Here is a 57671-nt window from a genome sequence, read left to right as displayed (position 1 = left end):
CAAGTCATTCAATGCATTTTCCCTGAAAACAATGAATCTCCATGGCTGCGTCATTCCATGAGTTGGCGCCCAAACTGCATTGTTCAGCAAAAGTTCTATTTGCTCTTTGTGAATTTTTCGAGTACTGTATTGTTCCGGGTAAATGGTTCTTCGATCGCGAATAATCGCTGTTACTTCACTTAGATTGTAACGCATTCTTTCAATTTTAGTGTAAAAATAACTCGAATTCGCGAATAACAATGAACCTTTCTAAGCTGAGTTTGAAATAAGAACTCTTATTTAGCGATCGGTTCCGTTCCCTTCTTTAAGTGCTTTCTGGATCATAAAGAAGGTTTTGTCAATGGTTTCATATGAACCATTCGGCATTGGCCCCAAAGCAGGAGCGCTTACCACATAACCGAAGGGGTCGATCAACAGGTAATAGGGATAATTGACCACATTGTAGTTTTTGAAAATGGAATTACTCTCTTTACCCGAAATAACCGTCCAGGGAAGTTCGTTTTTTAATTTAGCCAGATCAATCCCGCTTTTATCCTTGTAGACCATTACAAAGTTGATATTCTCTTTGTAACGTTCATAAATAGGTTTCAAAAGATTCATTTGCTTCATATTATCCAGGCTCGTGGGATCTACGAAAAATAAATAGAGGTATTTCTTTTGAAAATTCTGGAGGGTAAGGTCCTTGTTTTCATCTTTAATCAGGAAATCCGGAGCTTTGGATCCCTGGCTTAATTCTGTTAGCCGAAAACGGATATTCTGGGCAATGATCTTGTTTTCAGGATACAATGCGTTTTTCGAAATACTGTCGAGAATCGTCAGGATATTGGTTTGCGGATAATCCTTTTCATAGTAACACTCCGAAAGCGTTTTCAGCATGACCAACTCCCGAAGTTTGTATTGTTTGGTTAATGTGTATTCCTGGGAAAGTGCTTTGGCAATCACGGTCGGACTTGACTTCAATATTCCCAGATATACCTTATTATTCAATTCTGAATTGATACGTGGGAGTAATTTTTCATAGAAATGCAGAATATACTGCATGTAGGCTTCGTTTTGATAGTAAACCGGGGTCGAACGGATGTAGAAATCAAATTTTTCATATTGATTCCGGCTTCCTACAAAGCGCAGATCATCCAGTTTTGCAATGGTATATCTCCTGTGATAATTAAAGTATTTATCAGTTGTGTCAGCCTTGTAGTATTTTTCGACATCCAGTTTAAAGGTATCGAGTCTGGCAACAAAGTATTTCGAATCTGCATTATGTTTGGTATAGTACCTGGCAACAAATTCATCGTTCCATCTGTTAAATTCCAGGATTTTATAGTTGATATCCTCTTTTCCCAAATTGAAGAAAACGAGTTCTACGTTGTTCCCGGATGGATTATACGGATCGTATTTATTTATTTCGGGGAATAGCACATCGTATTTTCCCCCAGGGTTTGCAAACAAATTTGCTTTGTTATTCCCGGATTTCAAAATCAGTTTACGGGTTTCATCCAAATTAAAGACAAGACTGAATGTACTGTCGGGTTTCACGGTTGATGAAGCTATTCGCTCTTCCCGAAGCGTAATAAAATCAGAAATCTGGTAAACTTCTATTTCTTTTCCCGCGTATGCAGGTGCAAAACCCGTTATTTCAGTTAGGGATTGACCATAGACCTGGGAAAATACAATGGAAACGAATAAGAGGATGCAATACTTGTTCATGTCTAATTAACGAGCTGTTCGAAATTTGTTACATACTTATCAATTTTCCCGCCATTTTTATAGATTTCCCGGATAATGGTTGCATTGATCGCGAAAAGAGAAGTGTCAGGGATTAAAAAAACAGTTTCGATCTCAGTCATTGAACGGTTCATTAATGCGATCGGGACTTCGTAGTTGAAGTCTTTCACATCTCTCAGTCCGCGCAGAATATAGTTACATCCTTCGTCCTGACACATTTCCACAGTCAGTTTTTGGTAGGTGATCACACGAATTTTAGGTTCATCCTTAAAACAGCTTTTGATGTGCTGTAATCTTTTTTCAAGCGGGAATAAATAGTTTTTCGTGGAATTTATTCCAACAGCAATGACTATTTCATCAAATAAGCCAAGACCTTTTCTGATGATATCTTCATGACCTTTGGTAAAGGGATCAAAGGATCCCGGGAAGCATGCACTTTTTTTCATGTCATTCGAATTGAAAGAAACTAAAGTAAACATTACCGAAGTTTCTGGTTTCCAAATATCCGCTTTCCTGTGTCAGATCTGTTTGCTTTCCGTGTTCAATCAAGCAAATTCCGCCCGGATTTAATAGTTTGCGTTCACGAATAATGCGGACTATCGTATCGTGAAACGTCAAGGCGTAGGGTGGATCGGCAAAGATCAGATCAAAGGTCTCGCTGCAATTGTCAAGGTAACCTCGTACTTCGTTTTTAGTGATCAGCCATTCATCTCCGATTCCCAACTCTTTTTTGAGCTTATACATGTATTTGATGCAAACCGGATCTTTATCAAGTGAAGTTACATTTCCGGCTTCCCGTGACAGGAATTCCAATGAAATATTTCCGGTTCCTGCACACAGATCCAATATATTGAGATTGAACAGGCTGTATCTGTTTTCAAGTACGTTGAAGATTCCCTCTTTTGCAAAATCCGTTGTGGGTCTTGAAGGAAAACTTTTAGGAGGACTAAACCTTCTTGCTTTGTAGATACCTCTAACTATACGCACAGTGTCTGATATTGAAGATGAGTGGATGCTTGTATTTCGACTTTCGTTTGTTCAAACAAATTGATTTTCTTTAAATGTGATGCCAGGCGTTTTTGGATACTTTCGATCTGTTCTCCGGTACCATGAATAAATAATTCATTCTTCGAATCTATTTTAAGTTGAGTGAAGACTGTTGCCAAATGGTATACAATGTCTTCCTCCGTCTGGTATTCCTGGATACTCGTGTGAGCAATGTTTCCGTCCTTTCGAACTACTAATGAAAATTGTTCTTCATGCATCACCAAATGGCTGCGCAATGGAATCAGTGAACCGGTAGTCAAATGCCGGAGAAGGTGAGCAATTTCATGTTGAATAACAATTCTTGGCGCTTTGAGGATAAGTACTGATTTTACCCACATCGGGAGTTGGTATATGATTACCGAAGTCCATTCAGGCAGTCGATTGTAATCCGTATCGCTTTTTGAAATCGTTTTGTGGGCAGTATACTGCAGTAAAACTTCCGGTGTTGAGGCTGCAAATAAGGAATTTGGCACCAGGCAAAACTCTTGTGAAAAATAGGAGCAGGAGAAATTTTCGAAACGGTCCAGGTTCCCTATCTTTTCAATTACCTGGGTCAAAACTTCTTTGTAGCCTGTATCGGTTCTTTTCGTACAATTTGCTTTTTCCAATAACTGAATTTCACTTCCGGTAAGCTGGAAAGCTGCAATGCTTTGCTGAGTAATTTCTAGTATTAACTGCACAAAATTGTTTTATACAAATATAGTAAAACTAGCCTGCGTTAAGCTGATTAATCTTAGTGGGCTTATTTTTAGCACGCAGATTCAATAGATTTACGCAGATAGTTATGCACTGGATATTATTTGCAATGAGAGCAATACTTTCCCGAATATTCAGGGTATTAAAATTAACCGATAGTACAAGCTTTGTCAGTAAATCTGCGTGCGCTTATTTTTGAGTGTATGCATTCGTAATTAGAATATGTAATTTTGGAGTATGGATTCAGTTTCTGTTCAAGAGGAGTGTTATCGATTGATCTTGTCTTTTTTTGGACATACGCCAAATGAAGAGCAGGAACTTTTAATTCGTCATCTTTCCAATTTCACTTTTGAGGGAGAGAATCCGGCTTGTTTTATATTGAAAGGGTATGCGGGAACCGGTAAAACAAGTATTCTGGGGGCTTATATTCAGGCATTGAATGTTTTAAAACGAAAAACGGTTTTGATGGCTCCAACCGGAAGAGCTGCGAAAGTACTTTCACTTCGGTCTAAAATGCTTGCCACCACGATTCATAAACGGATCTATTTTACCGGAACCGGCCCGGACGGAACAGTGAAGCTACAGCTTGCTCCGAATAAGTCGAAGAATACTATTTTTATCATTGACGAAGCCTCCATGATAGGAGATTATTCCCTGCAAGCGGATGGAAGTGTTTCGCGAAACTTATTGGAGGATGTATTTCAATATGCTTTGAGCGGGGAGAATTGTAAACTGATCTTATTGGGTGATGAAGGACAGCTTCCGCCGGTGGGTTCGGATGAAAGCCCGGCATTGAGTACAGCTTACATGGATCAGCATTTTCCTTTAGTGAATTTCACGGTTTATGGTTTGACTTCAGTTGTCCGTCAGCGGACCGATTCGGGGATTTTGGAAAATGCTACACGGATTCGCCAGGCACAGGTGAATGAAGAAGTACCGCAGTTGGATTTACAGACTTATCCGGATGTGAAAGCAGTTCCCGGAGACGAGCTGATCGAGAAGATTGAATCTGCTTACAGCAATTATGGGGCAGACGAGGTGATGATCGTTACCCGATCAAATAAACGGGCCAACTTATATAATCAGCATATCCGGAACCGGATTCTGATGATGGAGGAAGAACTGTGCGGCGGGGATTTGCTCATGGTAGTGAAGAACAATTATTTTTGGCTGGATCCTCTCAGTTCTGCCGGATTTATAGCAAACGGGGAATTACTGAAAGTTCATCGTATAAGGAGAGTGGAAGAGTTGTATGGAGTTCGCTTTGCGCACCTGGAAGTTTCCCTGATCGATTACCCGGAATTAGATCGTTTTGATGCGATTGCCTTTATGGAAACCCTGACAATTGAACAACCCAACCTGGACCGCAATTTCCTGAAAAACCTGTTCTTCGAAATTGAAAAGGATTTTTTGCATGAACACAATAAACAAAAGCGCTACCAGGAGATTATGAAATCACCCTATTTCAATGCATTGCAGATTAAGTTTGCTTATGCGGTAACTTGTCATAAATCGCAGGGTGGGCAATGGTCTGTTGTTTTTGTTGATCACGGGTATTTGGAATCCGAACAAGTGGATTTCTCTTTTTTGCGCTGGCTGTATACGGCAGTTACGCGTGCAAGTGAGCAGTTGTATACTGTTAACCTGATGGAGGAATTAATTGAAACAAAGTGATTGCGCGTTGAAAACCTTGACCGAAGCGTCCATGGGAGTCGAAGTCAACTTCTATTTCATATTCAATAACTCCTGCCATCTGAATGAAGTAGGTCCGCAGCTTACTTTTGCGTTATCCAATTGCTTGTTTAACCTGTCAATCACAATTTTAGCTTCCTCTCTGCTCAGGTAAGTTCCGGCAAGTACGTTTAGTTCTGTTTTTAATTTTTGAATTACTGCCGCAGTTCTCAGAGCCGATAAGTAATCGTTTCCGCTTAAATGGTATTTATTCAGTTCTGTTTGAATGGATTGATTCGGTGCTTTTAAATTGGTCTTTACAGGATCTGTGAAGGTGTTGATTTCCAGTAAAATTCCACGGTTAAGAAAAATATTGACCTGGGTTGATCGCAAACGGAGGTTGGAAGAGTCCATTTTAGCTCTTAAGCGCTCTTCATCGGTTCCGCCCTGGTATGCATTCCATTCGGTTCGGTCTGTTGCTCTCACCACATTCGTTCCGTTCCATTTTCCAACTCCCTGTCCGCGGCTGATGACTTCAAAAGGCATTTTTTTATCCAAAAGAGCCTCAAAGAATTGTCTTACCGAAACACTGTCTGAAGGGTGGAACAGCTCATTATTCAAATTCCATTTATTTGATTCGAATTGATCCACTAAGTTCAATTGAACACGTGCATCGAATCCCGGTTTTGAATCTGCAAGGTTTACATGCAGCATTACTTCGTCTGCATTGTCAGAAAGTGGTCCGTCAGGAATAGCGATCAGTCGCACTTCGAACGGTGTTTTCAGGGTGTCTGCCATGAATGTGAACTCCTGGGTGTATAAATCGAAAGTGGAAGAATCTGAAAAGGTATACAGTCCGTCCTTTTCGGTGTAATCCACCCAATGATAGCCCATTGCAGACTTGTAGTTGTCGAGTCTTCTTTGGTAGATTGCCATAAGGTCAATTGCGGCTTTCTTTTCAATCTCCAGGTCAGCGATTATTTTTTTGTAACGTTCGTATTCGCCGTAAAGGTAGATGATGCCTGTCTGTTCTTTTTTGCGTGATTTCTTATCCGAATCTGTTTTTGGTTGTGCTTTGAACTCGCCCCCGGTTGATTTTTTCAGGGCTTTTTTCTTCGCTCTTTTTACAGAAGCAGGGACTTTTGAACTAGTCGAAATCGTTCCCTGGGTCATATCGGAGTACTTGTGCTCGTCCTCGTTAATTTTCTTTTCAGTTTCGTCCTTTTTTCTTTTGGCCGTTTCGATTTCATAATCGTAGCCCTTTTTTCCATAGATCTTGTCCCAGAGTTTGGCAATTTTATCTTTTTCCAATTCGTTGATTACAGTTTGGAAAGTTTTTCCGTCGCTGTAAGTAGAATCTGGGGAAAGGAAACGCGTGTCATTTGATCCGAACAAGTGATAAGACTTTCCGTTTCTTTCAATAACCACAGTTGTTTGCTTTTTCGAATTGTAGCCCCAAACATCAAAATGCAGTTGGGTTAAGCGATTTTCTCCAACTGTTTCAAAATCTATGGTAGGCATTCGCACGGGTTCAAGTGCTGTTTTATTTCGTTTTGACGGGTCAATGATCTTCGCTTCGTATGGGAAAAGCCCGATTGCTTTCGGGAGCCCTTTGTTCCATCTTCCGTTTTCATCTTTTTCCCGTTCGTTCAATAAACCGGATGTTTCCGATCCGTCTCCGGCAGCAATCAGAATATTTCTGAAGACATCAGCCGTTCCTCCCAATTGCAGGAAGATATCATAGGCCCTTCTTTCCACATAGGTATTCACTGCGTAGTTCATTGCCTCGATTGTCACTAACTGATCTTCCACAGACAAGAAATGGAAGGTTGCCAGCATGGCAGCCTTATCGTCGAAGCTGAGACTCGGATTGAGAACAGCGTAGATCTTCTTTTGAATCTCTGTATTCCCGTTTTCAGTTTTCATTGCAGAAGACGGTAGTTTTGATTTTAGAATAGCTTCAAACTGGTTGTAATGTGTCTTGTAACGTTCCAGGTCATTTTCCGACTGGCGGGATGCCAGAAGCATTTTGTTCAATTCCCAGAGGGCCATTTTATTGGCAGCTTCAGCAATGATACCTTTCGGTGATTTTTCTATTTCTCCCTTCCTGATGAAAAGTGAAGTTGGATTATTGATGATATAACTCTCAATGGAATCATAATTTAACTCTTTGTTCATCAGACGGACAAGTGGTCCGGAGTATTCAAAATAGCGGCCAATGCTGTTATCCAGAATAGGGCTTTTCTTGACAATATGAAAAAGGTAAGCACGATCTTCAGCCGTTAAATCATTTGTTCCCTGGCTAAAAGAGGTAAGGCATACCAATGATATCAGAAGGGTATAGACGTATTTCATTCGTTTTGTTATGGAATTCAAATATCTTAATAATTGTTTCGACTAAAATACGTAACAGAAATATTTGTTAACAAAAAACCCAGACTATAAATGCCTGGGTTATTTTTTCTAATGATTAATGATTAATGATTAGAGGAATTCGTTCCCGAATTTCCCGATCACTGTTTATTTCGATATAGTAAACTCCGTTCGAATAAGCATTCAAATCAAAGTCCAGAGTAAATATTCCCGAATAGGATTCATTGAACACCATTTTTCCCTGTGCGTCATAAATAATGATCTGATCCATCGGAGTTCCGCTTGATGTCACTTTGAACTGTCCGTTGTTTGGATTCGGGAATAAAGAAAAGTATGATTTCTCTTCTTCATCAATGCCGGCACAGTCATTTACGTCGAGTGTAGTTTGAGAAGAATTGGAACAATTGTTTACATCCACATAGGTATATGTTACGATAGACGATCCGATACCTGCGTCGGCAGGATCAAAAATATTACCGGTAATTCCGTCACCTGTATAGGTACCTCCCGCTGGTGAACCGTTTGACATTGTAAACGGAGCGCTGAAAGAACACACTGGATCCAGTGGATTGACAGTAACCACCGGGTTCGCATTTATAACTACCGGGATTACCGCTGACGAAGCAATACATCCGTAAACATTTTCAACGGATACCCAGTAATTTCCGGAAACAGTCACGTCCAGTACTTGCCCGACATATCCTGTAGACCAAGTGTTTGTACCTGATCCGGAAGCAAATAAGAATAACTCTTCACCTTCACAAATAGTTGTCGGACCACTTGGTGTAATGATCGGTGTTGCCGGTGATGGATTTACGTTTACAACAACAGGCGCCGAAGGTTGTGAAGGACATCCCGTTTGGTTACCCACAACCGAATATGAACCCGAAGTTGTAACAAGAATAGCTTGTGTCGTAGCTCCGGTTGACCAGGTACTGTTCGGATCTGATGAAGTTAATGTAACACTTGAGCCATCACAAATTGTAGTTGATCCGGACGCAGAGATAGTTGGTATCGAAGATACCGGAATAACCGTTATGGTTATCGGACTACTTGTACTTGAACATCCGTTTCCATTGGTGTGAGTAACGGTATAAGTTCCGCCGGTTGTCACGTTAATGTTTTGCGTGGTTCCCCCGGTTGACCAAGTATTTCCACTTGTATAAGAAGATGTAAGCGTAACAAATGATCCCTGGCAAATAGTTGTAGCACCGCCTGCTGTTATTGATGGAGGAGAAGGATTCGAGAATACATTTACCACTATCGGTGCAGAAGTTGCTGATGCACATCCATTTCCGTCGATATGAATGACACTGTATACGCCACCGGTAGTAACAGTAATGCTTGGCGTCATTGCAGCCGTTGACCATGAGTTCCCAGTCGAATAAGAAGATGTTAAGACAACAGAACCACCCGTACAGAAAGAAGTCGGTCCGCTTGCACTGATAACCGGCGCAGCAGGAATTGCATTTACTGTAATTGTGACCGGAGCTGACGCAGCAGAAACACATCCGTTTCCGTCTGTATGTGTTACGGTGTATGTTCCATTACTGCTTAGTGTTATTGAATTTGCAGTAGATCCGCTTGACCATAAATTATTTGAAGGATAAGAGGAGCTAAGTGTCACATTACCACCGGAACAGAAAGTAGTTGGTCCGTTTGCATTGATAACCGGTGCTGCAGGAACCGGGTTAACTGTTACTACTGTTGGTGAAGAGGAAGGTGATACACATCCGTTTCCGTCAGTTACAGTTACCGAATAGGAACCTGCCGAAGAAACCGATATTGATTGTGTTGATTCACCTGATGACCATAAATTTCCACCCGTCGAAGAAGATGTTAACGTTACCGAAGAACCCGCACAAATTGATTCGCTTGTTCCCGTAACAATCGTTGGTGCAGGAGGCAATGAATTTACCGTAACTGTTTTTGGAGCCGAAGTTCCTGAGCTACATCCGCTTGAAATCACCTGTACCAGGAAAGTTCCGGATGCGTTTACAGTGATGGACTGTGTAGTAGCTCCATTGGACCAAAAGTTATTACTTGGTGAAGATGAGGTTAATGTAACAGACCCACCTGCACAGAATGTTGTTGGCCCGCCAGCTGTAATGGTAGGAACAGCCGGGATAGCGTTCGAAATAACGTTTACAGGTGTTGAGGCCGGTGATGTACAGCCCAATATTGTTTGAGTTACCGTATATGAACCACTGGCACTTACCACAATTGACTGAGTGGTTTCGGTTGTAGACCAGGTGTTTCCTGAAGAGACAGAAGAAGTCAGTACGACTGATCCGCCAGCACAGAAAGTAGTTGGTCCGCCAGCAGTAACTGTTGGTGCCGAAGGAATTGGATTAACCGTAATTGTTTGACTTGCATCCGGACCTGTACATCCCGATTGCGTTACATTCACTGTATAAACACCACTGCTTGAAACAGTGATCGATTGTGTTGTTGCACCTGTTGACCAAAGGTTTCCTGTCGCAGATGAAGAGGTTAATACAACTGAACCGCCTGTACAGAAAGTAGTTGGTCCGCCCGCAGTAATTGTTGGGGCTGCCGGGATCGGGTTAACTGTAACATTTATCACGTTTGATGCAGCAGAAGTACATGGTCCGCTAACAACGCTTACCGAATAAGAACCTGAAGCACTTACTGTAATTGATGGAGTTGTTTCACCTGTCGACCAAAGGTTTCCTGATGTAGCCGAAGAAGTTAATACAACAGAACCACCTGCACAGAAAGTAGTTGGTCCGCCTGCAGTAATTGTTGGTGCAGCAGGTGTAGGGTTTACACTGGTATTTATTGCAGCCGAAATCCCTGAAGAACATCCGGCCAATATTTGTTCTACAGTAAATGAACCGGCAGTTGTTACTGTAATGGATTGCGTTGTTTCACCCGTTGACCAAAGATTGCCGCTGGAAGCAGAGGATGTCAGTACGACTGAACTTCCGGAACAGAAAGTTGTTGACCCACCAGCAGTAATTGTCGGAACTGAAGGAATTGGGTTTACAGTTACGGTTACAGGTGAAGCTGCTGATGTCGTACATCCGAATCCATTGGTAACATTTAAAGAGTAAGACCCGGAAGTTGTCACTGTAATAGACAGCGTGGTCTCACTGGTCGACCAAGTATTTCCGGTAGAAGAAGAAGAAGTCAAAGTTACAGATCCGCCTGCACAGAAAGTCGTTGGTCCGCCTGCAGTAATTGTCGGAACTGAAGGATTCGGATTAACAGTAACAGCTATTGCTGTTGAGTTGCCCGAAGAACAGCCTGAAATGATTTGTTCAACTGTATATGACCCGGCAGTTGTTACTGTAATAGATTGAGTTGTTTCACCTGTCGACCAAAGGTTTCCAGAAGAAGCAGAAGAAGTCAGTATTACTGAACCGCCATCACAGAAAGTTGTTGATCCGGCAGCAGTAACTGTCGGAACTGAAGGAACCGGGGTAACTGTTACTGTTGTAGGCGAAGCAGCAGATGTAGTACATCCGAATCCATTAGTAACATTAAGAGAATACGATCCCGAAGTTGCAACTGTAATAGATTGTGTTGTTTCCCCTGTTGACCAAAGATTTCCTGTCGTCGAAGAAGAAGTTAATACAACAGAACCACCTACACAGAAGCCTGTTGGTCCGCTTGCAGTAATTGTCGGAACAGAAGGATTCGGATTAACAGTAACTGTTTGTGCAACAGAATTACCTGAAGAACATCCTGTCAGAATTTGTTCTACTGTATACGAACCGCTTGTCGTTACCGTGATGGACTGCGTTGTTTCACCTGTCGACCAAAGGTTTCCTGTAGAAGCAGAAGAAGTCAGTATTACCGAACCGCCATTACAGAATGTTGTTGGTCCGCCTGCTGTAATTGTTGGAATCGAAGGAACCGGATTTACCGTTACTGTTGTTGGGGTAGCTGAAGCAGTACAACCAAATCCATTCGTAACGCCAACTGAATAGGATCCGGAAGTTGTAACGGTGATTGATTGTGTTGTTTCACCTGTAGACCACAGGTTTCCACTGGAAGCTGAGGACGTCAGTATTACCGAACCGCCCGCACAGAATGTTGTTGGTCCGCCTGCAGTAATCACAGGTGTTGCTGGAACAGGGTTTACTGTTACTGAAATCACGCTACTTGGTGAGCTCTGACAACCAGATCCGTTTTCATGCTGCACAGAGTAGTTACCGGATACACTTACATTAATCGATTGTGTTGTTTCACCGTTTGACCAGATATAAGCAGAAGCGGGTGAAGTAGTTAATGTTACAGAACCACCGTCACAGAATGTTGTGGGGCCGCCAGCTGAAATGGTTGGAGTGCCAGGAAGCGGATTTACGGTTACATTGGTAGGTGCACTTGATGCACTTAAACATCCTGCAGCATTTGTTACCTGAACAGTATAAGAACCTGATGCAGTAACGGTGATCGATTGAGTTGTTTCACCGGTTGACCACAGGTAAGTAGTTCCAGCACTCGAAGTTAAGATTACGGAACCACCCAGACAGAAATTGACTGTGCTACCGTTAGTAATTGTTGGTGCAGCAGGAGGAGTATTTACTGTTACACTTGTTCCTGCACTTGCTGTACTTTGACAACCTGAAGCATTTGTAATCTGAACAGTGTATGTTCCGGAAGCAGTTACGTTAATGGAAGGAGTTGTAGCTCCGTTCGACCATAAGTAGGAAGTTCCGGCACTTGAAGTCAATGTTACGGAACCACCTGCACAGAAAGTTGTTGGCCCTCCAGGGGTAATCGTTGGAGTGGCAGGTAAAGTATTTACTGTTACTGCTATTGGAGAGCTAAACGGACTTGTACATCCGTTTGCATCCGTAATTTGAACGGTATAAGAACCGGAAGTTGTTGCGTTAATAGAAGCAGTTGCAGCTCCGTTTGACCATAGGTAGGAAGTTCCTGCACTGGAAGTCAGTGTTACAGAACCACCTGCACAGAAAGTCGTTGGTCCGCCCGGAGTAATTGTCGGTGCGGCAGGTAAAGCATTTACAGTTACTACTGTCGGAACACTTGCGGTGCTTTGACAACCAGAAACATTTGTTACCTGAACAGTATATGAACCGGCAGTCGTTACGTTAATAGAAGCAGTTGTAGCTCCATTCGACCATAAGTAGGACGTTCCTGCACTTGAAGTCAGTGTTACAGAACCACCAGTACAGAAAGTTGTCGGACCGCTTGGAGTAATTGTCGGAGGAGCAGGTAAAGCATTTACAGTTACTGCAATTGCAGCACTGGCTGTACTCTGGCATCCTGATGCGTTTGTAATCTGAACAGTATAAGAACCGGAAGTTGTTGCGTTAATGGAAGGCGTCGTAGCTCCGTTTGACCACAGGTAAGTAGTTCCTGCGCTTGAAGTCAATGTTACAGAACCACCCGCACAGAAAGTAGTAGGACCACCCGGAGTAATTGTCGGAGCCGGAGGTCCGCTTGTAACCGTTACAGTTGTTCCTGCACTTGCTGTACTTTGACAACCTGAAGCATTCGTAATCTGAACAGTATATGTTCCTGAAGTTGTCACGTTAATAGAAGCCGTTGTAGCTCCGTTCGACCATAAATAAGAAGTTCCTGCACTTGAAGTTAAAGTAACGGAGTTCCCATTACAAAAAGTAGTAGGACCACCCGGAGTAATTGTCGGAGCGGCAGGTAAAGGATTTACCGTTACTGCTGTCGGAGCACTGGCTGAACTTTGACAACCCGATGCATTTGTTACCTGAACAGTATATGAACCTGCAGCCGTTACGTTAATAGAAGCAGTTGTAGCTCCGTTCGACCATAAGTAAGAAGTTCCTGCACTTGAAGTTAATGTTACAGAACCACCTGCACAGAAAGTAGTTGGTCCGCTTGGAGTAATTGTCGGAGGAGCAGGTAAAGCATTTACTGTTACTACAGTCGGAGCACTTGCCGTGCTTTGACAACCTGAATTCGTTACCTGAACCGTATATGAACCTGAAGTTGTTACGTTAATGGAAGCAGTTGTTGCCCCATTCGACCATAAGTAAGAAGATCCTGCACTTGAAGTCAGTGTTACAGAGCCTCCTGCACAGAAAGTCGTTGGTCCGCCCGGAGTAATCGTCGGAGCGGCAGGTAAAGGATTTACCGTTACAGTAGTTCCCGCACTCGCTGTACTTTGACAACCCGAAGCATTCGTGATTTGAACTGTATAAGTTCCGGAAGTAGTCACGTTAATAGAAGCCGTTGTAGCTCCGTTCGACCACAAGTATGAAGATCCCGCACTGGAAGTAAGAGTTACAGAACCACCTGCACAGAAAGTCGTTGGTCCGCCCGGAGTAATTGTCGGAGCGGCAGGTAAAGCGTTTACCGTTACTGCTGTCGGAGCACTGGCTGAACTTTGACAACCTGAAGCATTTGTTACCTGAACTGTATAAGTTCCGGCAGTTGTTACGTTAATAGAAGCCGTTGTAGCTCCATTCGACCATAGATATGAAGTTCCGGCACTTGAAGTCAGGGTCACAGAACCACCTGCACAGAAAGTTGTTGGTCCGCCAGGAGTAATTGTCGGAGTTGCAGGCATTGCATTTACCGTTACTGTTGTTCCTGCACTTGCAGCACTTTGACAACCGGCAGCATTCGTTACCTGAACCGTATAAGTTCCGGCAGTTGTTACGTTAATAGAAGCCGTTGTAGCCCCGTTCGACCATAAATAAGAAGTTCCTGCACTTGAAGTCAGGGTTACAGAACCACCCGCACAGAATGTTGTCGGTCCGCCCGGAGTGATCGTCGGAGTTGCAGGAGTTGATCCTGCAGTTACCGTTACTGTTGCTGAATTGCCGGAAACGCAGGAACCGTTATCCAGGTGAACAAAATAAGATCCGGGAGTATTTACTACAATCGATTGTGTTGTAGCTCCGGTTGACCAGATATTGTTGGTTGCTGAAGAAGATGTTAAAGTGACTGATCCGCTCGGACATAGTGTTACCGGTCCGGCAGGTGAGATGGTAGGAGTACTTAATGTTCCCCCAACTGTTACAGTAATAACATTGGATGTTAGGGTAGGACAGCCTCCTACGATATTCTGTACCGAGTAATTTCCACCGGTAGTTACAGTAATAGAAGGAGTAGTTGCTCCGTTCGACCAAAGAATATTTGTTGTGACATTAGAAGTAAGAATTACAGAACCACCGGTACAGAAGGTTGTTGGTCCGCCGGCAGTAATTACCGGAGTCTGACTCGCAGTTACCGTTATTCCCGCTGACGGTGAAGAAGTACATCCGCCACTTGCATATGTTACCGTATAAACACCGGCAGTTGTAGCAATGTATGTTTGGTTTGTAGCACCTGCGATCAATACATTGTCTTTGTACCACTGATTTCCAGTTGCCTGAGATGAGGTAAGGGTTACGTTACCACCTGAGCAGAATGTTGTTGGTCCGCCGGGAGTAATGGTTGGGGCAGTTGGTCCGGGAGTAACCGTTACTGTGATCGTATCCGATTTAGCCTGACACCAGTCACTCCATGAAGAAGAAGTAAGGACATAATAAGGTCCTGTTGTAGTTGCAGAGATTGACGGTGTTGTTTCACTGTTCGGATCCCAGTCATACCAATAAGTAGCAGGAGTAGAAGTCAATGTAACACTGTTTCCGCTGCAAAAAGTAGTTGGTCCGCCTGCAGTAATTATCGGAGTAGTATTTAAATGTAACGTAAAACTGTTAGATGCTTTGTTCGGCACAATCACATCAACCCGGCCATCATTATTGAAATCTGCAACGGCCAAACCTGAGGCATCAACTTCCGAGGCGAAGCCAAAACTAGGAGTGCTTAATACATAGCCTGCATCCACGCCGAAATTCGTTGCAACAGCTACTGTTAATGTACCTACAGCTGCTCCACCATTGTTAAAAACACCTAATACATCCAGTTTTCCATCGTTGTTAACATCTACTATTTTTATCCCGCTGATTGTACCCGCAACGCCTGGTATAAGTGTTGCATTCATAATACCGGGTGTATTTACTGTAGAACTACCACTTGTTGTTGCAGGATTAGCAGTTTTGCCAATATCTCCACTTCTTCCGACAAGGACATCTTTATCTCCATCTCCGTCCAGGTCAGCAGATTCTAAAGCTGTAATAAACGAATAGGTTGCACTTCCGGTTCCAACATTTCCATTGGCTGCGAGCGAACCGGTTCCATTTCCTTTGAATCTTAACAGTTGTGTATTTGCATTATGACCGACAAGTACATCGTTCAAACCATCATTATCGTAATCAGTGATCAATACTGCATATGGCGAAGCACTGGTTGCTGTAGGCACTGCGGTATTAAAAGAAGTACCGGCATTGGAAGTTAAAGTCGAAATATTGGAGCTTCCGGAGTTACTTACCACGATATCCGCGAAGGCATCCCCATTCAAATGACCTATTTTAGCCTGAACGGGAGTTGTTCCAACAGCATACGTTGTTCCTGCAGAAAAAGTACCGCTTCCGGTACCATAAAACACACTGATATTATTACTTCCGGTATTTACAACTACCAGATCCATTGAACCATTGTTGTTCAAATCTGCTCCTATAATATGGACAGGAGTTGTTCCGGTGGCCAGCGTTGCTCCTGTAGTGAAATTCCCAGCACCATTCCCCAAATAGATTTGTACACTGTTCAGAGTGGAATGAGTAATGGCCGCATCCTGGTTTCCGTCGCCATTAAAATCTGCTGCGAAAGCCGAGCTTGGGCTGGCAGCTATATCAAATAAGTTGGTTTGTAAGTAATTATGCGAAGCATTTCCTATAAATGAATTAATGTATGGCCCTGAATTTTGAGCTGTTACAATGTCCGCATAAGTGTCGGCTGTAAAATGACCAACAACCAGGGCACGTGGATTTCCTGCAGCCTGAGCTGTTTGGTAGAGATTCAATACACCGCCACTGCTTCCAAAGAAAACAGAGATGGTACTGGCTCCCATGTTCGTGACTACAATATCTTTGAATCCATCCTGGTTGATATCAAAATTATCAATTCCATCAGGCCCGGCTTCCGTTGTATACAATGCATGAAAGGTCAAAGTGCCGGATCCATCATTTTTTAGGACAGAAATATTATTACTGCCCTTATTTGAGGCAACAACATCCGTGTCCCCGTCATTATCAATATCACACAGGGTTAAATCTGCTGCGGTTGTTCCTGTTGTAGAAATAGCAGTACCTGTGAAGAAGTTACCCAAACTTCCGTTGTTGTTTCTTGAAATATAAATACCACTACCTGTGTATGAAACCACATCCAAATGGTTATCACCATCCATGTCAGCAACTTCCATATTTTGAATAGATGCGGAAATAGTAAATGGAGTAGAAGTAAATAAAGTAGGATTTCCTACCGTTCCTTTAAACAAAGTGAACTGAGAAGTTGCTGTAGTTGCCACAACGTCCATGGCACCGTCTTCATTGAAGTCTCCCAATGCCATGTATTTCGCACTCGTAAGGGTTAATGAAGTGATACTGTCAAAAATACCATTTCCCTGACCGTGGTAAATGTAAACTCCCGTTTGATTTGCAAAAGCGATATCCAGGTTCCCATCATTGTTAAAATCAGTGCTTTTAATATCCTGGGGTAAATTTCCTGAAGTACAATTTCCGATTGCTGTTCCGAATTTTCCATTCCCCAATCCTTTTTGGAAATAAAAACGTTTCTGTCCGGCACCGCTGGTGTAAGCTGTGGTAACAACATCCAGTTTTCCGTCGTTGTCAAAATCCCCTTTGGTAATTCCGCGGGATTGAGAATTGGGTCTGCTAAAAGAAAAATCATTTCTGGAGCTAAAACAGGCGTTGGAAACCTGAGACCAGTTAAAGGACGCTATCATGGAGAGTGATAGTGCTAAAAGTAGTTTTTTCATATTCGTTTAGTCAAGGTAACAGGAAGTTGTGTATTAGTTTTTAGTTTTTACACGCGAAGATAGTTTTTTTTTAACAAAATATTACGCACACTTGCGATTAATCAAGGATTGCTAAATCGAATTATCTCCGAAGCGTTAGTTTTTCAGTATACATTCGACGAAAAAAAAATCAAAAGGTTGTATTTTTGTTAAAAATGAAACAAAATTAATTGATAATTCAATTAAAACAAACTATTCACTTATTTTCGCTTCCATGCAAGACAAAATTACTTTTCAATTTGTAAGCGAACCAACCGATGTGAATTTTGGAGGCAAGGTTCACGGAGGCGCTGTGATGAAATGGATCGATCAGGCAGCATATGCCTGTGCTTCTACCTGGTCGGAAGGATACTGCGTAACGGTTTATGTTGGCGGGATCCGTTTCTTTAAACCTATTCATATCGGGAGTTTGGTGAAAATCCAGGCACGGGTGATCTATACGGGGAAATCCAGTATTCATATTGGTGTGGATGTATTTTCCCGCAAGATGAGCGAAGCAAAATACGAAAAGACAACCCACTGTGTGATTGTCTTTGTTTCTGTAGATGAAGAAGGAAATCCCAAAGCAACGAACCAGTGGATTCCCAATAGCGAACGCGAGATGCAATTACAGCAATACGCCAAGCGCTTAATGGAGCTTCGCAAGGATATTGAAGTGGAGATGGGGCCGCATTTGAAGGACTTATTTTGATCTCGACTCCGCTCGATCACCATGAACTCCCTGCTAAAAAGGTGACTGAATGTTTGCGATAAAGCTATAGCATAGGCGCAGCGGAGTCGAAGTTACCTTTGAACTTTTTAAGATTGCTGGAGGAAAGTTTTGTATTTCTTTCCTGTCCAGTAGATAACCAGGCTGTTGGTGTCGCTGCGGATCAATTGAATTGCCGGGAGTTTTAAGCTGATCTTTTTCTTGTCCCCGTCGTTCATAATGTATTTATTCCGGTAGATGAACCAGCGTTTTGTCCAGGAAAGTGAAGTTCCCATATCTGTGGAGGTTCCGCAACCAATGACATAAACCAGGTTCTTAACATTGTTAACGATCATTACGCCCCGCGTTTTATCGATCTTGTTCTCTACAAAAAAGGCGATGTCTACCTGGCCGTCTCCCGTGAAATCAGCTTCAAAATAGAAGGGATTGAAATCCGTTAGAATCTGGTGTTTCTGGGCTATTTCCGATTTCTCCAAAACAGGCTTTACCCAGTTGGGGATATTGTTCTGGATCAACAGGGAATCTGTTTCGGAGAAGGAATAAGCGGACAGGAGAAGCATGTAAATAAACAGACTAAATGGTGCAATTGTTTTCATAAAACTGAGATTAGAGTTAAACTAAATCTAAGTTTTTTGAAGCTGTCTGTTTAATCAAAAACCTGAACGGTTATAGCTGTTTACTCAAATGGTGTTTATCTCCATTAATTGATTCTTGGAACATTTAATTGGTATGGAAAATCCTTGCTGCTTAGTGTTTGCTGAATCACCATCAAGGAAAGTTCCATCAGTTCGTTGTTTTTGAAGATGATCCCGTCGGCACCGGCATCCAAACAAGAACGGAGGATATATGAATTATTTTCATCTGTGACAATATACACTTTAGCCAGGGAAGTTTTCCTTTTGATCTTGTCCATGATGTCGAGCCCGGTAAGATTTGACCCCAGGTTGTAATCGAGGAACACGATCGAATGAATTCCCGGCAGATCAGAAAGGAAATCTTTGGAATCCGTATATGTGCTGATCTTGAAATGATTTTGGTGCATGGAATAGGCGCTGAGCAGTTCACGTTCTAACTGTAATTTATACAAAGTCGTATAAAAGGGGTTGTCGTCTAGTACCTGAATGCGTAGTCCGAAGAATGGGTGCTTTTCCATGACATTTGTTTTTAGTTTGTTTTGTGTTGCTGCTTATTTTTAGCGCGCTGAGTGATCTATATTGATTATGATGTCCTCGCGGTTGAACGTTTTAGCATGTCAACATCGATCTCTTTCCGAAATTCATACCGCGATCTGTGAAGGAATGTTAAAGCCCTTTAGCTGTAAGGTTTATAGGGTAGGAGAGGGTATATGCCAAATAAACAAGGCGGTCGTTTTGGAAGGGGCTTTTTCAAAATGAAAATTGAATGATTGAATTTGTTTAGAATTCTCCTCCTATTCTGTTCGCTCTCGCTCTGAAACATGCTAAACATTCAATTGATTATGTTGGCCTTTGTAGAAATAAAACAGTATTATATTATTACCTTTAAACTTTAGCATACTCTGTTACAGCGAAAAATTTATTTAGACATTTTTTTACCATTATGGATCAGATTTACAAGAATTTTTACCAGCATTTTTACTTAAGAACGGGAGGGTTTCTACCTACAAAGCCATTAAATCAAAATCTATTTCCTGGAGATTACTTCCAAATAATTAATGGAGAAATAGTGTTGCTGGGCAACTTATACCGCAAAGAAATCATTGATCCAAAAAAGGTGAAATTGAGCACAGCCATTACTCTAAATGCTACAAGCTGGAATTTCAGTGATGGTGTCTCGAAACCTTATTCAGGAAGATGGAGTGGACAAGGCGCCGTCACTGGAGAATTTGAATTTAGCAAACAGGTACTGAAGTTTGCGAATAAAGGGAGTTTCTGCTTTCGTGCTAAAGAACCTGTATCTATAAAGATGAGTAACTGGAATGATATACAACAAGAATTAATCATAAAACTCACCCATTCTTTGTTTTCATTCAGAGAACTTTATATAGTAACCGAAAGTGCCACAGCTACAAGTACTACATTAGCCATTGCTGGCGAATCGGATGCTGAACTGGAATTAGCAACTGAGCAGGAAAACTTTGGGCTGGTAGATATTTTTGGGTGTCCATCTACTAAAACAATACAATCTAAAGATATTGAATACTATCATTGTGAAACCAGAAGAAAGCCAGCCTATTTCAAAGCTAAAAAACTAATGGTTCAAGAAGAAAAATTATCCGCTTTTGTCAGTAATTTTATGGTTAATTCATCCAATCCTAGCGAATGGGTCGATCAATTTTTCAATACTACCTTCCATCATGAGGTTGATTACAGCTCATCAATTGACAGCAGAAACGCTCAGGGTGTGTTTTTAGATATGCTGCACGCCAGCGAATTGAATTCAGACACAGCATTGTTGTATTATAAATGGGCAGACACCAACTTAGACGATGTGGAGAAATTATTTGGAAACTAATCCATGATTTTAGCTAGGTAAAATTTGAATATTATTACTTATAGTGAGATAGGAACGTTTATTTTCAACTCGTTCACCTCGTAAAAGCTCCAACAGGATTCGAACCATTAAATATTTGGAAAACAGGATAAAACTAATGGTTACGGAAGATTAGAATTAACAGTAATTGAGTTAATGTCCTGATGAGAATAGAATTGTACCAATTACAAAAACTGCGTCTGCAAGAATTCCACTAAAAGCTATAGCAAAATAATTTAAACGTTTTTCTGTTTTCAGATAGATGTCGACAAGCCACCAACTTAAAGCAATAGATATCAAACCTAAAGGCACGAAACAAAGTAAATAATCAAAATGACCCGAGAGATTATTCGCTAAAGTGTATGTGTTTGGGCCTGTCAATGCACCGATAATAATTACGAGTGCGTTGATAATTCCAATTAATATCAATAATCCGAATAGCTGCTTCTTTATCATTGTTTTTTTGTGTCTGTTGTCAATTACTTTAACTTGTTTATTGACTGTTAGTAATATTAAACGGTTTTGATTTCATATAAATCTGGTATTCGTACCTCAAGTAAAAATAGGCACCAATCCAGCATACAAATCCGAAAATCAAATAGAATTTTGCAACACGTTTTAATTCTTCCAGGACTTCAATCAAATCTAAATATGTGTGTTCGTCACTTTTAAATTCATAAACTCTAATCCATTTCCAATTTATTGTTTGTTGTAAAAATGTTGGAGAAATCGATTTAGAAATCTTAGCATAGTATTGACTCTTATCAACTAGTACTGATACTTTGTTTCCGTGATCCAAGCTTCCGATACCCCCACTGTTTTTCATTACCGTGTAGTTATCACCATCAATAGTAAATTCAAATCCTTTGGCTTCTTGAAGTTTTATTTTTAAGCTATGATTCTTTCCTTTTTCAAATTTTGGACTTTCTTCTAAGGTCCCAACAAATTCAATAAAATCTCTTTTGGTCCAGGGAAAAAATATATTGTGAATAGATAATATTGCTAAATAAGTTCCTAGTACAACAAAAAAACTGGACGCTGCGACAGCCCCTCTCCAGGCACGCTTTGGACTAATATTCTCTCTCCATCCCATTATTGGATATTTTATTGATTAGGCTTACTATTAACTCGATTTTTACAATGAATTTCATTAGTTTTTCGCGAATGGTTTTTATTGTGTTTCAATACTACACAATAATCTTGAAAACCAATTGGGTGTTGAAAAATTTCGGAAAGAAATTTGAGTCTGAAAGCCACTTGGATTAGAACCGCTTTGATTCGATAGAAAAATATGCTAAAACCAATGGTTTGTGAGAGATTTAGGGTTCACCACCCTCCTTAGTCCTCCCTCGCAGGGAGGAAACCAACTTGAAGCTTCAATCACGGATCCCGCTCTCACTCTCAATTCTCACACTAAAGAAAAAGAGCTTAGAGTGAGCAACAGAGCGAGAGAAGAGTGCAAAAAGAAAAAGAGCATTCAACTTACGTCAAATGCTCTTTTTCTTTTTGTGATCCCGCTGGGATTCGAACCCAGGACCCATACATTAAAAGTGTATTGCTCTACCAGCTGAGCTACGGAATCGAGTTGCATCCTGATGAAGGATGTTCCTTATTTTTTGTTCGCTACACTCATTCGTGATTGCGGGTGCAAAGATAGATATCTTTTGTGTTTATGCAAGAGCTTTTGCTAAAAAAAACTCAAAAAAATGAAGCAAGTCTGCTAACACGCTGAATCTAAGGGTTAAATTAGGTACAATTTTTCTTAACCTTTATTTAACAAGGCCCTGTTTCGCTCGTTGAGCAATTTTTTGTTGAATGAATCTCTTTTTGAATTAATTCGTTCATCTTTCTATTAGACTTTATTCTTTTTTCGCGTTTTCCTCCAGGATATGAATGTATTTATTCCAACGTTTGATAAAAAGTTCAAATTTCGGATGGGCTGCATTCGTATAATAGTTAATAATCATAGTGGTTACAACTTTTACTGAGCGAGGTTATTTTGTGAAGGTGGGGAGATCGGTATTAGGAAAATGACAGCCGAATGGGTAGTTTTGAAGTCTGAGAAAACAAGTCAAATACTGACAATTAAAAAGAAACAGACAAGGATTTATGAACGACTTTGACAGAAAAAAACACTGGGAAACTATTTATTCTACTAAAGAACTGAGCGAAGTAAGCTGGTATCAGCCAATTCCCGAAACATCACTCAACTTCCTGGAAGAAGCTCAACTAGAGAAAAACGCAAAAATTATCGATATCGGGGGCGGAGACAGTTTCTTTGCAGACCATTTACTGGCTGCAGGATATACCGACATTACAGTAGTAGATATTTCGGAAAATGCACTTGACAGGGCTAAGAAGAGATTGGGAGAAAAAGCAGCTTTGGTGAAATGGATCGTTGGGGATGCTACCCAATTGGAATTGGAAGAGCACTATGATTTTTGGCATGACCGGGCGGTTTTTCATTTTTTGACGCAAGTTCGCGATATTGCGAATTACCGCTCTGTATTAGATAGTTACATAAAGAAAGGAGGCGTTCTTGTGCTAGGAACCTTTTCTGAAAATGGCCCAAGCAAGTGCAGTGGAATTGAGATCAAACAATATTCCGAAAGCTCTTTGACAGAAGCTGTGAGTGCATCTTTTGAAAAAATCAAATGCATTACCGTGGATCATCAAACTCCTTTTGATACAACCCAGAATTTCGTGTTTTGCAGTTTTAAAAAGATTTAATACAAAGAAAAAGCCATCATCCGCTTGGGACAATGGCTTTTTCTTTAATTACGCAAGGATTTGTTGTTATAAGTTGTAATCCGGAAAGAGAAATTCGCCGAGACGAAACGCTATTGACTCATTCGGGAGCGCTAAATTACTTCCATTCTTTTCCATGCAGAAGTAAAAGTGTCGAATGCGGTTTGAAATTGAGTAAAGCGGATAAATTTGACAGTCAATGGCAGATGCAATTACTTTTTCTGAAAGTGCAACTGAAAGTCTTTATAGATGGAATGTGTCGGTTTGGGAAAGGCGCGAATTAAATTATTCCATCTTTTTCAAAAGAACTTCTTTCTTCTTTGCGTAAAAAAAAGGATATTTGGGAACTAACTCTTTTGTTTAATTAATTATAGCTTTATGTCTACAACAGAAATCATTCAGACTTATACTGTCCAGCCAGTCATGATGCCCATTATCCCCACTACTGGAGATCCTTTGACGGACACTTTTAATGTGGATGCGGCCTATTCTAATACTACTGGGTATTTAACGGTTGTTTTGTCATTCATGATCCCAACGGAATTGCAAGCTGATCAGGTGACGGTTAAACAATATTATAATTCTGGCGGACGATCCAAACGGCTGGAGTTCTATTTAGTTTATGATTGTGAATCAACAGGAACATACAAGCAGGTAAATTGCCAGTTTAAAGCAAGTGCCGTAGATGGAGCAGGAAGCCCGATAGATTTGGGAGGTATTTTAAATGTCTTTACTATGGTTGTTTGTTTAGCTGGCCCAAAAACTTCCAGAGGAACAGTTAGTTCTGTTAGAACAACCGAGGTTTAAAGGGATGTGTCGTTTGAATCAATTGATAAACCTGATTAAAGTGTCTCTGTTCGGGACACTTTTTTTGATTTCGTCAACCCTGATGGCCAAACGGGATGAAAGCAATCTATTCATAGATTTAAAGGCCGGTGAACTAGCCAAAAATGATCCGAATCTGGTATTCTTATCTAAAACAATTGTTTTTGCGCGCAATGAAAAATGGGATTCCGTTTTGGTAAATACCCAACAATTACTTCAACAGGTTAAAGATCCGAAAATCCTCGATTTCATACATTATTACCGGGGAGAAGCTTTTCATAAAAAAGGCATTTTCAAGTATGCCCTGGAGGAATTCAATTTCATACGCAAGGGCTTCGATTTCTATACGATGGTCCAATTTAATAAAGCCGGAATTTTTCTTTCTGAAGAAAAGTATAATCGAGCTTTGTCAATATTTGTAAGAATAGATACGACCAATCAAAATCACTTCAAAATGATTCGTGTGGATGCTTTATTCCACAATATTGGAGTTTGTTATTTGCATTTGGGAAATTATCCTGAAGCAGAAAAATACTTTTTGAATGCTATCCAAAAAATTGCTGGAAGAAGGGACTATGTTTCGCTTATTTCCTCTTATATGGATCTGGCAAATGTTTATTACGAACAATACCAGGACGAAAAGGCTATTGTATATTTTGAAAAAGCATACCTGCTTTCGAAAAAATACGGTTCAGTTGAAATGAAGCAAAATGCAGCATTGAATATGGCTGTGATCGAAGAAAACAGAAAGCGCTTTGATGCAGCACTAAATTACCGGAAGGAATACGAAAACTGGGTTGATTCCCTGAGTGATCAGAATAAAATATACGAGGTTGCCCAAATCGAAAAAAGATTGGCTTTGGCCCATAAGCAGCAACGGGTAGAATTACTGGAAACGGAGAATAAATTAAAGCAGGCAGAATTAACAACTTACCTTATCGCTGCATTGCTGCTTGCTGCCATTGTTATCTTTGGAACTTACTTTTACCGGCAGAACATCCTGCGCTCGCGCGTGATCCTGCATCAAAAACAGGAACTGGATCTGTTGAATGCAACAAAGGATCAATTGTTTTCCATTGTCAGCCACGATTTACGATCTTCCGTACATGCCTTAAGTGCAAGTAACAGCAAGCTGAAGGATAAAGTGGAGAAACAGGAGTATTCCAGCCTGGAAAATCAGTTGGAGGAAAACAGTGTAATTGCTACAAACACCTACAACATGCTCGATAACCTGCTGAATTGGGCTTTGTTGCAAACGGAGGGTGGTTATTTCAAGCAGGAAGAGCACCGCTTAAGTATGCTGATCGACCAGGTAGCCTTTAATTTTAAAGGGGTTTTAAACCAGAAGGAACTCAGCTTTGAGAACCTGATTCCAAAATCGGTAAAAGTGTTTGCGGATCCGGAGTCGCTGAAGATCGTGCTCCGTAATTTTATGGACAACAGTATTAAGTTTTCGAATCCGGGAGCAAGTATCAGAGTGAGTCCCGGTAGCTATCGGGATGAGAATGAGAATGAGAATGAGGTTTCTTTTATATGGGAAGACACCGGGAAAGGAATGTCGGAAGACACCAGGCTGAAGCTTTTAAGTGATTCTCCTCAGCTAACCAAAAAGGACCACGAGAAAGAAATCGGTTCAGGATTGGGGATGAATTTATGTAAAGCAATGCTGGTAAAAAACGGCGGAACGCTGGATATTTGGAGCCGACAAAACGAAGGAACAAAAATGATTGTAACTTTGAAAAAAGCTGCTGATGGAAAAGATTAAAATACTGATTGTTGAAGATACGGTTGCCGAAAGCGATAAATTGATAGATACTTTAACGGAAAGCCAATTTGATATTGTAGGAGTAGCACGTTCGCACCAGGAAGCATTGCAGCTTTTTTATGCAAACAAGGTAGACATTGTTGTAATTGATATTTTCCTCAATGGAGTTCCCGAAGGAATAACCTTTGCAGAAACCCTGAACAATGTTCCTAAATCGGCCAGGCCATTTGTGTTTCTGACAAGCTCTACTGACAGAAGTATTTTTGAGCGTGCAAAACTGACCAAGCCTTATAGCTTTTTGTTGAAACCGTTTAATCCGCTCGAGGTTCTGTATGCTTTGGAAATGGCTATTGAGAAATTCTATGATCAGCCGGATACCTTTCAAAGCGATGAAGAAGATACCATTATCAGTTCGGAGTTTTTGTTTATCAAGAAAAAGGGCTCACTGAAAAAAGTAGCCGTTTCGGATATCGTAAACATAGAAGTCGAGGAACGATACTGTTCTATTTTTGTGGGTTCGGAGAAGTTTGTGATCCAAATCTCGCTGACCAAGGTCATCAACTTGCTGGACCCTGCTAAATTTTACCGCGTACACCGCAATCACATAGTCAATGCACACGAAATAGAGGAGATCCAACCCTCCGACGCATTGCTGGTCATGAGTAATAAATCCCTTGTTCCTATCGGAGATCATTACAAAGAGGTGCTGAACCAGTTCAATATTATTAAGTAAGGACCAGATTGTCTTAGGAATACCTTTCTTATAACCTACTTTTTTCCAAGGCAAAAAAAGTAGGGCAAAAATGCCTTTATCCCGATTACGGCCTTCAAGCAGCCTTCCGTTACTGACCTATCCACGGAAAGACGGGATCAGGATCCCAAATGACAAGCACTTTCCGGGATCGGTAGCCGTAACAGCAGGCTTTTATTTCCATAACATTAATTGAAGAACGGGTGACAGATTGTAGGATAAGGTTCTAATCTTCGTGTCGTGTAATCGGGATTGTAGCCGCAGTTCAAACTTTTCAAAAAAGCAAAATTTTCTTCCGCAAAAGGAGTCTGTTATTTAGCCTAAAATACAGACAGGGAATAATATCATATTATTTCATGCTTCATTTTTCCTTTTTTATGACACAGATTTCCTTTTTCGTGACATTTCGTGTGAAATCTTACGAATAACTGCCCTATACTTGTCTCAGTCAACAAGCAGTTTTGAATTGATTGCTGACTAAAAATGAAGAGAAATGGAAACACTTGCAGATAGAAGACTTTCGCCGATTCCTGATTCGAAAATGGTTCTTGCTGAGATCAGAAATTTAGAGTGTTATTTTGAGCTTTACTGGCATTATTCAAACGGAGGCATGTTGTCGTTTGATTTTCCTCAAAAGCATTTGAATAAGTTTCCGGACAGGTCATACAAGCAGTTGCTCATGACAGCTATTGCGAACCAGATGAATACTGTGAATACATACATATCGATTCAAAACGAATATTTGAAAAACTATTATGTGCTCTATTTACATTATGCAAACGGGATGGACATTCCATCAGACTTTCCGGAATCTATAATGGATCAATTTCCGAATAGAAGTTGTATCCACCAGTTGAAAGGTGCAATTAACACGCTTCAACAGGAAATTAATAATGAAAAAGCGATGATATAAAAATTGCCCACTGTTCACTATAAAATAAAAGGCCACCATTATTCACTGAAACAAAAACTACAACAACAGCGCCTAATTATCTTAACTGGCGAAGCAGAGGCGGTAGCGGCCTCTGCTTTTTTAAAAGCTTTTTACCTGCTAACAAATGCGTAATTGATTGTCTGAATGACAACAAAAAGGGAATTCCATAATAGAATTCCCTTTTTAATTTTCAGCAGCTTGCCGGAAAGCAAAACCTTACTGATTCCTTTTCCAGGAAAGCCTCGTGTGAACTTCAATAGTTACACCCCTTACAAATGATCCGGATATACCCTTAAATTCAAAATCCCCCGCTGGCCGGGCCAACGGAGGATTTTCCCTTACGCTATAAGTAGTAGCTATGTGGGTTGTCGGTTTATTTCTTTACAAAACGGATTGTTTCAGTTCCATTTACTATTTTCAAATAATACATTCCGTTACTTTTATTCCCCGGTCTGGATCATTGTACCACCCCCAGCGCTCCGATTACCACTCCGGACGCTGTAAGGGCGGCACCTGTCCCTGACATACGAATACATCCTGGCAGATGACAAATGTCCGTCATTCGAATATTTTATCATCTAGGGGGAAACCCTAGATTTTAGGCAGAACGATCAATGATCCGTTTCAAACCGGTATTTTTATGTTCAAATTCTCATTGGATGAATGATCGGCTGAAGAAACTTTTAATGTATGTGTTACCACTAGTGCTTATGATTTGCGCTTGCGAGGAAACACCCGATAAAATCATTTATCATAAGGTCACGACAAAAAAGACAGACAGTACATCCGAATGGCTTTCCGAGCGCTCCAATTTTCACGCTAAAAATTATTACTCTGTCTTTCAAAACTACTATGCCAAACAACTGAAGCTTAAAAACTATAAAAAAGCGGCTAGTGGATTAGAAGAATTAACCGAACAGGAGATGTATTATTCCTTTTTTCAGAAAAGCACACTTGATACGGTCCGATCCTTCCAAAAACGATATAAGCAGAAACTTCCCTGGCATAAAACCATGTTTGTGGAATCCTACATTGGAAACTATTACGTCAACCAGGCCAATTACCGCTTGGCAATTCCACATTTTCGTAAGCTGACTACTTATAAGCCTTTTGATGAAGCCACCTGTAGTGAAGTTGGCTATGGGTATGGAGATTTGGCTTTTTGTTATTTCGCAATGGGACAACATGCAAAAGCACTTAAATACAACTCGAAAGCGTTGGCATTGTTCAATCAAACAGATAATTATGTCGGAAGGGGAGGGATTTACGATAACATGGCGATGGTGAGCCTTTCTCTGAAAAATTACACGAAAGCAGAAGTGTATTTTGATAAAGCCATGAGCAATTATAAAAGTGCAAACGATTCGAGCAATGTCCTGGTTTCCTTGCACAATAAGATCATTCTGTACCAGGAAATGGATGATCCGAAGCAATTTCACTTAATTGATTCGACCTATCATTTATTTATCAGAAGTAAGATTCAGGATGAGTCACTTGAGGTGGCGCTTGCCTCTTTTTATGTAGATATGTTGTTGCATGAGGGCCGTTATTCGGAAGCAAAGGCAATTCTTTCAGATATGAAGATCAGCGTAGAAAAATTAAAATCAGCTGCTTCAGATGCCGATTACAATATCGCTTTAGCAAGTTATGAGATCAAAGCTGGAGAAGGGATCCGGGATATTGAATTGATCGAAAAAGCCTTGTATGCCGTTGAGGAACAGGATGATTATCAAAATCAGGCTGCTTTTGCCCAGGTATTGAAAGAGAATGCCGTATTGACGAAAAATTATCAAAAAGCATATGTGTTTTCAGAAAAATTGAAACAAGCAGAGAACCGAATCAGCAGTCAAAAAATGATTACAAAGACTTTGGAGTTGAATAAACTCTATGAGACTAAACGAAAAGAAGAGCAAATTGCTTTTCAGAAAGAAACCATTTCAAACGGGAAGGCGACCATTGCTTTATTGATCTCCCTGTTGATGGGCTTGCTTTTGGTAATTGTGGTTGTTTTATCCAAACAAAAGCAAAAGAAGATTCAAACAGAGAATAAAAGGGTACAGCTATATACGAAGCAGCTCCTTGATAAAACCGAAGAAGAACGCCGGAGGATTGCAAGCGATCTGCACGACAGCGTGAGTCACGAACTACTCAATTTGAAGCATTCCGTTGGTGAGAGTACTCCTTCAGCGGGCGAAAAGATTGATTCTATTATAAAAGACATTCGCAGTATCAGCAGGAACCTGCACCCGGTAATGTTTGAAAAAGTGGGTTTATCAGCTAGTATTAATCAGTTGCTGGATCGCGCGCAATCAGTGAACCAACTAATGGTCACTTCCGATATTGTTTACAGCGGCTCCCTGTCAGTTTCAGATGAACTGCAGGTTTACCGGATTATACAGGAAGCACTTTCCAATATCATCAAATATGCAGAAGCCGTTGCGGCGAAGATCATCATTCGTGAAGGCGAAGGAGGGTTGAAAATTCAGATCAAAGATAACGGAAAGGGATTCAATGTTTCCGAAACGCTTTCCAGGAAAGATGCTTTCGGCTTGCATAATATTATTGAAAGAAGTAAGGCTATCGGAGGCCAGGCCAAAATCCAATCCGATAAAAACGGAACTATAATTACTATTGACTTAAAGAAAACAGAATGACTATTATCATTGCAGACGATCATCCGTTTACACTCCAGGGAACACAAAGTTTTGTCGAATCCTACGGTTACCAGGTTATTGCCACTTGTGCGAATGGTGTTTCGGCCCTGAACATGATTCAGCTTCGCCAGCCCGATATTGCTATCCTGGATATTAATATGCCCGCATTGGACGGCCTGGACGTAGCCAAGAAAGTTTATGAATTGAAGCTGAGAACAAAAGTTATACTTCTGACAATGCACAACGAAATGACCATTTACAACAAATCGAAAGAATATGGAGTTTATGGTTATATCCTGAAAGAACATGCCCAGGTAGAGCTGAAAAATTGTTTGTCGGAAGTGGCGAAAGGAAATCAATACGTTAGTGATTCCCTGCTAAATGACCTGGTAAGCGTTCGTGAAACCGGAACCGGTGAATTGGATAAGCTAACCTTTTCCGAGCGGAAGATCATAGAATTGATCGCGCAGCAAAAAACAAGTAAGCAGATCGCTGAAATGCTGTTTCTTTCCGAAAAAACAATTGAAGGCCACCGCTCCAATATCATTGAAAAGCTGGGCTTGCCGAAAGAAAAAAACGTATTGCTTAAATGGGCAATGAAGAACGGATTAGAATAATTCGCGAAATATCAAGCCGTATATTTTCATTATGAAAATCCCACTTTCATTTTGAATTTTCAAAGACTGCTTTCAAGGGTTTGTCCCGGTGTTTTTTTATACTTCTTTTAAAAGATCCTGATGTATGCGTATGTAACGAATACGCAGGTTTTACTTATTTCATACAAGAGAATCGGGTGATTTAAACTGATTCTAACCGGTGATTTGATTCCTCTGAATGAATTGTATTTTGGCATGGTATAGTTGTTGCCTTTCCGAAATCATCAAAGTGGAATAGTTCATTTAAAAATCAAGGAGTATGGCACGTTTTATCTCAATCGTTTTAATGGCAATAATCAGTAACACGTTTATTTTCGCTCAAAAACACGTGCCAATCCCGATGCGGTTATTGGTACAGGAAACAGTACTTGCTGCTAATCCGTTCATTTCAGATGAATATTCAAAAACTGCTGATGCAGATAAGGCAGCTGCGGTAAGCATGTATGTTTACAATAATCCGAGTTCAAATTACCTCGTGTTAGAAGTGCTTGGAGCTTCACAGGCAATGAAATTTCAATTGATCAATACACAGGGAGAAGAAATGTATTCGGGAACTATTCGCGGTACACAACTCATCGAAACGGAATCGTGGCCGGTTGGAACGTATTATTTTTTATGCGGTACTAAGCGCGAAACGATCTATGTGACAAGGTGATTAACTCATAATAATATAGTGGAATCCAATTTTATTGGAACTGGGTGGGGGAAAAAAAAGCCGGTTTGAAGAACAAACCGGCTTTTTTTAGTTAGTGTATTTTATTGAATACTGATTGCACGTTGCGAAGTCCCGTTTTCGGAAATCAAACGAACAAAGTAAATTCCAGGTTCAACACTAAGGTTCATAGCAACTGTAGTTTCACCTTGTGAAATGGTTTTCTCAGCAATTTGTTTCCCCTGTGCATCCACAATGATCATTTGAGATACTGATGTTAATGCATCAAATGTAATTTGGAACGTTCCGTTATTCGGAACCGGATAAATCTGCATGGATGTTCCTGCCAATTCGTTGATTCCCGCAGTACATTCTGTGATTGTTACATTTATACTATCCGTAAGTGTACAGTTAGTGTTGTCAACAACAGATAAAACAATCTCACCTGAAGCTTGCACCGGGTAAGAGTTGAAATTGTTATTCACACCGTTCCATGTATATGAACTGTAACCATTTCCTCCTGGAAGAATATACAATCCATCTTCTGAACATACCGTTGTATCAGCCCCTAAATCAAGTGTGTTGAATGTAAAAGTGATCATGTTCGGACAAGCGTAATTTGCCGGTGTTGCAGTTAATCGTGATGCAGAATCAGAAATTTGGAAGTAAAATAAGTTTTCTTGCCCACCTCCAAAAGTGGTGGTACTACTTTCATAGTGTCCGTAAAAACGTTGATTCACGGGATGTGCTATAAAGCTTGATAAATCTGAAAAATCGGTAATGGGCAGGATACTTGTGTACGTACCTGTTGTAAAATTAAAATCAACAATAGAATCATTCTCATCTCTGAAATAAGCATGACGATCTGTTCCGTCAAATCCTGTCATTCCCCAATCAGCCCAGTTTTCTGAACCATATACGTTTAATTCGTGTTGCCCCATTGGAGTTACCACTCCATTTAAAATAGAGATATGATAAAAATCCTGGTTGCCGTAAGCTGATCCAACGATCAGTTCATTGTAACCTGCAAGAATAACAGCCTGATCCTGTGTGCCGATTGTGACAGGTTGAGACAACATAATGATTTCACTGCCATATGACAGGTCTTCATTCAATTCACGCAAAGCATTCATGGTAAATCCGTCCAAGTTATCGGAGTTTGGCGTAAACGGTGCTGTCGTATTGTAAAGCGTATACAATTTCAATTGTGCTAAGTCAGTAAAGATTCCATCGCGCTTTTGAAAATCGGTACCGTTTTGCAGATCCAGATCATAACGGGCAGTAGCATCATCACCAACAATGTATACGTAATTCGCGGTAACTGCAATTCCTCCGCGGTCATCACCACTAAGGTCATCGTGATCAACCATTTGATAATTACTTGTGTCAAGGGAATTCATTTCATAATAATAAGGGCTGGATACCACAGCCGAAAACACTTCTGTTGGATTAACTGTAATCGGGTTTAGAGTAACGTTCGTTCCGATCCCAATCATGTTAGATAAGTTCGCATCTGTAGCGTATACTGTTGAAATATTTCCTGTATTCAAGATGGGAGCCATATTCTCACACGCAGTCATAGATTGATCTGCCGGATTTTCAAATACAGTGAAACTTGTACTGTCTTGTGTATAACATCCGTTTGCTTCCGTGAAGGTGTAAGTTGCATAGTAAATTCCAAAAGGTAAGCCGGACGGATCAAGTACACCGTTTGTGATTCCACTTCCCGAAAAAATACCTCCGGTAGGTGATCCTGTCAGGTTGACCGGATCATTTGATTGACAAAACAGACTATCAGTAAATGAAAAACTTGCCTGCTGTGCCGGAACACCTGTTGTACAATAATTGTATTGAAGTTTAGCACGTAACTTGTTTTCATCACAGTTAGGATACACAGTTCCTTGTTGTACAAATTTGTAGACTACACTTCCTCCATAGGAATTAATAGTTGCGAAAGGAATGGTGATTACAGCCGAAAAGACATTACAGTCATAGTAAGCAGGATTGGTAAAATTCCCCACAAGTACCGATCCAGGGCCATAAACGTTGTAAGAACCACCCGGGTAAAAATATGCGTTTCCGTCGATAGTTAGAGTTGCATCTTCATAAGCCCCACCAATAACCGAATTAAATGTGTAATACATGGTGTCGTTGGAGTTGTTGACATAGTTATAGTTGTCATTTGTAGGTGTACTTCCATAACTTGAATAGGTCTGGGAATAAGTGTTGAATGTGGCAAACATGCCGACGAGCATGCTTAAAATTAAGTAAGTTTTTTTCATATTTATTATTTTGGGTAAATCTAGACTTTCTGAACCATGTAAACTGCCTGAATTGCTAAATCAGGGGTTACCCCTTGGGTTGTAAATAGTAGGCCTGGTGCGTGTTTTTGTTCTTAAGTAAAGAATCATCCATTCCACTAAAACTTCCTAGGTACCATTCACCGAATTTTTGAAAATTACGATTTAGCGAAACGCGATAATGCTTAATTTTAAAATGTCTTTTTAGGAGCACAATTGCTATTAAAAAGCAACTAATTCTGTTTAAGGTTTATGGAACAACAAACCATTATCAAGGTCCGGAATTTATCCAAGAAATTTGGTTCCTTCGAAGCAGTCAAGAACGTTTCTTTCACAGTTAATAAAGGCGATGTGTTTGGTTTTTTGGGACCCAACGGAGCAGGAAAAAGTACTACGATCCGTTGTTTGCTTTCCCTGATCAGTCCGGATAGCGGAAGTATTGAATTGTTTGACAAATCACTGACGAAACACCGTTCAGAAATTCTCGGGAATATCGGAAGCATCATTGAAAAGCCGGATTTCTACAAATACTTGTCGGCACAAAAGAATCTTGAGATCTTTGCACGTATTTCGGGAGCAAGCGTTTCAAAAAAAGAGATCCTTGAAATGCTCGATTTTGTTGGATTGGGTGATCGTGCAAAACACAAAGTGAAGGGTTTTTCCCATGGTATGAAACAGCGCCTGGGTATTGCACAAACCTTGCTGCACAAACCGGAACTGATTATCCTCGATGAACCGACAACCGGATTGGATCCACAGGGAATCATTGAGATCCGCAACCTGATTCTCCGTTTGAAGAACGAACAGCAAAAAACCATTTTATTGTCTTCACATCAGCTTTCGGAAATTGAACTGATAGCAAACCGGATGGTGATCATCAACCAGGGGAGATCACTTGTTGAAGGAAGCGTTGATGAATTGCTCAACAGTGAAGAAACGGTTGTACGAATCGAAGTGGACCGGTCAGAATCGGCTGTTCAGTTCCTGCAAGCAAAATTTAATCCACAGGAAATAAGTGCAATTTCTCCTACGGAACTGGAAGTGTTCATATCCAAAAAGCTTGTTCCTAATCTTACAAAAGAATTAGTGCTGGCTGGATTTGCTGTGCATTCCATTGAACCGAAACGTAAACTGGAAGATTATTTCATTAAAACCATTCAGTCCTGATGCTTTTAAAAAACACGTATAACGAATTCATTAAGATCGTCTCAAAACCGCGCAGTTATTTAGGACTGGGTGCCTTGACGATATTGATCGGGATTATCATTTTTGCTATGAAGGCTGATGGTGAATCGATGGTTTCTTTTGTAACAGCATCCTTCGAACAAACACTTTCGTTCAATGGAAAGCTGGTGAACGGAAACCTGATTGCCTTTATCATCCTGCAAATGCTCGTGGTTCATATTCCTCTTTTAATTGCCCTGGTGACCGGAGATTTGATTTCGGGAGAAGCTGCAATGGGTACCATCCGCATGCTGGCCAGTAAACCGATTTCCAGAACGCAAATCGTACTTTCCAAATTCATTGCCGGTGCAATTTATACGCTGGTTATCACATTATGGCTGGGTTTTTTATCCCTGTTCGTGTCGCATTTGGTTTTCGGTTCCGGGGATTTGATGGTATTGAACAGCGATGGACTGGTGATTTTACCTGAAGCAGATATTTTATGGCGCTTCGGACTGGCTTTTTGCGTAGCTTATTTATCCTTATTGACCGTTGCCACTCTTTCGATTTGCTTGTCGGCATTTGCTGAAAATTCCATCGGGCCAATTGTTTCCACGATGGCAATCATCATCGTTTTCACCATTATCGGAAGCCTGGATGTCAGTGTGTTTGATTCCATCAAGCCATATTTGTTTACGACCCACATGGCCTCCTGGAGAAGTTTCTTTGAGCAGCCGGTTCCTTTTGACGAAATAATGAATTCCATTATAATACTGCTGACACACATCGTGCTTTTGGTGGGAATTACATTGATAAAGTTTAACAAAAAAGACATTACATCCTAATGAGAAAAATACTTGTTTTCAGTTTGTTTTCTTTGAGTTTTATGGCTTTCGGACAGAAGCCTGAGGACCTGATTGAAAAAATCAATGCGAAATTAGCTGCTGTAAAAGATTATACGGTGAAGGCGCACATCGATGCAAATATCCCGATGATCCAGATCATGCCTTCGAAAGCGAAGATCTATTTCAAGCAGAAGGATAAATTTAAGATCGAATCCAAAGGGATTACTATTTTGCCCAAACAAGGTTTTACAGAACTGAACACCTTTTTGTCGGAAAAGTCAAAATACACAGCTGTTTTCGGAGACTCATTAAGAATCCGCGATATAGATACACGTCTGATTAATATCATCCCGAATTCCAGTTCCGGGGAAATTATCCTTGCTAAGATCTGGGTAGACCAGAAGAATTCGGTTATCATACGCTCCCAGGTCACAACGCAAAGCAATGGAACTGTTAAAACAGATTTCAAATACGGCGCACAATTGAGTTATGGTTTACCAAGCGAACTGAAGTTTGAAATCGATGTAAAGAAATTCAAGATGCCTAAAAGTGTTGCTGCAGATATCAACAAAACTTCAACCGATAAGAAAAAGACCAAGTCCAAACCGAAGTCGAAAGGAATAATAACGATCACGCTGAGTGACTATGCCGTCAATACAGGTCTCAGCGACAGTTTTTTTAAAGACAAGAAGAAGTCTGAATAAGCTGTAAAAAGGTCTGATGAAAATTAGACTTTTTTGTATTTAACAAGCTGCTGTTCAGTAACTATTTGCTTAAACTTGGGTTTTACTGAAAATAGAAAGGATGAATTTAAAAGTGAAAGCTGCAGCTGTTATGTTTATGTTCCTAATCGGTTCGGGTTTGTTCGCACAAACTTCACAAGAAGATTTCAATTTTCCGGAGCCTGAAAACAATGCGCTTTTAACACCCTTAACACTTTGGTCGACCCAATATTATATACACGAGTTCCGATCCGGTGGATCAATTCCGATTGTCTATGCCAATGGCGGGCCTTCAGGTTTGTATGCAGATACCTGTGATTTCTGTGAAGCAGCACTAGAAGGAACAGCTTACGTAAAAGACTCATCGGGAATAATAAGCGTGATCAACTTTGCGCAGTCGGGTGATAGTTTATTTGTGAATTGCAGGGCTTGTAAAAAATATGCTTCCAGTAAGTTGCGGGTCGAAAGCTGGGGGAGAACCCTTTGGACAAAATCAGAAGGATTTGGCGACGGAGTGAAAAATTACCGCTTAATTCCCTTTCGTACAGTAGCCGTCGATAAGAACGTCATTCCATACGGAACAGTGATTTATATTCCCAAAGTAAAAGGTAAATTAGTCAATTTACCAAATGGCGAACAGGCAATTCACGATGGCTATTTTTTTGCAGGAGATACGGGCGGGGCGATTAAAAGAAATCACATCGATATTTTTACGGGAATTTATACGGGAAATCCTTTTCCGGAAGTCATTAGGTCCAATGAAAGCAAAACGTTTGAAGCCGTAATTGTTACTGACACGAGCATCATCAATACATTGACGGAATTACATACGAAATAAGAGGTCTAAGTTTACTCAGTAGCAATCTTCAACAAGGCTTCTTTCAGATCGATCGTATTGGTATCGTAGAAGATAATACCCAAATCCGAATAAGTGCGTTCCATTGACCTGCTATTCTTTTTGTTCAGTCTTTTTCCAAGGTAAACAAAATAGATACTGATCCCTTCCGACTTCAGATCTTTGATAAGTGTTTTGGTTTCGTTACTCAGGGGAAATTCACCATCTGTTAAAAGAAGCACTGAATTCACACCCTGCTCCAATTTATTCGAAGAAAGAAGATCTTTAACCGTTTCTAATCCGCTCCGGATATTTGTTTGTCCGAAAGCTTGGATATGCTCAATTTTTTCCCCAATGTGCTTTTTCTGATTACAGGGAACTGACTTCAGCAAGACTTCGGATTTTCCTGAAAAAGTGACGATTGAAATCCGGTCTGCTTCCCGCTGGATCCGGACCAGGCTTTTTGCATGTTCTTTTAAATGAGCTAATTTCCCGGATTCATTCATAGAAGATGAAGCATCCAGCAAGTATACCAAATGATGAGGTTGTGCGTTATGGACCAAGAGTGCATCGGGACTCAATCCGGGAGGAGTTGAATCCGTAAGGTTTGTCTCAATAAGTGGTTCAGAATATTCAAATTTACAGATCAGTTTAGGCGCCATCAGTAATACATTCTGATTGGTGTCAATTTCAGAAGGGGAAAGGCAACAGGAAGAAGTTTTCCTGAAAGTCAATCCATCACCGATTTCGATGTAATCATTGTAATCTTCCACCACTGAATTGTAGCCACGTACGAAATCATTATAAGCCTGCTGTGATTTCTTTAACCAGGGTTCGGATGAAGGTTTGGATGAGGCAAACCAGTATATTCCGCTCTGCATGGAAGTATAAAAAGTGCGGTAACGGGTATGGAGCCAAAAACCGCTGTTTAATTTTCCATATCCCCGTGTTTTATAAAGATAAAGCGAATCGTTTTTTAATCCTTCAGCATTCAGGATCCTGAGTTTGGTATCGTATGCTGCATTGCTTGACAGATTCTCCCGGTACAACTCCTTTTCCCAGGCCGTTAAGAGATTCATGGTAAGATTCAATTCCTGAAGTCCCTGCTGCAATTCTTTATGTGATTGAAAAGGAGGATAATGGAAATTGCAATAATTCACCAGTTTATTGTCCAGTTCCATGGAATTCAGGTAGCACATTTTGAACCAGCGATCGTGACTTTTTAAAATCCGTTTTGCTTCTTTGAATTGAGGATCAGTCCGGAATTTTTTTTCAGAGATATAGGTATTCAATTCCGTGTGAGCCAGGTACAAACTGTCCGTTGAAGCAAGGTATGTGTTTATGGAAGGTGCCAGGGAAATCAAATTGCTCTTTGGTTTTGCGAGCATTTTCAGTACCAGTTCTTTGGCTTCCAGCCACGGAAGATAATCGGCTTGATAGGCCGGAATCTGATTTTGAGCAGTAGGAGTAATCTCTTTGAACCTAAAAACCACTTCAATTCCCGAATAGGAGACGAGTCCGCTGTGCTGAGTCTTACTGCAATAAAAGTAATTCTCATTGATCTTTTCGGAACTTCTGTGCAGTGCCTTTTGCAATTGTACTGCATCAAAGTACCAATCCTGGCTGCAGCGGCTAAAAGCGTTCATGAGCTCCACGATGTTATTCAATTCCCTGACCTGTTCGTTTCTTCCCTGGGAAAGTAACAAGTGAGCGTGTGCTAAAAAAAGAATCAAAAGGATTACTTTCATTTGTAAAGAAACTGAATGCTAAGATAAGAAAAAGTCCGCCGCGGCGGAAAGACAGAGTTACCACACTTGGGAAGTGTGCACCGAAGGTAAACGTCAGTGTAGTAGCAACGAGGGAAAAAGCGAAACCATTGTGATATATCTTTTATACTGAAAAATTAACATTTCATAAATAGCTTTACCATATTTATGGTATTGCCTGAACAAGTTCCCGATTGTACATTTGTTTAGCTGATTATTACAAATCGCAACTGAAAATGAAACAAGAGCAAAAGACTGAATTGGGGGCTGATTTGACAAACCGTTTGTTGAATGAACGTTTGAATAATATGCCTGCTTTTAATTCTTCGGAAGAAGCTTTGAATCAGTTGATAGATTTAGCCAGGGAAGGGCTTACGGAATTTCCAAAAGAACTGATCCAGGAAGTAGCAATCCAAGATTTGCTGGGGTCACTCAAAAAATCACATGGGGTTTACCTGAACACCAAGCTTCCGGAAATTGAGCAATCCATCTACAATTTATACAGTAAACAGACAAATTCAGATAATGTATTGTTGATGTTGTGCGGCTTCTTTATTTCCTATCAGAAAAAATTAGTGGCCCATATTCAGTATGAGGAAGTTTTCCTGTTTCCCTATATTCAATCATTACTTGAATTTCAAAAAACAGGAGTACCTATTGATCGCGAACGCTTCGGTAATTTTACGCTGAAACAGTTCTTCGAAAATCACTCCAACCTGGAGGAAGATTTGAATGAGGTAAGAAATAAGATTACAGAGAATATTGCAGGATTGAAAACACCTTTGGCTTTCCGCATTTTTCTGACTCAATTGGAGCACTTTGAAAAAGACCTTGCGGTTCATGCAGTTTTGGAAGACGACATACTTTTGCCGCGTTTGGTGGAGCTGGAAATCCATTTGTTAGGGTGATTGATGGGTAAGTGAATGATAATCAGCCTCGTCCCAATATTGGGACATTGGGATTTCGGGAAATTCAGAAATCGCTTCAAAGTAAAAAAATAGCAATCCAAAGACAAGTTATTTTATTTGAACTTCGAATTTGGCTTGATATTTGTCTTTTCGTAACTTCAACAAAAAATCTTAAAAATGAAACTGACATTCCTTACCATAATAGTATTGATCAGCACTTGTTCATTTGGTCAAATTAAATTTGAACATGGAACATTGGATGAGGCACTTGCAAAAGCAAAACAGGCGAAAAAACCATTGTTTGTAGATGTTTATGCAACCTGGTGCGGACCTTGTAAACAAATGGCGGCCACTTCCTTTATTGATCCGGAAGTAACAGCTTATTACAATGCGAATTTCATTTCTTTGAAACTGGACGGAGAGAAAAATGACGGACCGGCTGTGATGCAGAAATATGGTATCAGTGCTTATCCGACACTTTTATATTTTAATGCCAGCGGAGATTTGGTTGGAAAAGTTGTAGGAGCTTTGCAGGCAAAACAATTACTTTCAAAAGGAAAAGACATCATAAACCCGGAAGCAAATCCTGTATTTACTGCAAATAAAGCGTATCTGAAGTCTAAGAAGAAACAAGACGATTTAAAGGCATATGTGAAGGTATTAGCAGAAAACGAACATGATTCATTAGGGAAATATGCAGCAGAATACTACCGGAAATATCCCGATCTGGATTTAAAAGATCCTGTAGAGCTGCAAGTCTTTAAGAGCGCAGTTCACGATTATAAATCACCCTTGAGTAAACAATTCCTGAATGACGAGGAAAATGTGAAAAATCAGGATGCTTATCTTGGAAAGATCAATGATTATTTCATGACGACTTACCAGGAAGCGAAAACTGCCGATAATTTTGAAATCATGCAAAACATGGTTGTAGAGATCTATCCTTATCTTCAAAAATGTAATGTTCCGGATTTGCCGTCCCAATCGGATTATTTGGAGTATGTGAAAAGTCAGTTTTTGAAGTAAGTTGTTCGAAGTGAGATTTATGTAAAAAAACACCGGTTTTCTGTAATGAGATTTAACTGTTAAGAAAAGACCTTTGTAAGAAACAGGGTAATAATCTTAAAAAATAATAGTTATGTCGACAAAAGAAGAAAACAATCAAAATCAAGGAGGATCAGGTCAAAATCCTTCTCAGCAAGGCTCCAGCGGTCAACAAGGCACAACAAATCAAGGCTCCACTAGTCAGCAAAGTTCCGGTCAACATAGCTCAACCGGTCAGCATGGTTCATCCAGCCAGCAAGGCTCCGGTCAAGGTTCTTCCGGTCAGTATGGTTCGGGACAGGGATCTTCCGGCCAACAAGGTTCAGGACAAGGATCCACCGGTCATCAAAGTTCTCAAGGTTCCGGACAATTTGGTCAGGAGGGATCAGGACAATATGGAAACCAACAAGGTTCAGGACAAGGATCTACCGGTCATCAAAGTTCACAAGGTTCCGGACAGTTTGGGCAGGAGGGATCAGGACAAAGTTCTTCCGGTCAGTATGGTTCGGGACAGGGATCTGGTCAACAAAATTCAGGTCAGGGTTCTTCCGGGCAATATGGTTCCAGTCAACCAGATTCAGGACAAGGGTCCAGTGGTCATCAAGGCTCCAGCGGACAGTATGGTTCCGGTAGTCAACAAGATTCGAGTGGTCAATATGGTTCAGGTCAGGAGGGATCGGAACAAGGTTCCAGCAGAAACACAAACCAGGCTTCCAGTGATTCGGACAATAGTTCGCCTTTTGAAATTACAGGTAACTGGGGAAAACAATCTTCTAAATTGAAAGAGCAGTACAGCCAGTTAACAGATTCCGATTTACAATTCGAACCTGGAAAAGAAAACCAGTTATTGGATAAAATCGGAACCCGACTCAATAAATCGCGTGATGAGGTAATTAATATTATTAACAGAACCGAAGAATAGGTTTTATTTAGGTATGTAACATCAATTACTATTAATTTGACTAATAGTAACTGTTAGGTTCTATCTAGAGAGAAGCGTTTGTCGAAAGGCAAACGCTTTTTTTGATACATCCAGCGTATTCTGTAAAATATGCAACAATTTGTTTTTATCGTGTAAGGGTTTAAATTATCTCATCATGCATATTTGTAGTAGATGGAAACAAAATTTCATTGTTAATCTAGATAGTCATGAAAAGAAGAATAATCCGCTTGGGGTTATCACTTTTGGTAATCATTCTTGCAAGTTGTACCGAGACGAAATCAGAGAAAGTGAATGAGGCTGCAGAGGATGTTCGGGATGCACAGGAAGAATTAGACCAGGCACAGCGTGAATACGCAGAGGAGGTTGAAAATTACCGGCAGTCAATGCAAACAGATATCGATAATAACAAAGAGGAGATTGCCAGATTAAGAGAGCAGCGAATTAACGACAGGGCGGAAGCTATCCGACGCAGAAACGAACGGATTGATGAACTTCAAAAACGCAATGAGGAAATGGAGGCTCGAATCAGAGATTACAAAAGCAACAACAGAGAAAACTGGCAGGAATTTAAAAGAGAGTTCAATAATGATATGGACGAACTTGGAAAAGCCTTTAGAGATTTAGGAAAAGACAACGTAAAATAATACAAATAACAATTGATTGGGATAAATTATTCTCAGTATTGGTTTAAGAAGGAGTCCACCATCGGGCGGACTCTTTTTTTATCAAATGAAAATAAAAATCAGTTGCAGACTAACAGGGTTCCGATTTCGGAAATAGTATTTACCATTTAAAAACAACGATCATGAGAACAATTTTGAGCACTATAGCAATTCTTGTAGTAATAGGTTGGGCCATCGGATACTTTGGCTACCATACAGGAGGATTATTCCATTTAATATTAGTAATTGCATTAATTGCAATTGTACTCCAATTAATCCCTGGTAGAAGAGATTAGCAATACCTGAAATATGGAGAGGCCATTCGACAAGATTCTTGTTGAATGGCCTTTTTTTTATGTGGATGGTATTTATTGCGGAATTAAGAAAGTGTGAAATAATTATAAAATATAACTAATGAGTTTTGCTGCTAGGATTATTCGTTATATCTTAACATTAATTCAAAAGCATTACAAAGTTTATAGCGGATACAATTTGATAAAGATTACCTGAATTTTTGAGACCTGAATAACTAAATAAGTAGAATTAGTATTAATTTAAAATTTAGTGGTTTGAAGTTATTTATAAAACACATGGTAAGTCTTCGTTGTAAGATAGTCGTGAAAGAAGAACTGGCAAACTTAGGTTTGCATCCCGCTAAAGTGGAGTTGGGAATGGTGGAGATCAGAGAGAATATCTCGGAAGAAGTTCGGGAGAAACTCAAAAGGAATCTGTCCAGATGTGGATTGGAGCTTTTGGAGGACAGAACAAGTATTCTGATCGAACAAATCAAGGGAGTAGTCATCGAAATGATTCACTACCTGGATGAAACACCAAAAGTGAATTATTCGGATTACATCAGTGAAAAGATGAATTACGATTACACCTATTTGTCGAATGTGTTTTCCAAAGTAAAAGGAATCACTATTCAGCAATTCATTATTATGAATAAAGTGGAACGCGTAAAAGAGCTTTTAATGTACGATGAAATGAATTTGACGGAGATTTCGTATAAGCTTAATTACAGCAGCGTAGCACATTTATCCAATCAGTTTAAAAAGATCACAGGATTTTCACCTTCATTTTATAAGCAATTGAAGTACAATTACAAAAGAAACGCTTTGGAGACGATCTAGACTTGGTTTAGATCGCCTCCAAACCTAACCAAATCGATCCAAAACACTCTTCTGGCATCTTCCGTTATGAAATGGTAACAGAATCCTTAAATCAGCCTTTGTCTTCTTCCAGGTCATTGTGCTCATCACCACCTAAGCTGTAATAATTATTCTCTTCATCTTCATTTCCAATATCTTCCTGCTCATCGTCCAATTCAGAGCCGGGAACATCCAAGTTTTTATCGATAGAAGATTGATTTGAAGATTTCTTTTTAGTGATATCTTCCGGATCAAGGTCCTTTTCTTCCTTGTCAGTGTGATAAATATCTTCGCTGGTAGGATACACCGGGTATCCGGGAAATTCTTCTTTGGACTTTTCCTCCGTGTTTTTTGATTTCTTTGCGCTCATAATCCGTGTTTTTAAGATCTGTCTTTTGAAAGTTAAGGCATTTGAAAACAAAAAGCACTACGGGAAACAGTAAGTTTTTTATATCATTCACAGGTTGAACGATTTTATTTACTTCATGCCCATTAATCGTTTAATCCACTTCAGTTTTCCCTCAGAGTAGGGAGAATACTTGAGTTTTGTTTCGAACCAGTTTGCTTTCTCCAAAATACTTTTATAATGCGAAAACGTTCTGAAGCCTGCTTCTCCATGATAGGAACCCATTCCGCTATTCCCAACACCGCCAAAAGGTAGACGACTATTCGAGATGTGCATAATTGCTTCATTGACTGCGCCTCCTCCAAATGAAAGTTCATTCAGGAGTTTGTTTTTGAGGGCAGGATTACCTGTGAAAATATAACAAGATAATGGCTTTTCGCGTTTTTTGATTTCACTGATCGCTTCAGCCAGGGTGTCGTAAGTCAGGATTGGGAGGATCGGGCCGAAGATTTCTTCCTGCATGATCGGGTCGTCAAAAGTAACTTCATGCATCAAAGTGGGTTCAATGATCCGTTTCTCCTGATCAATTTTCCCGCCTGAATAAACCTTTTTGCTGTCTATCAATTGGGATAGACGACTTACATTCCGGTCATTAATGATCTGAACATAGTTTCCGTTCTCAATGGAGTAGGAGGCACGTTCGATTTCTTCTTTCGCCAGGCGCAAAAATTCCTCCCTGATTGATTTCGGAAGAAGCACATAATCAGGTGCAATGCATGTTTGCCCGGCATTCAGGAACTTTGCCCATATCAATCGCCGGATACCCATTTGCAGGTTTGCCCCTTCGGTAAAAATAGCCGGACTTTTCCCGCCCAATTCTAAAGTTACGGGAGTGAGGTGTTGTGCTGCAGCCAGGTAAACTATCCGTCCGACTGTTGTGCTGCCGGTGAAGAAAATCTTGTCAAAGCGCTCTTCCAGCAAAGCAGTTGTTTCATTAACTCCTCCTTCTACCACGTGGAAAAAAGCCGGATCAAAATGGGTGTTGATAAGCTCAGCCAATAGTTTACTCGTATGGGAAGGTAATTCGCTTGGTTTTAAAATGACCGTATTCCCGGCAGCAATTGCTGCTATGGCAGGAGCAAGTGATAATTGATACGGATAATTCCAAGCTCCTATGATTAGGGAAACACCCAAAGGTTCCGGGATGATGTAACTTTTGGCAGGGAAATTCACCCAATTAGTTCGTACCCGTTTGCGTTTTGCCCAGGATTTGAGTTTTTTGCAGGCTTCATCGATGTCCAGAAAGACCAACCCGAATTCATTCGTAAAGGTCTCGAAAGGAGATTTGCCAAAATCAGCGTAAATGGCTTCGTTCAATCGATTCAGGTTCGACAATAAAAGTGTTTTGAGACGCTGAAGTTCTTCAATCCGGAAATCCAAATCTTTGGTTCGGTTCGAATTAAAAAATGTTCGTTGTCTTTCCAGGATTTCTTTCATGAGAGTAAGTTAGTGGAAAAATGAAAGTTTTCAGTAAGTTGAACTGAAAGCCGGTATTCAGTAGTATTCAATGATGCGTTCCACCATATGGTATTTCTCATTACAATTGATCGTCTTTTTGATCCAATTTCCCTTGGAATCAAATTGATAGGTACACAATTCCAAAACGTCGATTACCCCGTCCGGATCTACTTCCACTGTTTTAATAATGTTTCCTTTTTCAAAGATGTCATCAATAGAACCATCCGGTTTTCCGTCTTCGTAATCGACCCAGTGTTCCAGGGTTTTCACCTTGTCTTTGTAAGTAAATGTGGTGACCTCCAGGATGCCTTCCTCATTATTTTTCCATTCATCTCTGATCAGTAACTGGTTTTCGTTGTATGTGTATTGATGTGTTTCGATGTGATTTCCCTTGGTCCATTCACTCGAAATTACTTTCCCGGACTGGTTATATTGAAATGTTTCAATTGCAACTCCGGATTGGTCGAAGGATTCTATTTTGGATAAGAAATTTTCAGCATTGTAGTGATAAATGAATTGAGTACCTGCTTCCGTTTTTGAAGTATTACCAATGGGATTGTTTTCCTTTTGAGAAGAGACAATTCTGTTCAATGAGTCGTAAACGAAACGATGGGTATAGACAAGTCTGTTGACGCTTATAATTCGATTGAGGCTATCGTACTTAATGGAATAAGCGGTTTCCTTTCTGTTGGGAAGTATTTTATTTTCAAGGACTAAATTACCCAGAGTATCAAAGAAGGATTCGGAATCGTTCTCAAAATCATATTGCCAGCCTTTGCTTGATTTGACTATTCCGGCTGTTGTTTTCTTCGCATTGTAGGAAGTCTCCGAGAGTCTTTTGACCTTTCCTGAAAGTCCCAATGTATTCAGGTTCTCGGTTTCTGTAATTGATCCCTGGCAATAAAGCTGCTCAAAACTAAAGAGGAGTACGAATAATATAAATAGATTTTTCATCGGATCATTTGTTAATTAGAAACAGTGCAGAATTCCATGTTTCCCATTGCGAGGAGTTACATTATTTCCATTCTTTGGTCCAAAACTGCAATTCTTTTTCGGTTTCTTCCGCTTCATTTTTGTCTTGCCAGGACATCCGGCAACAGTAATCCTGCTCGATATAGCCGCGTTTTTTCCAGAAATCATTATTCGGCCGATAAGCAACCGGACGTGAAGGATGATCATCCGGACGGACAACGGAACAGAATGCTGTCACTTTAAAGCCGTTTTCCAATGCATGTTTTTCCCGAACATCAAAAAAGAGATGCCCGATTCCACGACCCCTGTAATCCGGTAAGAGAATACTTTCCCCGAAATAGAAAATCTCATCGGTATTTAGCCCTCGGTCGATAAAGGGTTGCTGAATGTCGGTTGATTTTGCGCTCAAGGGCATTCCGGTAGTTGCACCAACCAATTGATCACCATCGAAAACACAAAATGCCATGCTCAGCGGATTCAAAGTATAAGCCTGCAGGTATTTTTGTTCATATTCCAGCGAGCCGGCGTACAAATAAGGAAAATCCTGAAATACATCAATCCGAAGTTGTCCCAATTGAGGAATCAGTTCTGCGATATCAAATCCAATGGCTAATTCACGACGCAATTGCTCCATGGTTTATTTTGAAACAAGTTCGATCCACAATTCCAGGTTGTAATAAGTGCTTACCCGGCTTATTTTCCCGTTCCGAACTTCTAAAAATGCCGCAGCGGGAAGCACATACGATTGTCCGTGAGCCGGAGGTAAACCTTCTTCTGCTTTTTTATACGTTCCATGAACGACAAATTCTGCGGCTATCCTGCCTTCCGTTGCAGAAGAAAAAAGAACCAGGTCCTTCAGTGTTTCGGCATAACTGGAATCCATGTGCTGCATAAATTCAGTAAACAGGGCTTTTCCGATACGCGGTTTTCCCTGGTTGGGTTCATGTGTGATATTTTCATCAACCAAAGACAACATTTTTTCCCAATTACGGGAATTGAATGCAGCATAGTAAGCCTGTACAGTTTCCAGAGAAGTCATCATTTAATCAATTCAAAATTAAAAATGCAAAATTCAAAACTAAAAAGAGGAGTATGATTGTCTCAATTACCCTTTTTGAATTAATAATTTTGCATTTTGAATTATTTTGGGCATTCTCCCTTTACATACTTGGTAATTCCGTGGCATTGAGCCATACAGGCATTGGAATACGTTTTTTGATTGCAGCCGCAAACCGGATCGTATTGCATCGTACAAACACAATCTTCTTTGACTTTTTCCGTACAATCTTCTTTTGTACAACTTTTAGCAGTTCCCATTGCTAAAATTGAAGTGAATATCAGCAGTTTCATAATCAACGAATTTAAGCTAAGATACTGAAAAAAATGCCGTCAATTACCAGTGCCATCCTGGAAATATTCAGGGTTCCCATTTCATCTGTTTTTTGATGATAGTTCTTGTTTCTGTAAAATGCTGTATCCGTGACCATACAAGCACTGAAGCCCATTTTCCAGTAGTTTAAATGATCTGAAAAATCGATACCTGTTAATGCTTTCGGGCCGTTGAATTTCTTTACGGGGAGTTGTGCAAAACGGTCCATACGCCTGGTGAATTTACGGGCTCCCTTTCCCTTTGCGAATTTGTTTACAACTGTAATGTAATTTCCTCTTGAGCCATAGAATAGCTTCAAAAGTCCGATAGGATAATCCTGGGAGTGTTTGGCTTCATCGAAATAACCGATCATTTCCAGGCAGATCATTCCGATAACTTCTGTATTTGACTCCTTGAGCGATTTGGCATGAATGAAACTTCCCATGTATTCCGTCCGGAAAAAAGGTGGTTCTTCCAGGGTGTAAGCCACTAATTCAATACAGTTGTCGAGCGACTTTCCTTTTAAAAGTCGCGCAAGCTCCAGTAAACCCACAATTCCCGAAGCATTGTCATCTGCACCTTCCTGGTTGCCGCAAACATCGTAATGAGCTCCGATCACCAGCTTTTTGGAGGCTTGCGGATTGAATCGCGCAATGACGTTTTTGTAAGTAAGACTACCAACCTGGTAGTTTTGATAAAAAACCGTATCGGCATATTCTTTGAAGTTGTTGGAGATAAATTTCGCACACAAATTCAATTGATCAATGTTCTGATGATTTCGTGGTTTGGAAGTTTTGGTGAGAACGGTCAATAACTCTTTGATCCGAATAGTATCTGCCTGGCCGTAACTAGTGATACTAACAAAAAAAATACTTAGGAAAGGGATGATCTTCATGGGTTTGAATAAAGTATAACGCGGTACAACAGACAATGTAAAAAGTTTAAAACTCAGTAATCCGGAAATAACCTGAACAACGGGTTTTGTTGATTGAATGGTGGTGTTTTGTGACTGTTTTTCATCTTAGGACGTAATATTGCGGAATTACGTCCGGTTTTGCTTTTTATTTAATTATCCCGAAATCCACATGATAATGATCATCATGCAAACTATCAATCAATTCGCTCAAATTAGTTGCAAAGTAAATCCCTCTTGCTTTCAATTGCTTGCCGTATTCGCTTGCAAATAACTCGTCTTTTAAGGCAATTTTCAGGATGACTTTCTCAATTTTTAATCCGTTCTTTTTGGCTTGTTTGTCCAGTTCCAAAAGATGTTGTGCCATCAGGTTGAAATCGATTGAGTAGTTGCGGTCTTCAGTGTAAATCCCATTTTCATCAAAATCCATCAGGTAATGAGGAAGACCGATAGTATTGAAATCAGTTGAAGAGACTCCGTTTTTGAGAAGCGGCGACATAAAATCGATGCTCAAGCCGTTTTGATGCGTTCGGTGTGGCCAGATTTTACCGCCATGTTCATTCGAACATTCCATAAGTCCGAATTCAAACCCAGGAAGCACTGTTTCGAACTGCCGGTAAGTATCCAGCACTGTATGATGAACTTTTTCATGCGTAAATGCATGTTTGTTCAGGTAACTGGTGGAATCGAAATAAATAAAGTTGGGACCTTTGAATGGGAAAAGTTTTCCGTTTTTTAAGCTTCCATTACTTACTGTTCCCCCGGAAATACTGGGTCCGCTGCTTTTACTGTATTGATTGTATAACTCCCGGATGGGATCTGTTTCGGGAACTTTTTCTTCTTTAAGCTGGCTGGTGGTCTGATCGCTTGGATTACTTTGTCCGGTACAGGCCTGGATAAGCAACAGAGGCAGAATGATCGGGAGTAACTTCATGAGACCGGTTTAGCAAAGTTGATGCCAAATAACAGGACATAAAAAATCCCGACATTCGCAAGCGAAGTCGGGATCGATATATTGAGATTTAATCTTCGGCTTATGAGTGAGAGAAGCTTCTTTTTTCCTTGATACGTGCTGCTTTACCAGTAAGACCACGGAAGTAGAAGATACGTGCACGACGTACAGCTCCACGTTTGTTAACTGTAATAGTATCAATGAAAGGAGAAGAAATAGGGAAGATACGCTCAACTCCTACGTTTCCTGACATTTTGCGAACTGTAAAGGTTTCAGTTGTACCTTGTCCGCGACGTTGTAGAACAACACCTTGGAACTGCTGAATACGCTCTTTGTTTCCTTCTTTAATTTTGTATGATACTGTTACTGTATCTCCAGCGCCAAATGCTGGGAATTCTTTCAATTCTACTAGTTCTTTTTGAAGCTCTCTGATAAAATCCATGACTCTAATTTTCTTTCACTATCCCATAATTGGGGGTGCAATATTAGGAATAAATTTTCATTTTATGATATATTCCCCTAACTTTTTTTTATTTGAAGCCATTTTTCTTTTCGGAATCCCTTTTTTTCTAATTTCGATTATCGAATAACAACTTCTTTACAAAGATAGCTAGAAATATGGAATCGACGAATAAGAGAATAATCGGGCGCAAGGATTTGGTTTCCTTTCCCAGTTTTGAGTTGAAAAATGTGCCGGTGAAAATTGATTCTGGAGCGTATTCGAGTTCCATGCATTGCCAGTCGATCGAAATCATTGAATTTGATGAGAAGGAACAGCTTAGGGTGGTTTTTTTAGATCCGGCAATTTCCGGATATACAGGCAAGGAAGTGATTTTTAGCGATTTTAAGACAAAGACCGTTAAAAGCTCCAACGGGATAGCACAAGAGCGGTTTTTTGTTAAAGGAACTGTTCAGCTGTTCGGAGAATCATATGAAACCGTATTTTCGCTAACTGAAAGAACCGGTTTACGAAATCCCATATTATTAGGTCGCAGATTGTTGAATAAACGTTTTCTCATAGATACGTCCAAAACAAATTGTTCCTACAAATACGAGACTAAATAACTTATATATTATCGAAGGAAAGGGATGAGCCTTTCAAGAAAAAGAATGAAAATTGCCATTTTATCACGCAATCCACAATTGTATTCTACAAGACGCCTCGTTGAAGCAGCTGAAAAGCACGGCCATGAAGCGCATGTGATAGATCATTTACGCTGCAATATCGAAATCGAGCAAAAAGGACCGTCGTTATTTTACGGATCGGAATATTTGGAAGGCTTTGACGCTGTTATTCCGCGAGTTGGAGCATCTGTTACTTTTTATGGTACAGCGGTTGTCCGACAGTTCGAAATGATGAATGTTTTCTCGGTGAACAGTTCAAGAGGAATTGTTCATTCCCGGGATAAACTGCGTTGTTTGCAGGTTTTGTCGAAAGAAGGAATCGGACTTCCGAAAACGGTGTTTACCAATTATTCCCGAAATGTAGAGCATGTAGTGGAATCTGCCGGAGGCGCACCGGTTGTACTGAAGTTACTGGAAGGTACGCAAGGTTTGGGAGTGGTTTTGGCAGAGAACCAAAATGCTGCTCAATCTGTTTTAGAAGCATTTAATGGTTTGAAGGCGCGCGTGATCGTGCAGGAATTCATTAAAGAGGCCGGAGGTGCGGATATCCGTGCTTTTGTAGTTGACGGAGAGGTAGTTGGGGCAATGAAACGCCAGGGAAAAGAAGGTGAATTCCGCTCGAACCTCCATCGCGGAGGAACAGCAACGATTCTGGAACTGACTGAGGAAGAAAAAATGACTGCTATTAAGGCTGCAGATGCTGTTGGTTTGGGAGTTGCAGGAGTTGATTTGCTGCAGTCTTCCCGCGGACCTTTGGTATTGGAAGTGAACTCGTCTCCCGGATTGGAGGGGATTGAACGCGCAACCGGGGTTGATATTGCAGGAAGAATTATTGCTTTTATTGAGAAGAATGTAAAAAAATAAACATGGCTCGAAAGTTCTACATACTTGGAAAAGAAATTCTGCCTGGTCAGAGCATCGAACTAAGCATGGATGTTGCGAAGTTGCATACACATACACCTGTCCAGGTTCCGGTTCTGGTGGAAAGATCGCTAAAGGACGGACCGATCGTGCTTTTAATGGCGGGAATGCATGGAGATGAAATCAACGGAATGGAAATTATCCGCAGGGTAATTCGCAAAAAATGGAACAAACCAATTGCGGGGACAATTATTTGTTTGCCTGTATTCAATATTTTCGGCTATTTGAACCTTAAACGGGAATTGCCGGATGGGAGAGACCTGAACAGGAGTTTTCCGGGTTCCAAAAACGGTTCTCTTGCCAGTCAGTTTGCTTACCAGTTTATGAATCAGATCGCACCGAATGTGGATATCGTGATTGATTTTCATACGGGTTCCGCCCAGCGCTCAAATATTGCGCAGGTCCGCTGCATTTTATCGGATCCGATCAGTATGGAACTGGCGAGTGTTTTTAGTCCGCCGTTTATTGTCCACTCGGGCTATATCTCCAAGTCTGTTCGTGAAGCTTTGAATAAAATGGGGAAGAAAATCCTCCTGTTTGAGGGCGGAAAAACGAATTCCATTGATGAGACGATCGTGGAAGAAGGATTGCTCGGGATTCAACGCATATTGAATCATTTTCATATGAAGAACTTCAAGCTGGAACCGGTTGAAAATGAACCGATCATCATTAAATCTTCCAAGTGGTTAAGAGCTCCCCAATCAGGTGTTTTTCATTCGGTGGTTAAAAACGGACAGTATGTGGAAAAAGGTGATTTACTTGGTTATGTAAGTGATCCTTACGGTTCTACGGAACGCAAGATCAAGTCGAACTCGAAAGGCTATATCATTTGTACCAACGAAGCTCCCCTGGTAAATAAAGGGGATGCGATTTTCCATATAGGAAATGCATTAAATTCCGATAAAAATATGCTTGCTTAATATGAAAACTTCAAATATTCATGGCTATTGCGCAATCGGGGTGTTTAATGCAAAAACGGACCACAACATCGGAACACTCTGGAGGTCGGCATATATTCTCGGAGCTTCCTACATTTTTACGGTAGGTAAACGCTATAAAAAGCAATCCTCCGATGTGACAAGAACCTGGGCAAGAATTCCTTACTTTCATTACGATTCCCTGGAAGATCTGTGTGAGAACATTCCTTACGATTGTCACCTGATAGCTGTTGAACTAACGGAGGATGCTGAATTCTTACACGATTTTGAGCATCCCAAACGTGCGATATATTTGCTTGGATCCGAAGACCAGGGACTTCCTGATACTGTTTTGGCTAAATGCAGGAAGGTAATCAAACTTCCCGGAAATTCGTCTTTGAATGTTGCTGTAACAGGAAGTATCGTGATGTATGATCGTGCTGCAAAACTTAATTTGGAGCTTCCTCCGAATCATAGATAAAATCAGTTTTAACTGAAAATTTAGTTGCTTTCTATTTAACGTTTTTAACACGTGTTAAATTCGTAACTAACTGATTTTTATTTTTAAAGTTCGGTTTTGGTTGTGTGAATGGCCTGTTTCGCTTTTTTAATTTTAGTTCAAAATACTTCCTATTAAACTATCTTTGCAACCTCTTAAACTGAGATAGTACTACCATGTTCAGATTTATACAACTTTTCCTGCTAGCGTTTTTTCTTACACTAACTGTAAGTTCTTATGCACAGAGAGACACCGTCTTTTGGTTCGCAGCTCCTGATGTTTCTGCCGGAGTTGGACAGACTCCTGTCATGCTTCGTTTTCAAACCTACGACCAACCGGCTACAATTACCGTTTCTCAACCAGCAAATGGTGCGTTTGTTCCCTTAACTTTAATGATGCCAGCTTTTTCGAGCGACAGCATGAATTTAAGTTCGGTGATCGCTCAAATTGAAAGTCCTGCCGGGAATGTCATTTCGAATAACGGAATGAAAATTAGCTCTACCGGAATCATCAACGCTGTTTATGAAATTAACGCTCCCAACAATAAAGAAAGCTTCAGCTTGAAGGGGGGGAAGGCACTTGGAATAAATTTCTACACACCATTCCAAAAGTTTTGGGACAATGCAGCTACAACACCGGCAAGCTATTCCGGAATTGAGATTATTGCCGCAATGAATAATACAACTGTGCTGATTACTCCCCGAACGGATATTACCGGACATTTGGCAAATGCTACTTTCTCAGTGGTTCTGAATGCCGGGCAAACTTATAGTGCCAGGGATGTGAATGTGAGTGCTGTTAGCAGCCTTGCCGGATCAATTGTTTCTGCAAATAAACCAATTGCCATTACTCTATTTGACGGACAGCTTGTCCAGTCTTCTTGCTCTGATATGATCGGAGACCAATTGATTCCAACACCTTCGATCGGTACGGATTATGCGATTTATAAAGGAACATCGGCAAACGACCGGATTTACGTACTTGGAACTCAGAATGCTTCTGTAATTGACGTTACTGGCCTGAGTACAAACACAACACTGATCAATTCTTCGGAGACACTGGAAATTCCAATGACAGATGAGATTTTGTATATCAAAGCGAGTAAGCCGGTTTATGTTTATCATGTTTCGGGCTTTGGCTGTGAGTTAAGCGCTGCAGTGGTGCCAAGTTTAAACTGTAAAGGAAATAATAATGTGGAGTTTTCCCGCTCCAGTTCAGATTCCTTAGGAATTGTTTTGGTGACACGAACAGGATTCGAAGGGAATTTTTTACTGAACGGAAATGCAGCTTTGATAACCGCTGGAATGTTTCAAACGGTTCCGGGAACAAGCGGGCTATATAAAACCGCACGTATTTTCTTTAATACTTCAGAAGTTCCTGTAAACAGCCACAACATACTGGTGAATTCGGCTGATATATTTACAATGGCAACAATTACGGGCGGAGGAACAAATAGCGGAGCTTCTTATGCGTACAATACGGATTTCTATGCGACGGCATTTTCACAAGCCGGTTTGGATGATACTGTTTGTGCAAATGTAAGTTATACACTTAACGGAAGTGTTGGCGGCGGAGCAGTGACCGGTGCCTGGTCGAGTAACGGATACGGATCCTTCCAAAACGGATTGAACTCAGTTCCGAATACGTATGTGCCAAGTCCGTTGGATACATTGATAAGCCCTATCCGTATTATTCTTTCTACAAGCGGGTTTTGTCCGGTAGCGAGAGATACTTTGTATTTGGAAATTACACCCGCACCACTTGTTAATGCCAATACGGATCAATCGATTTGTGAAAACAATTCCGTGATCCAGTTGAATGGAATTGTAGGGGGTGGGGCTGCAACAGGTGTATGGACATCGAACGGAACCGGAGCTTTTTTACCGAATTCAAACACCTTAAATGCGGAGTATGTTCCCTCATCTGCAGATATTACGGCAGGAACACTCCAATTCATATTAACATCCACAAACGCGGTGTCATGTGCGATGGTTTCGGATACCATGGAAGTCAATTTTACCGCAGCTGCAACAGTAGAGGCCGGTCCTGATACATTGATCGTTTGTGCGAATAACGCAAACGTTAGCTTATCCGGAACAGTTAGCGGACCAACAAATACAGGGAAATGGCTTAGCAGCGGAACAGGGATTTTCTCTCCGAATAACAGTTCTCTGAACTGTACGTATATTCCAAGTGCTGCAGATACAACAGCTGGTTTTATCTGGCTCTACCTGGAATCTACTTCCAATGGAAATTGTCTTCCTGTTCAGGATAGTATCTATGTTTCGATCAATAATGCACCGAAAGTGGATGCGGGTCCGAATCAATTGAAATGTTCAAACAGTTCGCTGGTTCAGTTAAATGCAAGCGTAACTGGCGGACCCTTTGGTGGTGTATGGAGTGGTGGTTTAGGAACGTACAGTCCTTCAAATTCATCCCTGAATGCAATATATACACCAACTGCTGCTGAAGTTTCGGGTGGAAGCATTGTTTTGACTTTAACCTCTACCAATAACGGAACCTGTAATGTAGTGTCGGATGCCATCCAGATTAATTTCGTAGCTCCACCATTTGCTAATTTCAGCGCAACAAATGTCTGTGAAGGACTTTCAAATGTATTCACCGACTTCTCGCTTCCGGGCTCGGGAACATTGACAAACTGGGCATGGAGATTCCAAACAGGACAAACTTCTGGACTTCAAAATCCGACATATAATTTTGGAACTCCGGGTGCTTATCCAGTTGAGTTGATTGTTACAAACTCAAACGGATGTAAAGACACGGTTTCTATTTCTGTTTCGGTTTTCGACAAACCTGTTGCGGATTTCAATTCCGCGAATTCCTGCCCGAATAACCAGGTTACAGTTGCATTTACGGATGCCTCAACAAGTTCTGAGACCATTAATTATTGGTTCTATGATTTTGGCGGACAAGGATCAGCTGCACTGGCAAATGTAAATCAGCAATTTGCAAGTGGCGGAACTTACACGATTACACACATTGTATCGACCGTGAATAATTGTTCGGATACGATCATTGAGCCGATTACAATTGATCCGCTGCCGGATGCAGGGTTCTTCTTTAATTCAAATAATGGAGCTAATATCGGAGCAGTTCATAACTTCATTGATACTTCCGATTATGCTGTAACCTATTCCTGGAATTTCGGAGATGGTTCAACTTCCAATTTAACAAATCCAACGCATACCTATTATGCGAATGGTAATTATTACATCGTTCTTCACATTACTAATGCATTGGGATGTGTCGACAGTGCTATTCGATTTACGACTGTAACGATTGTAACGAATGAAATCAACACCTTGATCCCAACCATCATCTCGCCGAACGGAGATAGTTCGAACGATGTTTGGAAACTGGAATTCCTGAAATTGGCCTATCCGAATGCACATGTCGAAATATACAATGAATGGGGACAAACCATTTTTACATCGGACGGATATGAAATTCCATGGGATGGAACCTATAAGGGCGAACCGGTGCCGGATGGAAATTACTTGTATGTCATTCAATTGAATGCAAATGCCAGTCCCGACATATACAAAGGAGTATTAATGGTGTTAAGAAAACGAGATTAAGATGAACAGCAAGAATTTTATCACAAGCTTATTTGTTATTCTGTTCTTTGTTTCATACGGACAGCAACAAAGTTTATTTACAAATGTGCTCGCAAATCCTTTGCACTATTCTCCGGCCTATGCCGGAAGTACGAATTATCATGAAGTGAGCTTCTTCAACAGAAATCAATGGGTCGGATTTAAAGACGCTCCCAGAAATTTTTATCTGAATTTCCACGGATCATTCAAGAATAAGGCGAAACACGGTTATGGAGTACAATTACTAACCGAGCAAACGGGTTTATTGGGTAAAACCGGAATTTACCTGAATTATGCTTATCAGATAAAGATGAACAAAACGTGGAAAATAGGCTTGGGTATTCGTCCGGGTTTTGTTCAGTATCGCGTACGCTTGTATGATGCCGTAATTGCAGATGAAGGTGATCCGGTCTTTACAGGCAATAGTTATTCGGGAAATGCATTTGATGTCAATGCAGGATTTAGATTATATAGTGACAAGTTTGAATTCAGCGGAACATTGGATCATCTGATTATGGGAGAGAACCTGAAGTCATACAATCAGAATTTACAGTTCCATTATACCTTGAT

At 40.6% G+C, this 57671-nt stretch carries 49 protein-coding genes and 1 tRNA gene (2 of these 50 running past the window's edge); 27 read left to right on the top strand and 23 right to left on the bottom strand.

All coding sequences use genetic code 11. The features are described 5' to 3' along the window. The 5 genes from K0S23_RS05260 to K0S23_RS05240 all read right to left on the bottom strand — a co-directional run. Positions 1-195: the 5' portion of a nitroreductase gene (locus tag K0S23_RS05260; protein ID WP_300355271.1), read on the bottom strand. The gene continues 390 nt to the left of window position 1, outside the view; 195 of the gene's 585 nt are visible here — the first part of the coding sequence; it begins with the start codon at positions 193-195; the stop codon falls past the left edge of the window. A gap of 84 nt (positions 196-279) precedes the next feature. Further along, positions 280-1707, bottom strand: a complete 1428-nt coding sequence (locus tag K0S23_RS05255; RefSeq protein ID WP_300355268.1) for a redoxin domain-containing protein — start codon at positions 1705-1707, stop codon at positions 280-282. A 2-nt stretch (positions 1708-1709) separates the two neighbouring features. Further along, a complete protein-coding gene (coaD, locus tag K0S23_RS05250; protein WP_300355265.1) occupies positions 1710-2171 on the bottom strand; it encodes a pantetheine-phosphate adenylyltransferase in 462 nt (153 codons plus the stop codon). A 1-nt stretch (position 2172) separates the two neighbouring features. Further along, entirely contained in the window at positions 2173-2712 is a 540-nt protein-coding gene (locus K0S23_RS05245; RefSeq protein WP_300355263.1) for an RsmD family RNA methyltransferase, read from the bottom strand. Further along, positions 2703-3452 carry a DUF3822 family protein gene (locus tag K0S23_RS05240; RefSeq protein WP_300355261.1) on the bottom strand — a complete coding sequence of 250 codons (750 nt, stop codon included), beginning with the start codon at positions 3450-3452 and terminating at the stop codon, positions 2703-2705. Before K0S23_RS05240 ends, K0S23_RS05245 begins: the two co-directional genes overlap by 10 nt. 253 nt (positions 3453-3705) lie before the next feature. On the opposite strand from K0S23_RS05240, the gene K0S23_RS05235 reads away from it, so the two are divergent. Beyond that, positions 3706-5142, top strand: coding sequence for an AAA family ATPase (locus K0S23_RS05235; protein WP_300355259.1), 1437 nt, complete (start codon positions 3706-3708; stop codon positions 5140-5142). Positions 5143-5193: 51 nt separating this feature from the next. On the opposite strand, the gene K0S23_RS05230 is transcribed toward K0S23_RS05235, so the two are convergent. Together K0S23_RS05230 and K0S23_RS05225 are read right to left on the bottom strand one after the other, a co-directional pair. Next, the gene (locus K0S23_RS05230) at positions 5194-7494 is read right to left on the bottom strand and encodes a hypothetical protein (protein WP_300355257.1); all 2301 of its coding nucleotides are present in this window, start codon (positions 7492-7494) and stop codon (positions 5194-5196) included. 115 nt (positions 7495-7609) lie between these two features. Next, the gene (locus tag K0S23_RS05225; protein WP_300355255.1) at positions 7610-17368 is read right to left on the bottom strand and encodes an FG-GAP-like repeat-containing protein; all 9759 of its coding nucleotides are present in this window, start codon (positions 17366-17368) and stop codon (positions 7610-7612) included. A gap of 253 nt (positions 17369-17621) precedes the next feature. Between K0S23_RS05225 and K0S23_RS05220 the strand changes: the two genes are divergently transcribed. Then, entirely contained in the window at positions 17622-18098 is a 477-nt protein-coding gene (locus tag K0S23_RS05220; protein ID WP_300355253.1) for an acyl-CoA thioesterase, read from the top strand. 107 nt (positions 18099-18205) lie between these two features. On the opposite strand, the gene K0S23_RS05215 is transcribed toward K0S23_RS05220, so the two are convergent. Further along, on the bottom strand, positions 18206-18712 hold the full coding sequence (locus K0S23_RS05215) for a hypothetical protein (RefSeq protein ID WP_300355251.1): 507 nt from the start codon (positions 18710-18712) through the stop codon (positions 18206-18208). Positions 18713-18816: 104 nt separating this feature from the next. Then, positions 18817-19269, bottom strand: coding sequence for a response regulator (locus K0S23_RS05210; RefSeq protein WP_300355249.1), 453 nt, complete (start codon positions 19267-19269; stop codon positions 18817-18819). 425 nt (positions 19270-19694) lie between these two features. Between K0S23_RS05210 and K0S23_RS05205 the strand changes: the two genes are divergently transcribed. After that, on the top strand, positions 19695-20609 hold the full coding sequence (locus K0S23_RS05205; protein ID WP_300355247.1) for a hypothetical protein: 915 nt from the start codon (positions 19695-19697) through the stop codon (positions 20607-20609). Between the two features lie 171 nt (positions 20610-20780). Here K0S23_RS05205 and K0S23_RS05200 read toward each other — a convergent pair whose 3' ends face one another. The 3 genes from K0S23_RS05200 to K0S23_RS05190 form a co-directional block, all read right to left on the bottom strand. Beyond that, complete coding sequence (locus K0S23_RS05200; protein ID WP_300355245.1) at positions 20781-21083, bottom strand: hypothetical protein; 303 nt, start codon at positions 21081-21083, stop codon at positions 20781-20783. 37 nt (positions 21084-21120) lie between these two features. Continuing rightward, complete coding sequence (locus tag K0S23_RS05195; RefSeq protein WP_300355243.1) at positions 21121-21720, bottom strand: hypothetical protein; 600 nt, start codon at positions 21718-21720, stop codon at positions 21121-21123. Between the two features lie 416 nt (positions 21721-22136). Beyond that, positions 22137-22209: transfer RNA gene (locus tag K0S23_RS05190), tRNA-Lys, on the bottom strand. 527 nt (positions 22210-22736) lie between these two features. Between K0S23_RS05190 and K0S23_RS05185 the strand changes: the two genes are divergently transcribed. The 8 genes from K0S23_RS05185 to K0S23_RS05150 all read left to right on the top strand — a co-directional run bounded on the left by K0S23_RS05185 (position 22737) and on the right by K0S23_RS05150 (position 31615). Beyond that, positions 22737-23357: a class I SAM-dependent methyltransferase gene (locus tag K0S23_RS05185; protein ID WP_300355241.1), complete on the top strand. Its 621-nt coding sequence runs from the start codon at positions 22737-22739 to the stop codon at positions 23355-23357. A gap of 396 nt (positions 23358-23753) precedes the next feature. Further along, positions 23754-24182: a hypothetical protein gene (locus tag K0S23_RS05180; RefSeq protein WP_300355238.1), complete on the top strand. Its 429-nt coding sequence runs from the start codon at positions 23754-23756 to the stop codon at positions 24180-24182. A gap of 82 nt (positions 24183-24264) precedes the next feature. Next, positions 24265-25965 (top strand): tetratricopeptide repeat-containing sensor histidine kinase, encoded by a 1701-nt coding sequence (locus tag K0S23_RS05175; RefSeq protein WP_300355235.1) that lies wholly within the window; start codon positions 24265-24267, stop codon positions 25963-25965. Then, the gene (locus K0S23_RS05170) at positions 25952-26698 is read left to right on the top strand and encodes a LytTR family DNA-binding domain-containing protein (protein WP_300355232.1); all 747 of its coding nucleotides are present in this window, start codon (positions 25952-25954) and stop codon (positions 26696-26698) included. Before K0S23_RS05175 ends, K0S23_RS05170 begins: the two co-directional genes overlap by 14 nt. Before the next feature lie 511 nt (positions 26699-27209). Beyond that, positions 27210-27629 (top strand): hypothetical protein, encoded by a 420-nt coding sequence (locus K0S23_RS05165; protein ID WP_300355230.1) that lies wholly within the window; start codon positions 27210-27212, stop codon positions 27627-27629. Between the two features lie 680 nt (positions 27630-28309). Continuing rightward, a complete protein-coding gene (locus K0S23_RS05160) occupies positions 28310-30304 on the top strand; it encodes a tetratricopeptide repeat-containing sensor histidine kinase (RefSeq protein WP_300355227.1) in 1995 nt (664 codons plus the stop codon). Beyond that, complete coding sequence (locus K0S23_RS05155; protein ID WP_300355224.1) at positions 30301-30921, top strand: response regulator transcription factor; 621 nt, start codon at positions 30301-30303, stop codon at positions 30919-30921. The genes K0S23_RS05160 and K0S23_RS05155 overlap by 4 nt, the downstream gene beginning before the upstream one ends. Positions 30922-31219: 298 nt before the next feature. After that, positions 31220-31615, top strand: a complete 396-nt coding sequence (locus K0S23_RS05150) for a hypothetical protein (RefSeq protein WP_300355221.1) — start codon at positions 31220-31222, stop codon at positions 31613-31615. 101 nt (positions 31616-31716) lie between these two features. On the opposite strand, the gene K0S23_RS05145 is transcribed toward K0S23_RS05150, so the two are convergent. Further along, positions 31717-33894 (bottom strand): T9SS type A sorting domain-containing protein, encoded by a 2178-nt coding sequence (locus K0S23_RS05145; RefSeq protein WP_300355218.1) that lies wholly within the window; start codon positions 33892-33894, stop codon positions 31717-31719. A 270-nt stretch (positions 33895-34164) separates the two neighbouring features. Here K0S23_RS05145 and K0S23_RS05140 point away from each other — a divergent pair, with 270 nt between their 5' ends. The 4 genes from K0S23_RS05140 (at position 34165) to K0S23_RS05125 (ending at position 37481) form a co-directional block, all read left to right on the top strand. Further along, entirely contained in the window at positions 34165-35079 is a 915-nt protein-coding gene (locus K0S23_RS05140; protein ID WP_300355215.1) for an ABC transporter ATP-binding protein, read from the top strand. Then, positions 35079-35921 (top strand): ABC transporter permease subunit, encoded by an 843-nt coding sequence (locus tag K0S23_RS05135; protein ID WP_300355212.1) that lies wholly within the window; start codon positions 35079-35081, stop codon positions 35919-35921. Before K0S23_RS05140 ends, K0S23_RS05135 begins: the two co-directional genes overlap by 1 nt. Continuing rightward, on the top strand, positions 35921-36625 hold the full coding sequence (locus tag K0S23_RS05130; protein ID WP_300355209.1) for a hypothetical protein: 705 nt from the start codon (positions 35921-35923) through the stop codon (positions 36623-36625). Before K0S23_RS05135 ends, K0S23_RS05130 begins: the two co-directional genes overlap by 1 nt. 100 nt (positions 36626-36725) lie before the next feature. Further along, entirely contained in the window at positions 36726-37481 is a 756-nt protein-coding gene (locus K0S23_RS05125; protein WP_300355207.1) for a 3D domain-containing protein, read from the top strand. A gap of 11 nt (positions 37482-37492) precedes the next feature. On the opposite strand, the gene K0S23_RS05120 is transcribed toward K0S23_RS05125, so the two are convergent. Then, the gene (locus K0S23_RS05120; RefSeq protein WP_300355205.1) at positions 37493-39226 is read right to left on the bottom strand and encodes a VWA domain-containing protein; all 1734 of its coding nucleotides are present in this window, start codon (positions 39224-39226) and stop codon (positions 37493-37495) included. A gap of 254 nt (positions 39227-39480) precedes the next feature. On the opposite strand from K0S23_RS05120, the gene K0S23_RS05115 reads away from it, so the two are divergent. The 6 genes from K0S23_RS05115 (at position 39481) to K0S23_RS05090 (ending at position 43934) form a co-directional block, all read left to right on the top strand. Next, a complete protein-coding gene (locus K0S23_RS05115) occupies positions 39481-40152 on the top strand; it encodes a hemerythrin domain-containing protein (protein ID WP_300355202.1) in 672 nt (223 codons plus the stop codon). Positions 40153-40329: 177 nt separating this feature from the next. Then, positions 40330-41178 (top strand): thioredoxin family protein, encoded by an 849-nt coding sequence (locus tag K0S23_RS05110; RefSeq protein WP_300355199.1) that lies wholly within the window; start codon positions 40330-40332, stop codon positions 41176-41178. 112 nt (positions 41179-41290) lie between these two features. Continuing rightward, the gene (locus tag K0S23_RS05105; RefSeq protein ID WP_300355357.1) at positions 41291-42118 is read left to right on the top strand and encodes a hypothetical protein; all 828 of its coding nucleotides are present in this window, start codon (positions 41291-41293) and stop codon (positions 42116-42118) included. Positions 42119-42345: 227 nt separating this feature from the next. Next, positions 42346-42783, top strand: coding sequence for a peptidase M23 (locus K0S23_RS05100; protein WP_300355197.1), 438 nt, complete (start codon positions 42346-42348; stop codon positions 42781-42783). A 161-nt stretch (positions 42784-42944) separates the two neighbouring features. Then, the gene (locus K0S23_RS05095) at positions 42945-43097 is read left to right on the top strand and encodes a lmo0937 family membrane protein (protein ID WP_300355194.1); all 153 of its coding nucleotides are present in this window, start codon (positions 42945-42947) and stop codon (positions 43095-43097) included. A 273-nt stretch (positions 43098-43370) separates the two neighbouring features. After that, positions 43371-43934, top strand: a complete 564-nt coding sequence (locus K0S23_RS05090) for an AraC family transcriptional regulator (protein ID WP_300355191.1) — start codon at positions 43371-43373, stop codon at positions 43932-43934. Between the two features lie 91 nt (positions 43935-44025). On the opposite strand, the gene K0S23_RS05085 is transcribed toward K0S23_RS05090, so the two are convergent. The 9 genes from K0S23_RS05085 to rplS all read right to left on the bottom strand — a co-directional run bounded on the left by K0S23_RS05085 (position 44026) and on the right by rplS (position 50464). Next, on the bottom strand, positions 44026-44322 hold the full coding sequence (locus K0S23_RS05085; protein ID WP_300355188.1) for a hypothetical protein: 297 nt from the start codon (positions 44320-44322) through the stop codon (positions 44026-44028). 108 nt (positions 44323-44430) lie between these two features. Beyond that, positions 44431-45795 carry an aldehyde dehydrogenase gene (locus K0S23_RS05080; protein WP_300355185.1) on the bottom strand — a complete coding sequence of 455 codons (1365 nt, stop codon included), beginning with the start codon at positions 45793-45795 and terminating at the stop codon, positions 44431-44433. A gap of 57 nt (positions 45796-45852) precedes the next feature. After that, positions 45853-46770 (bottom strand): hypothetical protein, encoded by a 918-nt coding sequence (locus K0S23_RS05075; protein ID WP_300355183.1) that lies wholly within the window; start codon positions 46768-46770, stop codon positions 45853-45855. A 61-nt stretch (positions 46771-46831) separates the two neighbouring features. Beyond that, positions 46832-47422 (bottom strand): GNAT family N-acetyltransferase, encoded by a 591-nt coding sequence (locus K0S23_RS05070; protein ID WP_300355180.1) that lies wholly within the window; start codon positions 47420-47422, stop codon positions 46832-46834. Between the two features lie 3 nt (positions 47423-47425). Continuing rightward, the gene (locus K0S23_RS05065; RefSeq protein ID WP_300355179.1) at positions 47426-47830 is read right to left on the bottom strand and encodes a ketosteroid isomerase-related protein; all 405 of its coding nucleotides are present in this window, start codon (positions 47828-47830) and stop codon (positions 47426-47428) included. Between the two features lie 98 nt (positions 47831-47928). Then, complete coding sequence (locus K0S23_RS05060; RefSeq protein WP_300355176.1) at positions 47929-48138, bottom strand: Kazal-type serine protease inhibitor; 210 nt, start codon at positions 48136-48138, stop codon at positions 47929-47931. An 11-nt stretch (positions 48139-48149) separates the two neighbouring features. Next, complete coding sequence (locus tag K0S23_RS05055) at positions 48150-49088, bottom strand: M28 family peptidase (RefSeq protein WP_300355173.1); 939 nt, start codon at positions 49086-49088, stop codon at positions 48150-48152. Between the two features lie 130 nt (positions 49089-49218). Beyond that, positions 49219-50004 (bottom strand): hypothetical protein, encoded by a 786-nt coding sequence (locus K0S23_RS05050; protein WP_300355170.1) that lies wholly within the window; start codon positions 50002-50004, stop codon positions 49219-49221. A gap of 100 nt (positions 50005-50104) precedes the next feature. After that, positions 50105-50464, bottom strand: a complete 360-nt coding sequence (rplS, locus tag K0S23_RS05045; RefSeq protein ID WP_294858624.1) for a 50S ribosomal protein L19 — start codon at positions 50462-50464, stop codon at positions 50105-50107. Between the two features lie 176 nt (positions 50465-50640). Between rplS and K0S23_RS05040 the strand changes: the two genes are divergently transcribed. From K0S23_RS05040 to K0S23_RS05015, 6 genes are all read left to right on the top strand, one after another. Then, positions 50641-51087, top strand: a complete 447-nt coding sequence (locus K0S23_RS05040) for a RimK/LysX family protein (protein WP_300355165.1) — start codon at positions 50641-50643, stop codon at positions 51085-51087. A gap of 45 nt (positions 51088-51132) precedes the next feature. Beyond that, positions 51133-52011 (top strand): 30S ribosomal protein S6--L-glutamate ligase, encoded by an 879-nt coding sequence (rimK, locus tag K0S23_RS05035; protein WP_300355162.1) that lies wholly within the window; start codon positions 51133-51135, stop codon positions 52009-52011. A gap of 2 nt (positions 52012-52013) precedes the next feature. Then, entirely contained in the window at positions 52014-52988 is a 975-nt protein-coding gene (locus K0S23_RS05030; RefSeq protein ID WP_300355159.1) for a succinylglutamate desuccinylase/aspartoacylase family protein, read from the top strand. 1 nt (position 52989) lies between these two features. Further along, complete coding sequence (locus tag K0S23_RS05025; RefSeq protein WP_300355156.1) at positions 52990-53466, top strand: RNA methyltransferase; 477 nt, start codon at positions 52990-52992, stop codon at positions 53464-53466. 194 nt (positions 53467-53660) lie between these two features. After that, positions 53661-57083, top strand: a complete 3423-nt coding sequence (locus K0S23_RS05020) for a PKD domain-containing protein (protein WP_300355153.1) — start codon at positions 53661-53663, stop codon at positions 57081-57083. 1 nt (position 57084) lies between these two features. Next, a protein-coding gene (locus K0S23_RS05015) for a type IX secretion system membrane protein PorP/SprF (RefSeq protein WP_300355150.1) crosses the window boundary here: on the top strand, positions 57085-57671 show its 5' portion. It continues 376 nt past the right edge of the window; 587 of the gene's 963 nt are visible here — the first part of the coding sequence; its start codon is at positions 57085-57087; its stop codon lies beyond the right edge, outside the window.

The sequence above is a fragment of the Fluviicola sp. genome (assembly GCF_029266855.1).
Lineage (GTDB): Bacteria > Bacteroidota > Bacteroidia > Flavobacteriales_D > Crocinitomicaceae > Fluviicola.
This window is presented reverse-complemented; position numbering and strand designations above follow the sequence as displayed.

Excerpts from the sequence above, each read along its gene's own strand:
- K0S23_RS05210 (WP_300355249.1), bottom strand. The coding sequence starts at position 19,269 with ATGGAAAAGCACCCATTCTTCGGACTACGCATTCAGGTACTAGACGAC.
- K0S23_RS05050 (WP_300355170.1), bottom strand. The coding sequence starts at position 50,004 with ATGAAGTTACTCCCGATCATTCTGCCTCTGTTGCTTATCCAGGCCTGT.
- K0S23_RS05135 (WP_300355212.1), top strand. The coding sequence starts at position 35,079 with ATGCTTTTAAAAAACACGTATAACGAATTCATTAAGATCGTCTCAAAA.
- K0S23_RS05165 (WP_300355230.1), top strand. The coding sequence starts at position 27,210 with ATGGAAACACTTGCAGATAGAAGACTTTCGCCGATTCCTGATTCGAAA.
- K0S23_RS05145 (WP_300355218.1), bottom strand. The coding sequence starts at position 33,894 with ATGAAAAAAACTTACTTAATTTTAAGCATGCTCGTCGGCATGTTTGCC.
- K0S23_RS05170 (WP_300355232.1), top strand. The coding sequence starts at position 25,952 with ATGGAAAAGATTAAAATACTGATTGTTGAAGATACGGTTGCCGAAAGC.
- K0S23_RS05060 (WP_300355176.1), bottom strand. The coding sequence starts at position 48,138 with ATGAAACTGCTGATATTCACTTCAATTTTAGCAATGGGAACTGCTAAA.
- rimK (WP_300355162.1), top strand. The coding sequence starts at position 51,133 with ATGAAAATTGCCATTTTATCACGCAATCCACAATTGTATTCTACAAGA.
- K0S23_RS05220 (WP_300355253.1), top strand. The coding sequence starts at position 17,622 with ATGCAAGACAAAATTACTTTTCAATTTGTAAGCGAACCAACCGATGTG.
- K0S23_RS05160 (WP_300355227.1), top strand. The coding sequence starts at position 28,310 with ATGAATGATCGGCTGAAGAAACTTTTAATGTATGTGTTACCACTAGTG.
- K0S23_RS05130 (WP_300355209.1), top strand. The coding sequence starts at position 35,921 with ATGAGAAAAATACTTGTTTTCAGTTTGTTTTCTTTGAGTTTTATGGCT.
- K0S23_RS05120 (WP_300355205.1), bottom strand. The coding sequence starts at position 39,226 with ATGAAAGTAATCCTTTTGATTCTTTTTTTAGCACACGCTCACTTGTTA.
- K0S23_RS05075 (WP_300355183.1), bottom strand. The coding sequence starts at position 46,770 with ATGAAAAATCTATTTATATTATTCGTACTCCTCTTTAGTTTTGAGCAG.
- K0S23_RS05185 (WP_300355241.1), top strand. The coding sequence starts at position 22,737 with ATGAACGACTTTGACAGAAAAAAACACTGGGAAACTATTTATTCTACT.
- K0S23_RS05080 (WP_300355185.1), bottom strand. The coding sequence starts at position 45,795 with ATGAAAGAAATCCTGGAAAGACAACGAACATTTTTTAATTCGAACCGA.
- K0S23_RS05100 (WP_300355197.1), top strand. The coding sequence starts at position 42,346 with ATGAAAAGAAGAATAATCCGCTTGGGGTTATCACTTTTGGTAATCATT.
- K0S23_RS05025 (WP_300355156.1), top strand. The coding sequence starts at position 52,990 with ATGAAAACTTCAAATATTCATGGCTATTGCGCAATCGGGGTGTTTAAT.
- K0S23_RS05155 (WP_300355224.1), top strand. The coding sequence starts at position 30,301 with ATGACTATTATCATTGCAGACGATCATCCGTTTACACTCCAGGGAACA.
- K0S23_RS05070 (WP_300355180.1), bottom strand. The coding sequence starts at position 47,422 with ATGGAGCAATTGCGTCGTGAATTAGCCATTGGATTTGATATCGCAGAA.
- rplS (WP_294858624.1), bottom strand. The coding sequence starts at position 50,464 with ATGGATTTTATCAGAGAGCTTCAAAAAGAACTAGTAGAATTGAAAGAA.
- K0S23_RS05030 (WP_300355159.1), top strand. The coding sequence starts at position 52,014 with ATGGCTCGAAAGTTCTACATACTTGGAAAAGAAATTCTGCCTGGTCAG.
- K0S23_RS05040 (WP_300355165.1), top strand. The coding sequence starts at position 50,641 with ATGGAATCGACGAATAAGAGAATAATCGGGCGCAAGGATTTGGTTTCC.
- K0S23_RS05140 (WP_300355215.1), top strand. The coding sequence starts at position 34,165 with ATGGAACAACAAACCATTATCAAGGTCCGGAATTTATCCAAGAAATTT.
- K0S23_RS05105 (WP_300355357.1), top strand. The coding sequence starts at position 41,291 with ATGTCGACAAAAGAAGAAAACAATCAAAATCAAGGAGGATCAGGTCAA.
- K0S23_RS05195 (WP_300355243.1), bottom strand. The coding sequence starts at position 21,720 with ATGGGATGGAGAGAGAATATTAGTCCAAAGCGTGCCTGGAGAGGGGCT.
- K0S23_RS05215 (WP_300355251.1), bottom strand. The coding sequence starts at position 18,712 with ATGAAAACAATTGCACCATTTAGTCTGTTTATTTACATGCTTCTCCTG.
- K0S23_RS05125 (WP_300355207.1), top strand. The coding sequence starts at position 36,726 with ATGAATTTAAAAGTGAAAGCTGCAGCTGTTATGTTTATGTTCCTAATC.
- coaD (WP_300355265.1), bottom strand. The coding sequence starts at position 2,171 with ATGAAAAAAAGTGCATGCTTCCCGGGATCCTTTGATCCCTTTACCAAA.
- K0S23_RS05150 (WP_300355221.1), top strand. The coding sequence starts at position 31,220 with ATGGCACGTTTTATCTCAATCGTTTTAATGGCAATAATCAGTAACACG.
- K0S23_RS05180 (WP_300355238.1), top strand. The coding sequence starts at position 23,754 with ATGTCTACAACAGAAATCATTCAGACTTATACTGTCCAGCCAGTCATG.
- K0S23_RS05095 (WP_300355194.1), top strand. The coding sequence starts at position 42,945 with ATGAGAACAATTTTGAGCACTATAGCAATTCTTGTAGTAATAGGTTGG.
- K0S23_RS05200 (WP_300355245.1), bottom strand. The coding sequence starts at position 21,083 with ATGATAAAGAAGCAGCTATTCGGATTATTGATATTAATTGGAATTATC.
- K0S23_RS05175 (WP_300355235.1), top strand. The coding sequence starts at position 24,265 with ATGGCCAAACGGGATGAAAGCAATCTATTCATAGATTTAAAGGCCGGT.
- K0S23_RS05110 (WP_300355199.1), top strand. The coding sequence starts at position 40,330 with ATGAAACTGACATTCCTTACCATAATAGTATTGATCAGCACTTGTTCA.
- K0S23_RS05230 (WP_300355257.1), bottom strand. The coding sequence starts at position 7,494 with ATGAAATACGTCTATACCCTTCTGATATCATTGGTATGCCTTACCTCT.
- K0S23_RS05020 (WP_300355153.1), top strand. The coding sequence starts at position 53,661 with ATGTTCAGATTTATACAACTTTTCCTGCTAGCGTTTTTTCTTACACTA.
- K0S23_RS05115 (WP_300355202.1), top strand. The coding sequence starts at position 39,481 with ATGAAACAAGAGCAAAAGACTGAATTGGGGGCTGATTTGACAAACCGT.
- K0S23_RS05205 (WP_300355247.1), top strand. The coding sequence starts at position 19,695 with ATGGATCAGATTTACAAGAATTTTTACCAGCATTTTTACTTAAGAACG.
- K0S23_RS05235 (WP_300355259.1), top strand. The coding sequence starts at position 3,706 with ATGGATTCAGTTTCTGTTCAAGAGGAGTGTTATCGATTGATCTTGTCT.
- K0S23_RS05065 (WP_300355179.1), bottom strand. The coding sequence starts at position 47,830 with ATGATGACTTCTCTGGAAACTGTACAGGCTTACTATGCTGCATTCAAT.
- K0S23_RS05085 (WP_300355188.1), bottom strand. The coding sequence starts at position 44,322 with ATGAGCGCAAAGAAATCAAAAAACACGGAGGAAAAGTCCAAAGAAGAA.
- K0S23_RS05225 (WP_300355255.1), bottom strand. The coding sequence starts at position 17,368 with ATGAAAAAACTACTTTTAGCACTATCACTCTCCATGATAGCGTCCTTT.
- K0S23_RS05255 (WP_300355268.1), bottom strand. The coding sequence starts at position 1,707 with ATGAACAAGTATTGCATCCTCTTATTCGTTTCCATTGTATTTTCCCAG.